The sequence below is a fragment of the Streptacidiphilus jiangxiensis genome (assembly GCF_900109465.1).
Classification (GTDB): domain Bacteria; phylum Actinomycetota; class Actinomycetes; order Streptomycetales; family Streptomycetaceae; genus Streptacidiphilus; species Streptacidiphilus jiangxiensis.
The window spans coordinates 1-55255 of the sequence record NZ_FOAZ01000036.1; the positions used below are offsets into that span (position 1 = coordinate 1).

General features: G+C 72.9%; 56 protein-coding genes and 1 pseudogene (1 of these 57 cut by a window edge). 27 read left to right on the plus strand and 30 right to left on the minus strand.

Translation table 11 applies throughout. The features are described 5' to 3' along the window. From BMY61_RS39545 to BMY61_RS39560, 4 genes are all read left to right on the plus strand, one after another. The coding region (locus BMY61_RS39545; RefSeq protein WP_143094748.1) for an ABC transporter permease at positions 1–396 on the plus strand (396 nt) is incomplete at its 5' end. A 96-nt stretch (positions 397–492) separates the two neighbouring features. Next, positions 493–1242, plus strand: coding sequence for a 3'(2'),5'-bisphosphate nucleotidase CysQ (locus BMY61_RS39550; RefSeq protein WP_042457958.1), 750 nt, complete (start codon positions 493–495; stop codon positions 1240–1242). Then, positions 1239–2558 carry a GNAT family N-acetyltransferase gene (locus tag BMY61_RS39555; RefSeq protein ID WP_042457961.1) on the plus strand — a complete coding sequence of 440 codons (1320 nt, stop codon included), beginning with the start codon at positions 1239–1241 and terminating at the stop codon, positions 2556–2558. Before BMY61_RS39550 ends, BMY61_RS39555 begins: the two co-directional genes overlap by 4 nt. 12 nt (positions 2559–2570) lie before the next feature. After that, on the plus strand, positions 2571–3878 hold the full coding sequence (locus BMY61_RS39560; protein ID WP_063773391.1) for an ATP-grasp domain-containing protein: 1308 nt from the start codon (positions 2571–2573) through the stop codon (positions 3876–3878). A gap of 39 nt (positions 3879–3917) precedes the next feature. Here the strand turns inward: BMY61_RS39560 and BMY61_RS39565 are convergent, their stop codons facing one another. After that, the gene (locus BMY61_RS39565; protein ID WP_082015569.1) at positions 3918–5399 is read right to left on the minus strand and encodes a DUF4419 domain-containing protein; all 1482 of its coding nucleotides are present in this window, start codon (positions 5397–5399) and stop codon (positions 3918–3920) included. A gap of 151 nt (positions 5400–5550) precedes the next feature. Here BMY61_RS39565 and BMY61_RS39570 point away from each other — a divergent pair, with 151 nt between their 5' ends. From BMY61_RS39570 to BMY61_RS39585, 4 genes are all read left to right on the plus strand, one after another. Beyond that, a complete protein-coding gene (locus tag BMY61_RS39570) occupies positions 5551–6201 on the plus strand; it encodes a hypothetical protein (protein WP_143094749.1) in 651 nt (216 codons plus the stop codon). A gap of 85 nt (positions 6202–6286) precedes the next feature. After that, positions 6287–7261 carry a GNAT family N-acetyltransferase gene (locus tag BMY61_RS39575; protein WP_042457965.1) on the plus strand — a complete coding sequence of 325 codons (975 nt, stop codon included), beginning with the start codon at positions 6287–6289 and terminating at the stop codon, positions 7259–7261. Between the two features lie 244 nt (positions 7262–7505). Further along, positions 7506–10313 (plus strand): discoidin domain-containing protein, encoded by a 2808-nt coding sequence (locus BMY61_RS39580; protein WP_052439409.1) that lies wholly within the window; start codon positions 7506–7508, stop codon positions 10311–10313. A 177-nt stretch (positions 10314–10490) separates the two neighbouring features. Continuing rightward, positions 10491–11087, plus strand: a complete 597-nt coding sequence (locus BMY61_RS39585; RefSeq protein ID WP_042457967.1) for a histidine phosphatase family protein — start codon at positions 10491–10493, stop codon at positions 11085–11087. A gap of 27 nt (positions 11088–11114) precedes the next feature. Here BMY61_RS39585 and BMY61_RS39590 read toward each other — a convergent pair whose 3' ends face one another. Both BMY61_RS39590 and BMY61_RS39595 read right to left on the minus strand, forming a co-directional pair. Next, complete coding sequence (locus BMY61_RS39590) at positions 11115–11663, minus strand: dihydrofolate reductase family protein (RefSeq protein WP_042457970.1); 549 nt, start codon at positions 11661–11663, stop codon at positions 11115–11117. A 145-nt stretch (positions 11664–11808) separates the two neighbouring features. After that, positions 11809–12471, minus strand: coding sequence for a deoxynucleoside kinase (locus BMY61_RS39595; RefSeq protein ID WP_042457973.1), 663 nt, complete (start codon positions 12469–12471; stop codon positions 11809–11811). A gap of 252 nt (positions 12472–12723) precedes the next feature. On the opposite strand from BMY61_RS39595, the gene BMY61_RS39600 reads away from it, so the two are divergent. Genes BMY61_RS39600 through BMY61_RS39610 form a run of 3 tightly spaced genes read left to right on the plus strand, consistent with a single transcriptional unit; the run spans position 12724 to position 14275 of the window. Continuing rightward, positions 12724–13461 carry a VOC family protein gene (locus BMY61_RS39600; protein ID WP_042457975.1) on the plus strand — a complete coding sequence of 246 codons (738 nt, stop codon included), beginning with the start codon at positions 12724–12726 and terminating at the stop codon, positions 13459–13461. Between the two features lie 45 nt (positions 13462–13506). Beyond that, positions 13507–13893, plus strand: coding sequence for a hypothetical protein (locus tag BMY61_RS39605; protein WP_042457979.1), 387 nt, complete (start codon positions 13507–13509; stop codon positions 13891–13893). Further along, positions 13880–14275 (plus strand): Imm50 family immunity protein, encoded by a 396-nt coding sequence (locus tag BMY61_RS39610; protein WP_042457982.1) that lies wholly within the window; start codon positions 13880–13882, stop codon positions 14273–14275. Before BMY61_RS39605 ends, BMY61_RS39610 begins: the two co-directional genes overlap by 14 nt. 158 nt (positions 14276–14433) lie before the next feature. Here the strand turns inward: BMY61_RS39610 and BMY61_RS39615 are convergent, their stop codons facing one another. Continuing rightward, positions 14434–14790: an RNA polymerase-binding protein RbpA gene (locus BMY61_RS39615; protein ID WP_143094754.1), complete on the minus strand. Its 357-nt coding sequence runs from the start codon at positions 14788–14790 to the stop codon at positions 14434–14436. 310 nt (positions 14791–15100) lie between these two features. Further along, the gene (locus BMY61_RS39620) at positions 15101–19093 is read right to left on the minus strand and encodes a serine/threonine-protein kinase (RefSeq protein WP_052439410.1); all 3993 of its coding nucleotides are present in this window, start codon (positions 19091–19093) and stop codon (positions 15101–15103) included. Positions 19094–19271: 178 nt separating this feature from the next. Between BMY61_RS39620 and BMY61_RS39625 the strand changes: the two genes are divergently transcribed. Continuing rightward, a complete protein-coding gene (locus BMY61_RS39625; RefSeq protein WP_052439411.1) occupies positions 19272–19784 on the plus strand; it encodes a GNAT family N-acetyltransferase in 513 nt (170 codons plus the stop codon). Positions 19785–19837: 53 nt separating this feature from the next. Here BMY61_RS39625 and BMY61_RS39630 read toward each other — a convergent pair whose 3' ends face one another. After that, complete coding sequence (locus tag BMY61_RS39630; RefSeq protein WP_042457984.1) at positions 19838–20116, minus strand: hypothetical protein; 279 nt, start codon at positions 20114–20116, stop codon at positions 19838–19840. Positions 20117–20323: 207 nt separating this feature from the next. Between BMY61_RS39630 and BMY61_RS39635 the strand changes: the two genes are divergently transcribed. Beyond that, on the plus strand, positions 20324–20512 hold the full coding sequence (locus BMY61_RS39635; protein ID WP_042457987.1) for a hypothetical protein: 189 nt from the start codon (positions 20324–20326) through the stop codon (positions 20510–20512). Between the two features lie 135 nt (positions 20513–20647). Continuing rightward, positions 20648–20806, plus strand: a complete 159-nt coding sequence (locus BMY61_RS46790) for a hypothetical protein (protein ID WP_161791345.1) — start codon at positions 20648–20650, stop codon at positions 20804–20806. A 57-nt stretch (positions 20807–20863) separates the two neighbouring features. Here the strand turns inward: BMY61_RS46790 and BMY61_RS39640 are convergent, their stop codons facing one another. Then, positions 20864–21472 (minus strand): YbaK/EbsC family protein, encoded by a 609-nt coding sequence (locus tag BMY61_RS39640; RefSeq protein ID WP_042457990.1) that lies wholly within the window; start codon positions 21470–21472, stop codon positions 20864–20866. Between the two features lie 90 nt (positions 21473–21562). Between BMY61_RS39640 and BMY61_RS39645 the strand changes: the two genes are divergently transcribed. Further along, complete coding sequence (locus BMY61_RS39645; protein ID WP_082015572.1) at positions 21563–22126, plus strand: barstar family protein; 564 nt, start codon at positions 21563–21565, stop codon at positions 22124–22126. 2 nt (positions 22127–22128) lie between these two features. Here the strand turns inward: BMY61_RS39645 and BMY61_RS48160 are convergent, their stop codons facing one another. Next, positions 22129–23355 carry a M23 family metallopeptidase gene (locus tag BMY61_RS48160; RefSeq protein WP_052439412.1) on the minus strand — a complete coding sequence of 409 codons (1227 nt, stop codon included), beginning with the start codon at positions 23353–23355 and terminating at the stop codon, positions 22129–22131. Positions 23356–23516: 161 nt separating this feature from the next. Here BMY61_RS48160 and BMY61_RS39655 point away from each other — a divergent pair, with 161 nt between their 5' ends. Next, positions 23517–23813, plus strand: coding sequence for a hypothetical protein (locus tag BMY61_RS39655; RefSeq protein ID WP_042457992.1), 297 nt, complete (start codon positions 23517–23519; stop codon positions 23811–23813). Further along, the gene (locus tag BMY61_RS39660) at positions 23810–24100 is read left to right on the plus strand and encodes a hypothetical protein (protein WP_042457994.1); all 291 of its coding nucleotides are present in this window, start codon (positions 23810–23812) and stop codon (positions 24098–24100) included. Before BMY61_RS39655 ends, BMY61_RS39660 begins: the two co-directional genes overlap by 4 nt. Here BMY61_RS39660 and BMY61_RS39665 read toward each other — a convergent pair. Beyond that, complete coding sequence (locus tag BMY61_RS39665) at positions 24040–24900, minus strand: formate/nitrite transporter family protein (protein ID WP_052439413.1); 861 nt, start codon at positions 24898–24900, stop codon at positions 24040–24042. The genes BMY61_RS39660 and BMY61_RS39665 overlap by 61 nt on opposite strands. 228 nt (positions 24901–25128) lie before the next feature. Here BMY61_RS39665 and BMY61_RS39670 point away from each other — a divergent pair, with 228 nt between their 5' ends. From BMY61_RS39670 to BMY61_RS39685, 4 genes are all read left to right on the plus strand, one after another. Next, positions 25129–26796 (plus strand): APC family permease, encoded by a 1668-nt coding sequence (locus BMY61_RS39670; RefSeq protein ID WP_042458104.1) that lies wholly within the window; start codon positions 25129–25131, stop codon positions 26794–26796. Between the two features lie 90 nt (positions 26797–26886). Next, entirely contained in the window at positions 26887–28284 is a 1398-nt protein-coding gene (locus tag BMY61_RS39675; protein ID WP_042457996.1) for an L-serine ammonia-lyase, read from the plus strand. A 238-nt stretch (positions 28285–28522) separates the two neighbouring features. Continuing rightward, complete coding sequence (locus tag BMY61_RS39680; protein ID WP_143094750.1) at positions 28523–28774, plus strand: hypothetical protein; 252 nt, start codon at positions 28523–28525, stop codon at positions 28772–28774. Further along, the gene (locus BMY61_RS39685) at positions 28767–29444 is read left to right on the plus strand and encodes a class F sortase (protein ID WP_075004238.1); all 678 of its coding nucleotides are present in this window, start codon (positions 28767–28769) and stop codon (positions 29442–29444) included. Before BMY61_RS39680 ends, BMY61_RS39685 begins: the two co-directional genes overlap by 8 nt. Before the next feature lie 32 nt (positions 29445–29476). Here BMY61_RS39685 and BMY61_RS39690 read toward each other — a convergent pair whose 3' ends face one another. Further along, positions 29477–30340: a M55 family metallopeptidase gene (locus BMY61_RS39690; RefSeq protein ID WP_042458008.1), complete on the minus strand. Its 864-nt coding sequence runs from the start codon at positions 30338–30340 to the stop codon at positions 29477–29479. Then, positions 30337–31308 carry a glycosylasparaginase gene (locus BMY61_RS39695; RefSeq protein WP_161791346.1) on the minus strand — a complete coding sequence of 324 codons (972 nt, stop codon included), beginning with the start codon at positions 31306–31308 and terminating at the stop codon, positions 30337–30339. The genes BMY61_RS39690 and BMY61_RS39695 overlap by 4 nt, the downstream gene beginning before the upstream one ends. Before the next feature lie 166 nt (positions 31309–31474). Here BMY61_RS39695 and BMY61_RS39700 point away from each other — a divergent pair, with 166 nt between their 5' ends. Beyond that, entirely contained in the window at positions 31475–32185 is a 711-nt protein-coding gene (locus BMY61_RS39700; protein ID WP_042458012.1) for an MOSC domain-containing protein, read from the plus strand. A 42-nt stretch (positions 32186–32227) separates the two neighbouring features. Here BMY61_RS39700 and BMY61_RS39705 read toward each other — a convergent pair whose 3' ends face one another. The 3 genes from BMY61_RS39705 to BMY61_RS39715 form a co-directional block, all read right to left on the minus strand. After that, positions 32228–32650, minus strand: a complete 423-nt coding sequence (locus tag BMY61_RS39705) for an NUDIX hydrolase (protein ID WP_075004239.1) — start codon at positions 32648–32650, stop codon at positions 32228–32230. A gap of 82 nt (positions 32651–32732) precedes the next feature. Further along, positions 32733–33164 carry a VOC family protein gene (locus BMY61_RS39710; protein ID WP_042458019.1) on the minus strand — a complete coding sequence of 144 codons (432 nt, stop codon included), beginning with the start codon at positions 33162–33164 and terminating at the stop codon, positions 32733–32735. 16 nt (positions 33165–33180) lie between these two features. Next, complete coding sequence (locus BMY61_RS39715) at positions 33181–34305, minus strand: alpha/beta hydrolase family protein (protein WP_042458022.1); 1125 nt, start codon at positions 34303–34305, stop codon at positions 33181–33183. Between the two features lie 132 nt (positions 34306–34437). Here BMY61_RS39715 and BMY61_RS39720 point away from each other — a divergent pair, with 132 nt between their 5' ends. Both BMY61_RS39720 and BMY61_RS39725 read left to right on the plus strand, forming a co-directional pair. Beyond that, complete coding sequence (locus tag BMY61_RS39720; protein ID WP_042458025.1) at positions 34438–35331, plus strand: alpha/beta hydrolase; 894 nt, start codon at positions 34438–34440, stop codon at positions 35329–35331. A 52-nt stretch (positions 35332–35383) separates the two neighbouring features. Next, a complete protein-coding gene (locus BMY61_RS39725) occupies positions 35384–35584 on the plus strand; it encodes a hypothetical protein (protein ID WP_042458031.1) in 201 nt (66 codons plus the stop codon). Between the two features lie 13 nt (positions 35585–35597). On the opposite strand, the gene BMY61_RS39730 is transcribed toward BMY61_RS39725, so the two are convergent. Beyond that, positions 35598–36143 (minus strand): GNAT family N-acetyltransferase, encoded by a 546-nt coding sequence (locus BMY61_RS39730; RefSeq protein ID WP_143094751.1) that lies wholly within the window; start codon positions 36141–36143, stop codon positions 35598–35600. 187 nt (positions 36144–36330) lie between these two features. Here BMY61_RS39730 and BMY61_RS39735 point away from each other — a divergent pair, with 187 nt between their 5' ends. Further along, positions 36331–37122 carry a class I SAM-dependent methyltransferase gene (locus BMY61_RS39735; protein WP_042458038.1) on the plus strand — a complete coding sequence of 264 codons (792 nt, stop codon included), beginning with the start codon at positions 36331–36333 and terminating at the stop codon, positions 37120–37122. 122 nt (positions 37123–37244) lie between these two features. Here the strand turns inward: BMY61_RS39735 and BMY61_RS39740 are convergent, their stop codons facing one another. The 12 genes from BMY61_RS39740 to BMY61_RS45650 form a co-directional block, all read right to left on the minus strand. Further along, on the minus strand, positions 37245–37634 hold the full coding sequence (locus tag BMY61_RS39740; RefSeq protein WP_236656615.1) for a VOC family protein: 390 nt from the start codon (positions 37632–37634) through the stop codon (positions 37245–37247). Between the two features lie 160 nt (positions 37635–37794). After that, entirely contained in the window at positions 37795–37965 is a 171-nt protein-coding gene (locus BMY61_RS46795) for a hypothetical protein (protein ID WP_161791348.1), read from the minus strand. A 63-nt stretch (positions 37966–38028) separates the two neighbouring features. Continuing rightward, positions 38029–39357, minus strand: coding sequence for an MFS transporter (locus BMY61_RS39745; protein WP_082015574.1), 1329 nt, complete (start codon positions 39355–39357; stop codon positions 38029–38031). A 34-nt stretch (positions 39358–39391) separates the two neighbouring features. Next, positions 39392–40060: a histidine phosphatase family protein gene (locus BMY61_RS39750; protein ID WP_042458041.1), complete on the minus strand. Its 669-nt coding sequence runs from the start codon at positions 40058–40060 to the stop codon at positions 39392–39394. Then, positions 40057–41370 (minus strand): ATP-grasp domain-containing protein, encoded by a 1314-nt coding sequence (locus BMY61_RS39755; RefSeq protein WP_042458044.1) that lies wholly within the window; start codon positions 41368–41370, stop codon positions 40057–40059. Before BMY61_RS39755 ends, BMY61_RS39750 begins: the two co-directional genes overlap by 4 nt. A 62-nt stretch (positions 41371–41432) precedes the next feature. Next, positions 41433–42302 carry an LLM class flavin-dependent oxidoreductase gene (locus BMY61_RS39760; protein ID WP_236656619.1) on the minus strand — a complete coding sequence of 290 codons (870 nt, stop codon included), beginning with the start codon at positions 42300–42302 and terminating at the stop codon, positions 41433–41435. Beyond that, on the minus strand, positions 42299–43447 hold the full coding sequence (gene ribD / locus BMY61_RS39765; protein ID WP_063773392.1) for a bifunctional diaminohydroxyphosphoribosylaminopyrimidine deaminase/5-amino-6-(5-phosphoribosylamino)uracil reductase RibD: 1149 nt from the start codon (positions 43445–43447) through the stop codon (positions 42299–42301). Before ribD ends, BMY61_RS39760 begins: the two co-directional genes overlap by 4 nt. 185 nt (positions 43448–43632) lie before the next feature. After that, positions 43633–44151 carry an NADPH-dependent FMN reductase gene (locus BMY61_RS39770; RefSeq protein WP_075004240.1) on the minus strand — a complete coding sequence of 173 codons (519 nt, stop codon included), beginning with the start codon at positions 44149–44151 and terminating at the stop codon, positions 43633–43635. Between the two features lie 59 nt (positions 44152–44210). Beyond that, positions 44211–44864, minus strand: coding sequence for a GTP cyclohydrolase II (gene ribA, locus BMY61_RS39775; RefSeq protein WP_143094752.1), 654 nt, complete (start codon positions 44862–44864; stop codon positions 44211–44213). 57 nt (positions 44865–44921) lie between these two features. Further along, complete coding sequence (locus BMY61_RS39780) at positions 44922–46118, minus strand: GNAT family protein (protein WP_063773393.1); 1197 nt, start codon at positions 46116–46118, stop codon at positions 44922–44924. Then, a complete protein-coding gene (locus BMY61_RS39785) occupies positions 46115–47419 on the minus strand; it encodes an ATP-grasp domain-containing protein (RefSeq protein WP_042458050.1) in 1305 nt (434 codons plus the stop codon). The genes BMY61_RS39780 and BMY61_RS39785 overlap by 4 nt, the downstream gene beginning before the upstream one ends. Then, complete coding sequence (locus BMY61_RS45650) at positions 47416–47586, minus strand: DUF2613 family protein (RefSeq protein WP_143094753.1); 171 nt, start codon at positions 47584–47586, stop codon at positions 47416–47418. The genes BMY61_RS39785 and BMY61_RS45650 overlap by 4 nt, the downstream gene beginning before the upstream one ends. Before the next feature lie 148 nt (positions 47587–47734). Between BMY61_RS45650 and BMY61_RS39790 the strand changes: the two genes are divergently transcribed. Then, complete coding sequence (locus BMY61_RS39790; protein WP_236656616.1) at positions 47735–48733, plus strand: LuxR C-terminal-related transcriptional regulator; 999 nt, start codon at positions 47735–47737, stop codon at positions 48731–48733. A 138-nt stretch (positions 48734–48871) separates the two neighbouring features. Here the strand turns inward: BMY61_RS39790 and BMY61_RS39795 are convergent, their stop codons facing one another. The 3 genes and pseudogenes from BMY61_RS39795 to BMY61_RS39810 all read right to left on the minus strand — a co-directional run bounded on the left by BMY61_RS39795 (position 48872) and on the right by BMY61_RS39810 (position 53879). Continuing rightward, positions 48872–49504, minus strand: coding sequence for a sarcosine oxidase subunit gamma (locus tag BMY61_RS39795; RefSeq protein ID WP_042458053.1), 633 nt, complete (start codon positions 49502–49504; stop codon positions 48872–48874). Beyond that, positions 49494–52633: pseudogene (locus BMY61_RS39800) on the minus strand (sarcosine oxidase subunit delta family protein). Before BMY61_RS39800 ends, BMY61_RS39795 begins: the two are co-directional and overlap by 11 nt. A 25-nt stretch (positions 52634–52658) precedes the next feature. Further along, positions 52659–53879 carry a sarcosine oxidase subunit beta family protein gene (locus tag BMY61_RS39810; protein ID WP_042458061.1) on the minus strand — a complete coding sequence of 407 codons (1221 nt, stop codon included), beginning with the start codon at positions 53877–53879 and terminating at the stop codon, positions 52659–52661. A gap of 239 nt (positions 53880–54118) precedes the next feature. Here BMY61_RS39810 and betA point away from each other — a divergent pair, with 239 nt between their 5' ends. Further along, a protein-coding gene (betA, locus tag BMY61_RS39815; protein WP_042458068.1) for a choline dehydrogenase crosses the window boundary here: on the plus strand, positions 54119–55255 show its 5' portion. It continues 534 nt past the right edge of the window; only the first 1137 of its 1671 coding nucleotides appear in the window; the start codon lies at positions 54119–54121; the stop codon falls past the right edge of the window.

A 55255-nucleotide genomic window follows, 5' to 3' on the forward strand; every position in this document is an offset into this window, starting at 1 on the left:
GCCGTGCCCTCCATCGCCAACGGCCTCGTCGCCGGCGTCGACCAGGTCCAGCCCCTCTACCTGCGCGCCGGCCGCACCCTCGGCGCCACCGGACTACGCGGCATCCGCCACGTCCTGCTCCCCGCCGCCCTGCCCGGCTACGTCGCCGGCCTCAAACAGGGCTGGGCCTTCTCCTGGCGCTCACTGATGGCCGCCGAACTCATCGCCAGCTCCCCCGCCCTCGGCCTCGGCCTCGGCGCCCAACTCGAGTACTCCCGGCAGAACCTCGACATGCCCGGCGTCCTGGCCACCATCATCCTCATCCTCCTCGTCGGCATCGGCATCGAACTGCTCATCTTCAACCCGATCGAGCGACGCGTCCTGCGCTCCCGCGGCCTCCTCGCCGCCAAGCGATAGCCGGACGACAGCCAGGCGACGGCCAGGCGACAGTCGGACGCGCCAAAAGCGCCTCACTCAGCACACACCGGACCACCGCAGGAAGGCACGACTCCCATGACCGCCGACGACCACCGCCTGGCCGCCGATCTCGCCGAGGCCGCCGGAGAACAGCTCCTTGCGCTCAGGTCAGCGCAGGGCTTCGCCGACGCCGCGCTGCTGCGCGAGCGCGGGGACAGGACCTCCCACGAGTACCTCGCCGCACGGCTCGCACGCGAGCGCCCCGACGATGCTGTCCGCTCGGAGGAGGCGCGCGACGCCGAGCCCGGGCGGGACGCGGCGGACCGCGTGTGGATCGTCGACCCGCTGGACGGGACCAGGGAGTACGCCGAGGAGGGACGGGACGACTGGGCCGTCCACGTCGCCCTCTGGGAGCGCGGTGTCCTGAGCGCCGGCGCGGTCGCGATTCCGGCCCGGGGTGCGGTGCTGACGACCGCCTTCCCGCCGAAGGTGCCGTCGGTGTGGCCGGGCCCGCCCCGGATCGCGGTGAGCCGCAGCCGGCCGCCGGAGTTCGTGACGCGCCTGGGCGCGGCGCTGAACGCGCAGTTGGTGCCGATGGGCTCGGCCGGCGTCAAGATCGCGTCCGTGGTGCAGGGCCTCACCGACGTCTACGTGCACGCCGGCGGCCAGTACGAATGGGACTCCGCCGCGCCGGTGGCCGTCGCACTCGCGGCCGGACTGCACTGCTCGCGGGTCGACGGCAGCCCGCTGCGCTACAACCAGCCGGATCCGTGGCTGCCCGATCTGCTGGTCTGTCGACCGCAGGACGCCGAGCAGCTGCTGGCCGCGATCGCGGAGACGCGATGACTGCCGCGGTCGGGGCGGAGCTCCGCGTGCTGCCCGGACTCGGCGGGCTGGACCGGGCGCACTGGGACGGCCTGACCGGGACCGCGCGCGTCGACCACAGCTACGACTACCTGTGCTTTCGCGAGTACATGGAACCCGGGGCGGCCTTCGTCGCGACGGCCTGGCAGGACGGAGACCTGCGCGGCGCCCTGCACGGGGCGTGCTCGACACCCGACAGCGCCCTGTTCAGCCACCCATGGAAGCAGCTCAGCTCGCCGCAGTTCCTGCGCGAGGAGGCACAGCCCCAGGAGGCGTCCGGCCCCGGCCCGGTGGAGAACGAACTGCACCGCCGCCTGGGCGAACTGACGGGCACCCCGCACACACCCGGCGCACCCGCCGCGGGCCCGCGGGAGCTGACGGAGCGCCTGGGCGAGTGCCTCACCGTCCGCAGCTTCGACAGCAGCGAGGGCTGCCTGCGCACCGGACAGCAGCAGGGCCCTGCCGCGCAGCGGCTCCTCGAGCGGCTGGTGGGGTCGCTGCAGCGGCAGGTGAGCGAGGGGCTTGCGGGCGCGGCCGGTGCGGTGGCGGTGCCCTACGTCCGACCCGGTGACCAGGCCTTGCGCGCGGCGCTGGCGTCCTGCGGATTCCGCCGCGGTGTGCTGACCGGGGTGTCCACCTTTCAGCTGCCCCAGCAGCAGAACTTCGAGGGCCACGTCGCGGGCATGGTCAAGCGCCGACGCCGACGGTTCAAGAACGAACTGGCCGAGTTCGACCGCTCCGGGCTGCGGCTGTCCACGCGCAGCCTGCTCGGAGCAGACCTGGACCGCATCGTCGAGCTCGAGTACCGCAACAGCGTCAAGCACGGCGGCACGCCCGACCTCGCGCGGCTGCGCCAGGCCCGCGCCACGATGGGTGAGTTGCTCGGCGAACGGCTGCGGGTCCCGGTGCTGGAACTGGGCGGGGAGATCGTCGGCTGCGGCATCGACCTGTTCGACGAGCGCAGCTACATCGGCCTCAGCTACGGCTTCGACTACGCGCACCAGGGCGCCGAGCCGTGGTCGCGGGTCGCCTATCCGATGCTCGCCTTCTACGAGCCGATGCGCTTCTGTCTGGAGCGCGGCCTCCGGGAGATGCGCATGGGTTTCGAGGCCTTCCTGCCCAAGAGCGTGCGCGGCGCCCGGGTCGAGCCGCGCGAGTGCTGGATCTGGCATCCGGACCCGACACTGCTGGCCGGCCTCGGCGCGGTGCTGGACCTGTTCACCGCGCGGTCGGAGAGCTTCTTCGCCGCGCACTTCGACCTCCGGCTCCCCGCGCCGGACACCACCGTCGACCTCTGAGGAGCCTCGCCCATGACCCGGATCCTCGCCCTCGGCAGCCGCTCCCGGCTGCTGCGCAAGGCACACGCGCTCGGCCTGGAGCTCGTGCACGTCCAGAAGCCCTCGCTCGCCGACCCGGCGGCCGCGCGGTACTGCAGCGAGGTCCTGCTCTTCGACTTCCAGGATCTGGCCCTGGCGACCGACCTGGTGACCGCGCTGCACCGGCACAGGCCGTTCGACCGGATCGTCAGCCAGGCCGAGATCGGGCAGATCCCCGCCGCTCACCTGACGGACGTGCTGGGGCTGCCCGGCAACGGCCTGTCCGTGGTGGAGACACTGCACGACAAGTGGCGGCTGCGGCAGCTGCTGAACGCCCGCGGTATCGGCCCGGTCGCCGCCGAGGTGGTCACCGCCCCGGAGCCGGTGCTCGCGTTCCTGGAGCGCCACGGCGACGCGGTCATCAAGCCGTTGACGGGCAGCGGCAGCCTGGGCGTGCGGATGGTGGCGGACGCCGCCGGGGCCCTGGCGGCCTGGGCCTGGGCGCAGGAGTCCGGCCTGGACCGGCTGCTGGTCGAAGAGCGGCTGCGCGGGCCCGAGTTCAGCGTCGAGTCGTTCTCGTCCGAGGGCCGGCACGAGATCGTCGCGATCACCGGCAAGCACACCGGCGGCGGCGTGGTCGAGCTCGGCCACGTCGTCCCGGCTCCGCTGGGCGAGGAGCAGGCCCGCAGCATCACCGCGCTCACCGAAGCGGCGCTGGACGCGGCCGGTCTGACCGTGGGCCCGGCGCACACCGAGGTGATCCTCACCGAGCAGGGTCCGCGCATCGTGGAGGCCCACGCCCGGCGCGGCGGCGACAGCATCCCGGAACTGGTGGAGCTGGTGTACGGGGTGGACCTGGAGTCCCTGGCCTACGCCGTGGCCACGGGTCCGATCCCGTCCACGCAGGCGTCCCCGCCTGCGGGCGCGGCAGCGATCCGCTTCCTGGTGGCGGAGCCCGGCGAGGTCGTCGAGATCAGCGGGGTCGAGGCCGCCGAGCGGATCCCGGGGGTCGTCCGGGTCCGGCTCGACGTGGCCGTCGGAGATCTCGTCCACGAGCTGGCCTGGTCGGACGACCGCTGCGGGGAGGTCCTGGTGACGGCCCCCGACGCTGCGGCCGCCGTGGCGCTGGCCGCCGCGGTGGCGGACACCGTCGTCATCCGCACCCGCCCGGTGACCTCCCCGACCCGGCGCACGCTCCGCGCGATCCTGAACGCCGCCGACGAGATCCTCGACCCGCTGGCCCGCCTGCGCCGGCCGACGCCACCGGCGCCACCGGCGCCACCGGCGGACGAGGTGGTCTGACCGCGGCCCCGCAGGACGCGGGCCGCTCCGGACGGCTGGTCAGATGCGGAGCAGGGCTTCGGCGAGGTCGGTGCCGAGGCGGTCCCACAGGACGACTTCGTCGCTCTCCTCCAGCAGGTCCCCGACGTACCAGACGCCGTCGGCCGCGGCGCGGACGTAGCAGTACATGGCGACCTGGACCGCGTGGGTGGCCTCGACCTCGGCGGGCCACCCGTCCTGGGTGGGTACCAGGACCGTCAGGTCGAGGGTGAGCGCGCGGGCCGTGGCGCAGCCGCTGGCCTCGCGCAGGCGGCTGTGCGTCCATCCGTCGGGCAGGAGGTGGTCGGACGGATGCGGCGAGCTCGGGAGCAGTTCGGTGACGGCGTGGGCCAGGCGGGGGCGCAGGTAGCCGTCGTCGTCGCGTTCGATGCCGAGGACACCGGCCAGGAACTGCATCTCGCGGGGGCCGTCCGGGCGGGTCCAGCGGAAGGGGACCGTGGCGACGTGGGAGGGGAAGGCGTTCTCCAAATAGCGTTCGCCGCCGCGCCAGCGGAAGGACTCCTTGGGTCGCGGCCCCGCCGGGGTCTGCGTGTGGGCGAACAGGACGGTGATCCAGCCGGAGACGAAGTCCCCGCCGGACCGGGACTCCCACTTGTAGAGGGAGCGCCAGAAGTCCTCGTCGACCGGGCCTCCGGCGGCGGTGGCCGCGATCTCGTCGAGCACCGGACGCAGCGCGTCGAACCACGCGCCCAGTCCGTCGAACCACGGGGCGAGCTCGCGGACGCGGGTGGACAGCAGCGCCCAGTCCTCGGCCGTACCGTCCAGGCGGATCCGCGGGATCCCGCACAGGGACAGCCATTCGAAGCGGTAGTACGGGCTGACGACGGACATGAGCGCCACCAGGGCCGAGGAGACGTCGTCGGGCGTGGTGGTGCTGAAGCCCGGCAGGAAGAGGTCGGTGACCTCCGGGCCGATCCGCTCGCGGAGCGGGTCGAGCACGAGCCGGATGGACCGGCTCCAGTCGGGGTCGGGATCGAGCAGGCTGTCGTCGCGGACCAGGATCGGCGGGCGGTGGCCCGGGGTGTCGGTGAACACCCCGGCGTAGTGGTCGGCGTTGAGCCGCACATGGGCGGCGACTTCGTGCACCACGGCGAACCACAGCACGTCGGGCGAGAGGCTGAGCGGCAGGTGGGCGGCGAAGCTGAGGTGGACCGCGCGCAGCAGCAGGCTCCAGGTCGGCTCGGCTGCCGAGCCGAAGCCTCCCGCGTCGGGCGCGGCCACCAGGGTGTCCACGCTGCGGTGGTGCAGCCGCACGGGCCGACCGGACACGGCCTGCAGGAAGGGCTCGTTGTCCACCGAACGCAGGGTGGCCGACAACTCCTCGGCGTGTGCGTCGTCCGGGACGGGGAGGTCGATCACGGCCGCGGCCTGCCGGTCCGGGGACCGGCCGCAGTCGTCCCGTCCGGCTGCCTCCGCGTGTGCGGCCCCCGCCGCGAGGTCCGGAGGTCCGACGTAGCGGATCGGCGACGGCTTTCCAGTCATCCGGACAAGGTAGGGCGCGGCCCGAGGGAAGTCACGCGGGTTCCTGCCGCCCGGTCAGGCGGCCTGGGCCCGGTCCACCCATTCTCTTGATCGCCCCGGTCCCACCTGGCACGATGACGCCGCACACCAGGACCGTCCCCCGGGGGAACGCGTGAACACCGAAACGTCCGAAGCCGGGCAGCTCGTGCCCGAACCTTCACCTGAGGCGCAGGACGCAACCAGTGCGGCACCGAGCCGGATGTCGCCGTGGGCCAAGGCCGCGCTCGTCGGCATCGCCGTGCTCGGCGTCGGCGGGACGTGGGCCGGTGAGGAGCTGGCGGGCACCAGACCTGCCGCCGCAGCGCAGGCGTCGCGGTCCCTGCCGCAGTCCGGCGGCGTGGTGCAGGTGTGGCTGGACGCCGGGGGGCAGGCGCGGATCAACCAGTTCTTCGACGGCATGCACGACCTGTCCGTGGACATGTACCGATCCGCGACCGCCGGCAAGGGGACGGGCTCTCTTGACCTGACCACCGTCGTGGCGGATGCGCGGCGCATACGCGCCCAGAATGCCGCCGATCTCACCGCGGCCGGGAGCGATCCCGTCCCCGACGCCGGTGACGAGCGCTTGTGGTCGAGCGCCCTGACCTCCTTGGACCTGGCTCTCGACGACATCACCGCCGAGTCCGACGACCTGTCCGCAGGCAGGGACACCGACGCCGGTGCGAAGTCCGACGCCATGACCGGCGCGATGCACGACGCGGTCCACTCCTTCTACGGCCTGCTCGACGCCCTTGGGCAACCCCATCCCACCCCGATCTCCTGACCGGTCGTCCCACCATCGGGCGGGCGGGGGGTGGAGGCAGAAAAACCGGATGACACCGTGATCCGAAGATCCCTAGGGTCGCCCCATGCCCGCTGACATCGCACAACTGATCCGCCGTCCGATCGCCCCGACGGACGCAGCCCCGCTGGCGGAGCTGCTCAACGCGATCGAGGTCGTGGACGTCTTCGGTGAGTACTACTCCGAGGAGGACGCCACCGACCAGATCAACGACCCGGTGCTCGACCTCGAGCGTGGCACGGTCGGCGTGTTCGACGGTGACCGGATGGTCGGCTTCTCCTCCGCCGCGCACAAGCTGCACGTCGAGGACGTGCACCGGGTCACGGTCAGCGGCGGCGTGCATCCGAAGTACCGGCGCCGGGGGCTGGGAGCGGAGCTGCTGGCTGCCGGCGTCGCGAGCGCCGAGGCGTTGCACGCCATCCATCACCCGGATCTGCCGCTCGCCGTCGACGTGCAGAACAACGCGCTCAACGACGGCGCACGCGCCTGCTACCAGGCCGCCGGTATGACGCCCGTGCGGTGGTACTCGCACCTGCGGCACCCGCTGGGAGCAGCCGTTGTCGACCTGCCGCTGCCGGACGGCCTCGTGCTGGAGAGCCACTCGGTCGACAACGACGCCGACTTCTTCGCGGTCTGGAGCGACGCCGTGCTGGACCGCTGGGGCGGGGTGCCGCCCCAGCTGGAGCAGTGGCGTGCGTTTCTCGGGTGGTCCGCCTTCTGCCCCGACCTCAGCTTCCTGCTACGCGACGTGGACAGCGGCACGGCTGCGGGCATGCTGCTGACCTTCTCCTGGGACGCGGACACGGCGGCGACCGGGGTCCGCGACGCGAACGTGCAGCGCATCGGTACCCGTCGCGCCTACCGCAGGCGCGGGGTGGCGAGTGCCCTGATCGGCCAGGTGCTGCGGGTCGCTCGGGACGCCGGCTTCGACGGGGTGAACATCGAAGTGGACGCCGACTCTCCGTCGGGGTCGAACGGGCTGTACGAGCGGGCAGGTTTCACCATGGACCGTGCCGAAGTCCGTTACTCCCTCAACCCCTGATCGCCGGTTGAGCGATCCGACAGAAGGTGGCGGCGGCCGACCGGAGCCACCTGTATCGAACCCATGGAGGCTCTGAGCCGCTGACCGCATTCCTGGCCACATCTCTTGACAGCATGACAGTTAGTTCGGATTCTGTTGGAACTAATTAGCCAGCTGGGTCATGACAAGGGATGTGACGATGCGTAGGCGAGTTGGGTTCAACCCTGCCCGGACTGCCCGGAGGCAGGCCGCAGGGGTTCTGCTGGTGAGCGTGTCCGTGCTGCTGGGACCGGGCGGATGGCCGGCGCACGCCGCCGCGAGGGCGCACGGTACGGCCGCCCAAGGCACGGTGACGTCGGGTGGGCGGTGCCTGGACGACGCCAACTCCGGTACCGCGGACGGGAACCCCGTCCAGATGCTCGGCTGCGACGGCTCCGCGGCGCAGGCGTGGACGTGGAACAGCGCCGACGGGAGTGTCCAGGCGCTCGGCAAGTGCCTGCAGGTCACCGGGGGTTCGCGCGCGACCGGCACGCCGGTGGAGCTGTGGAGCTGCTCCGCCGCCACCGCCGAGCAGCACTTCGCCCACCTGCCCGACGGAACGATCTACAGCGCCGCGTCCGGCAAGTGCCTGGCCGTGCAGGGCGCCGTCGTCGACGGGGCCGGGATCGGGCTCGCCTCCTGCGACCCCTCGCAGAGCGACCAGGTGTGGCAGGCCGCCTCCGCACCCGCGCCGGCGGACGTGCTGTCCTCGGGCACCCCGGTGAACTTCGCCAACCCCGACGACACCCCGGCCGACGTCTACACCGACAAGAACGGCCAGTTCTACTACCAGTCCTCGCACTCCCTCTACGGCGCCAAGGACAGCCGCCAGTGGGACTTCGACACCGGCTCCGACTTCGACACCGCCACGACCGCGCCCATCCAGAACAGCGGCACCAACAAGGACACCACCGCCCTCTGCAACAACAGTCCCACCGGCCTCACCGCGACCTACGCCCCCTCCGGCTCCGGCTACGCCGAACGCAACTACTGCGATCTCAGCGGCGTGTGGGTCGACCCCGACTCCGGCGACTGGTACGGCCTCGTCCACAACGAGTTCACCCCCCAGCCCTTCGGTGACGGCCTGCACTACGACGCGATCGACTACGCCAAGTCCACCGACCAGGGCCACACCTGGACCATCGAGGGGCATGCGGTCACCTCCCCGTTCAGCACCAAGCGCAACGACACCACGCAGTTCCCCGGCGCCACCTACTACTACGGCGACGGCGACCAGCGGCTCTTCGTCGACAACGCCTCCGGCTACTTCTACGCCTTCTACGCCACCCGCGTCCTGGACAAGTCCGCCGGCGGGACGGTCTGGCTCCAGCACGTCGCCCGCGCGCCGATCTCCGCCAAGATGGCCACCGCCTCCTGGCAGAAGTGGTACGACGGTTCCTGGTCCCAGCCGGGGGTCGGCGGCAAGGAGAGCGACGTCATCCCGGCCGACGGCGCGGGCCCCGGCTACGTCTCCCCCGCCGGCGACTACGCGCCGGCCGCCACCGGAACCGTCGCCGCACAGGTGGCGGCCGGGCAGATGCCCGACAACTCCCAGCTCGCCGTCATGAACATCGCCTGGGACTCCTACCTGGGCGAGTACATCGGCACGCCGCAGAACAACGTCGCGCAGGCCACCGGCACGCTCACGCCACTGCACTTCTACGCGACCCGCAGCCTGGCCACCGAGCAGTGGACGGACCTCGGCCTGGTCACCGGCGACCCGAACGGCGCCTGGTACCGCTGGATGCTCGACCCCGCCAACCGCACCAGCTCCACCGTCGTCGGCCGCACGTTCCGCTCGTACTGCGCCTACTACTGCTCGACCGACACCGCCGAGTACAGCGACATCACCATCGACCCCTCCTCCTCCGCGAACCTGCCCGCAACCCCGGTGACGCCGGGCCTCACCTACACCGTCGCCGCCGGGAACGGACAGGTCCTCACCCAGAGCGGCAGCACCCTCACCGCCACCACGGGCGCGAACGGGTCGGCGGCACAGAACTGGCGCTTCCAGCCCACCGGCGACGGCTTCTGGACGGTCGTCAACTCCGCGACCGGCCAGGCCCTCGGCGTCGACACGGGCGGCAACGCCGGGCGCGCCTGGGGCGCCGTCGTCACCCCCACCGCGCTCGGCGCCACGCCGGGCGTCGGGCAGCAGTGGTCCCTGCAGCCGAGCACCAGCGGTGGCAGCGGCACCGGCACCGGCATCCGCCTGGTCAACCGCTACAGCGGCCTCGCGCTCAGCCTGGACGCGGCCGCCGCCCGCCCGGTCGCCACCGCCCCGCAGCGCTCCTGGAACAACACCGGCAGCGCGGGTGACACCCGCCCCGAGGCGGCGCAGCTCCTCGCCTTCAGCGCGACCGGCGGCACGGCGGCCGACACCGTCACCGTCGCCTCACCCGGCCCGCAGAGCGCCGCCGCAGGAACGGCGATCACCCCGCTGCAGCTGTCCGCGACGGACTCGGCCGCCGGACGGACGCTGCGCTACGCCGCCACCGGGCTGCCGTCCGGCCTCTCCCTCGACCCGGCCACCGGCCGCGTCACCGGCACGCCCACCGGCAACGGCACCTCCACCGTCGCGGTGACCGTCACCGACACCACCGGCGCCCTCGGCACGGCCTCCTTCACCTGGTCCGTCACCGGCACCGATCTGGCCCTCGGCCGACCCACCACCGCCTCGTCCGTCCAGTCCGGCACCAGTGACACGCCCGACCTGGCCACCGACGGCAACCCCGGCACCCGCTGGTCCAGCGCCTTCTCCGACCCGCAGTGGCTCCAGGTCGACCTCGGGGCCACCCACGCCGTCAACGAGGTCAAGCTCACCTGGGAGGCCGCCTACGCGACGGCCTTCCAGATCCAGACCTCCACCGACGGCACCACCTGGACCACGATCTACTCCACCACCACGGGCACGGGCGGCGTCCAGGACCTCACCGGCCTCACCGGGAGCGGCCGTTACCTCCGGATGTACGGCACCCAGCGCGCCACGGGCTACGGCTACTCGCTGTGGTCCCTCGAGGTCTACGGCGGCTGAGCCGAACCGGCCGGCCTGCACCGAGCAGGTCACCTGGCGAGCCGGCCACCCACCGAGCAGGCTGCGCGGCCCCGCGTGAGGGGGCGGGACCGCGCAGCCACCCACCGAGCGGCGGTGCCCGCCGGACGGGTCACCGGGTCAGGAACCGCAGGCCTGTCGGCGGGCGTCCACCTGCGCATGCACGATCGATACCTCTACCTCGCCCGCCACGGAGAAGCGACCCCCGACGAGAGCGAGCTCACGCAGGCCGGCCGACACCAGGCACAACTGCTGGGCAGGCGCCTGCGCGCGGTCCCGCTGACGGCCGTCCACCACGGCCCGCTGCCGCGCGCCGCGCAGACCGCACGGCTGGTGGGCGAGGAACTGGGCTCGGTGCCGCTCCGCGCGTCCGAGGCGGCGGGCGACTACGTTCCCCACGTCCCTGAGCGGGGCACCGGCGCGGCGCGCTTCGCGTCGCTGCCGGCGGCGGACCGGGCCCTCGGCGCGCGGCTGGCCCGCCAGGCGGTCGCGGAGTTCACCGGACCCTGCGAGGAGGGGAGCGCGCCTCGGCACGATCTCGTCGTCACCCACGCCTTTCTCATCGCCTGGCTGGTGTGCGCCGCGATGGACGCCCCGTCCTGGCGCTGGACGACCCTCAACCACGGCAACGCGGCCCTGACCGTCATCCACTACGCCCCTGACCGGCCCGCGAGCGTCCTGGTCTACAACGACACCAGCCATCTTCCGCACGACCTGCGCTGGACCGGCTTCCCCGCCCGGCTCCGAACGCCGTGACGCTACGGCGGCGATGTCCTGGGCGGCTCAGTCGGCCGGCCCGCCGAGCACGCGGTAGTCGTTCAGCAGGTAGCCGGCCGGGGACAGCTCGCTGCGGATCGTCTCGAGCCGGATCGGCGGCAGGCCGTCGAGCAGTCGGCGTCCGCTGCCGGCAATGCTCGGCGCGATCACGAGCCGCAGCTCGTCGACGACGCCGGCGGCGAGCAGCGTCTGCGCGACCGAGATGCTGGCGTGAACGCCGATGTCCCCACCGGGCTGCTGCTTGAGCTCCCGTACGACGTCGACCAGGTCGCCGTCGATCGCGGTGGCGCCGGCCCAGTCCAGGTCCAGCGGCGTGGAGGTCGCGACGTGCTTCGCGACGCCGTTGATGAAGTCCGCGAAGGGCTGGATCGGGCTGTCCGGCCAGAAGCGGGCCCACTCGGCGTAGCTGCGGCGACCGAGGACGACCGCGTCCTGGGTGGCGATCACGGCGGCGAGGTTGGCGTCCATCGCCTTGTCCCAGTCGGTGAAGAACCTGTCCGGCCCCTCGGCTACCCCGTCCAGGGACACCAACTCGTACACGACGGTCTTCCGCATGCCCTGACCTCCGCTCGGCCCTCCGGTCACCCGATGCTACTGGGCGCCCGACGGACCGGACCGGCGAACCGCAGACCGACGGGCGCGGCGCGGGCGCGGGGCTGGGCGCGGCGGGTCTCAGGCGCCGGGCTGGGCGCGGCGGGTCTCAGGCGCGCTGCCTCGCGGCGGCCAGGGCGTCCTTGACCTCCTGCGCGACCCGGGCCGCGTCCTCGGGACTGTTGACCACGTCGGTGTGGTTCATGTCCACGACCAGGACCTCGCTGGCCGAGTAGTGCCGGTGCACCCACTCGTCGTAGCCCGACCACAGGGTCCGGTAGTACTCGACGAGGCTCTCGTCCTGCTCGAAGTCACGGCCGCGCAGTCCGATGCGGTGCAGCACCGTCTCGAAGTCCGCCTTGAGGTAGACCATGAGATCGGGAGCCTTGCGATACGGCAGCTCCTCGATCTCGCGCATCATCTCGTCCAGCAACCCCTCGTACACCTGCATCTCGAGGGAGGTGATCCGGCCGAGGTCGTGGTTGACCTTGGCGAAGTACCAGTCCTCGTAGATGGACCGGTCGAGGACGTTGTCCCCGTTCCGGTAAGCCTGCTTGATCGAGGCGAACCGGGTCCGGAGGAAGTGGAGCTGGAGCAGGAACGGGTAACGCTTGGCCTGGATCTCCTCGGGGCTCGCCGTGTAGAAGAGGGGAAGTATGGGGTTGTCCTCCACGCTCTCGTAGAAGACCTCGCTGCCGAGCGCCTTGGCGAGGACCTCGGCAACACTCGTCTTGCCGATCCCGATCATGCCTCCGACGCAGATCACCGGCATTCCTCACTTCTCCCTGGGGGCTGTCTTCCTTCACGGCCGGTGGGCCGGACGAGCCCTCCGCGACGACGCGCAGGCAAGCAGGCAGGGACCCGAATCCCCAGGATCTTCCGTGAGCCTTGCTGCACTGCGGCAGCGCCCAGTGCGACGAACCACCACCCCGTGACCAACGTGAAGCATAGATGAAGATTCGCCGCGGCCGGCCCAGGCCGTTTCGGCCCTGGTTCCGCCGTGGCGCGTCCTAGGATCGTCGGTATGGCGACCAGACTCGTGCAGATCAACATGAAGGCCCAGGACGACGCCGCGCTCGGCCGGTTCTGGGCGCAGGCTCTGGGCTGGCGCATGGACAGCGAGGGGCCCGGGGTGACCAACCTCGAACCCGAGAACTACACCTACCCCGATCCCGTCGCCGTCTGCATCGACATCATCGCCCACCCGGAACCCAAGACGGTGAAGAACCGGGTGCACCTCGACCTGGCCACCACCTCGCCCGCCCACCAGGCGGAGCTGGTCGCCCGCCTCACGGACCTCGGCGCGACGCCTCTCGACGTGGGTCAGGGCGACGTCCCCTGGGCGGTCCTGGCCGACCCCGAGGGCAACGAGTTCTGTGTCCTGGAGCCCCGGCCGGAATACCTGGACACAGGGCTGATCGCCGCTGTCGTGGTGGACTGCGCCGACCCGCGCGCCATGGCCCGGTTCTGGGGCGAGGCCATGGACTGGACCGTGCACGAGGTCGACGACGACTTCGCCTCCCTGCGGTCCTCGAAGGGCGTCGGCCCCTACCTGGAGTTCATCCGCTCCCCCGATCCGAAGACCGTGTGGAACCGCGTCCACCTCGACGTCCGCCCCTACCCGGGCGACGACCCGCAGGCGGAGGAGGCCCGCCTGCGCGCCCTGGGCGCCGGCGACCCCGGTATCGACCAGTCCGGCATCACCTGGACGGTGCTGACCGACCCCGAGGGCAACGAGTTCTGTCTCCTCAGCGCCGGCTGACAGGACCATCCGTGTCAGTCGGCGCGTGCTGGCCCGGCCGTCACGTTGCGGGTCGAGTTTCCCCGCTTTCCGGACCTCGCCCCATCGGATTGGACCGCGGCGGGTTGTGACCGCTTCGAGGCGCAGATCGGGTTCATCGCCGTGGGCGAGGACCTCCGGATGCGAGGCGTCCCCGACAGCACAGTGATCAACATCGAACTCGGTCCCCGTGTCCCGACGCCGGAGCGCCGGATCAGGATTGCGGTGAACAGTCCGGGATTCTCGCTGGAGTTCAGCGCGCACGCCCTGAAGGTGGGCCACCTCAACGCCTATCGCTCCGGCGGGACGGACCCCTACACGGCTCGGCGCTGGTTCGAGAGCCGCCTTGACCAGCACGTGCACCGGGAGGTGCTACCACCCACCACTTCGGCGGTGTTCTATGGGCGAATGTGACTGGTCCGCCGAGCTGGCCAACCCCGAGACGCTCCGCGACGTCCTTGGCTCGCCCCCGCCACCGCTGACGGACTACCACCTCGAGTCCGTCCTCGTCGACGAGCGGGAAGCGTCGGTCACCCTGCGGTTCTCCGACTTCGCCGTCCCGGCCGGCGCCGCCGACCTGTGGCAGGAGCGTGGCCACAATGCTGTCGGGTTCGTCCTGGTCTGCGTCGGCGTGAGGAACTTCGCGGTGGACACCTGGTCCGGCTGGCCCACGACCGTCGCCGACCTGGGTGCAGGCGCCGTCGTGCTCGCCGGCCAGGACAAGCGCGTGTCCTTCGAGACCGACGAGATCCGCGCCCACCCCCCGGTCGGAATGCTGTGGAGTCGAGCCGAATGACCCCCGGGGCCGGTTCGACTCGGGCCCGTGAGCCGCGTGGTACGGCGACGGCCCGGGGGATCCCCCGGGCCGTCGGCGGCATCTGAGTCCGCGTCTGTCCGTTTTGTCCGCGCAGTGGGTGAGTCAGGCCGCGAGCGCGCCGCGGCCGTTCCCAGCGGTCAGAACTTTCCGCGGAGCTTGGCCAGGGCCTCGGCGAGCAGGACCTCGCCCTCCTCCTGGGTGCGACGCTGGCGGACGTAGCCCATGTGCGTCATGTAGGGGGCGTGGCCCTCGGGAACGGGCGCGGCCTCGGGGTCGAGGCCGGCCGGCAGGCCGCAGCGGGGGCAGTCCCAGGTCTGCGGGAGCTCGGCCTCGATCGCGAAGCTGAGCTGCGTCTTGTGGCCGTTGCCGCAGTAGAACGACACCGACGTACGGGGGGCGAGGTCACCGCGCTCCGGCTCCCCCAGCGGTCCGGACCCGACCCGCGCGCCCCTGATCCCGGAACTTCCCTGCGCCACGCTGCTCTCCTCGGCCATGTTGTCCACGCCTCGAATGTGCATGGGTGGGCACCAGCCTACGGCCTCTCATCAGCGCGGCAAGCCCCACCCTCTGCTTTGCGGGCCGACAGCGGCTCCGGGAGCTCCGTGCGGAGCGGCAGCGAGGCCTTCGCGGCGGCGCGGGAACGCCTGGAAATCCTCGATCGGGACGCGGTGGCCCGGGTGGCGACGTCGAAGGTCTTCCCCTCGTTCGTGAGCTCCTGGGCCTGGCCGACCGTCAGCAGGTGCCGCCGTCCGGATCGACGCCGAGGTCGGCGTCGATCCGTCGGGCGTGCGGCCCGCACGCGGCTCAGGGGCAGGGCTTGCGGAAGGCCGCGTCCGGTGCGTACAGGCCCCACTGTGCTGCGGTGACGGTGTTGCCGGTGGCCGCGCACAGGTGGGCGGCGACGGTCTTGGGGTCGGTGGCGACAAGGGTGACCGAGTACTGGTACTGGATCACCAGTTTCGTGCCGTCGGGGGTGAAGCCCGTCGCGGAGATGTTGTCGCTCGAGTTCTCGCCCGGTGGGCTGATGGTGGTGAGGCGGACCGGGTGGGCCGGGTCGCTGATGTTCCACAGCTCGACCGTCGTGTCGTTGGCGACGGCCATCATCGTGGCGGTGTGGTTGAGGGAGAGCGAGTTGGCGGAGTTGAGCGTCGCCGCGGTCGTGGTCGGGCGGGGGTGGGCCGGGTCGGTGAGGTTCCAGAGGGTGAAGGTGTCGTTGCTGGGGCCAAGGGTGGCCAGCAGCCGGTTGTCGTCGGACATCGCCAGTTGCGTGCCGAGCAGCGGCGCGGCCGCGACGGACGTCGTGGTCGCGGTGCCGTTGCGGACCGTGACGACGTGCAGGTTGGCTCCGTAGGAGCCGGGGGCGGGGTCGAAGGCGACCAGGTCACCGGCGGATCCGGCCGCGTTGACGACGGCTCCGGCGATGTCGTTGCGGAAGTCGGTCGGTGTGGTGTCGCGCTTGACGGGGTGGGCGGGGTCGCTCAGGTCCCACCAGACCATGCCGGCCCTGCTCACGGCCATCGCCGAGGCGCCGTCCGGGAGGACGACGGCGGCGTAGGTCGAGGCCTGGAGGTCGGGGTAGGGGAAGGAGCCGAGCTCGGTGGCGTGGTGCGAACCCGCGAGGCGCCACAGGTGGACCCTGCTGTCGTTGCCCAGCACCCCCGCCAGGTCCCCGGACCTGTCCGCTGAGACGAAGTTCTGGAAGTTGGCGGCGATTCCGGGGGTGTGCACGTCGGCCGAGCCCAGTCCGGCGCCCTTGACGGGACGGCGGGGGTCAGTGAGGTCCCAGAGCTGGACGGTGCCGTCACGCTGGACCGTCAGCAGGGTCGTGGTGGTGACGAAGGCGACGTCCTGCACGAGGTCGGGCGTGGCGAACGTGCCGAGTTGCTGGGGGCCGCCGGGAGCGGACAGGTCGTACAGGGCCATCGGCGGGTTGGGGTCGGAGGACATCCGGGGCCGTGGCGCGGCGAGCAGACGTCCGTCCGGGCTGGTCGCGACGAAGGAGTTGCCGTCCATCGACAGGCCGTCGATCGTGTCGGGTGCGGACGGCCAGGAGCGGACCTTGCCGTCCGTGCCGCCGGTGAGCAGGTGGCCGTCGGCGGTCCAGGCCATGGTGAGGAAGTCCACACCACTGAACGGCTGGGTGGCGCTGCCCATTTGGGAGGCGCCGTTGTCGCCGGGGTCCAGGTGCACACGGCACACCTGTCCGGTGGAGGAGGCGGAGCCCTGGGTGCCGTAGTCGAGTTCCTGGCCGTCGGGCCGGAACGCGAGTGCGTCGAGGTTCTGGGTCAGGTCCTTGGGACAGCCGAGCAGGCCGGTGCTGAGGTCGCGGGGCTTCGCGGGCGTCGCCAGGTTCCACAGGCCGACGGAGGCGTCGCCTGCGGCGGCCAGCAGGTTCCCGTCGGGGCTGAAGCCGATGGCCTGGTAGCCGGTGGGAAGTGTGGCAGCCTTCGTCGGCTTGGCCGGGTGGGTCATGTTCCACACGGTGGTGTGACCGCCCAGGATGGTGGTGGCGAGCAGGTTGCCGTGGGAGGAGAAGGCGACACCCGCGAGGGAGCTGCCGTCCTTGCGCGTCGACGGGCTGGCGAGGGTGGCGAGGACGGTCGGGTGGGCCGGCGTGGCGATGGACCAGACGATCACGGTCCCGGCCAGCGTCGCGGCGGCCGCGAGCGTGCCGTCCGGGCTGACGGCGACACCGGTCACGCCCATGTGCTTGGGCCCGGTGGACGGCATGGCCGTGAGGGAGGCGGGCTGGTGAGGGTTGGTCAGGTCCCACAGGCACATGGCGTCGGCGGGCGAGGCGCAGGCCGCGACGAGCCGCGCGCTGTGGGGGACAAAGGCCAACGCGGCAGTGCCGGCGGGAATCACGGCCTCGGTGACGGGCTCGGTCGGTTTGGCGAGGTTCCAGATCCGGATGTGCGAGTTGGCGGCGCCGCTCGCGTCGCTGTCGGCGACCGCGATCAGCGGGCCGTCGGGCTGAGCGGCCATCCGCTCCACCACGGCCGAGCCGGCGTCGCCCACGACCTCGTTCAGCGGACTGCTGAGCGAGGCGAAGAGCTGCGAGGTCGCGGCCGGGATGGCGGCGGAGTGGTAGGCGGCGAGCGCGAGTTGGGCGGCCAGCAGGGGGTCGCGGGCGCGGACGGCCTGCGCGTCGACGGCCAGGTTGGCCGCGTCGTTGACGGCGGCGAGCCGCTGGGCGTTCTGGCGGGCCAGTGCCGCGTTCTCACGCTGCAGGGCGGCCTGGGTGCGCTGCGCGGCGGCGTCGTGGGACTGCTGGACGGCGTAGCCGCCGGCGGTGCCCGCGACCAGGACCAGGGCGGCGACGGTGGCGAGCACCTGGCGGCGGCGCCGGGAGCGGAGTCGGTCGGCGGCCATGGACGCGGCCAGGAAGGCCTTCTCCTGGGTGCTGAGCGCCAGGTGCCGGCGTCGGGTCAGGGCCCCGCCGACCGCCTGCTCCAGGGCGGAGCCGTGCAGCACGTCGCCGGCCCGGCGGCCGTGGGCGTCCCAGCGGCGGGCGGCGTCGGCCAGCTCGTGGCAGGGAGCCAGGGCGTCGTGCTCGTCCGCGACCCACGCCCGCAGCCGGGGCCAGGCGCGCACAAGGGCCGCGGAGGCGAGGGCGACGCGGCCGGTGTCGGCGTCCGGGACCAGGATGCCCGCCGCGAGCAGCGCGTCCACCAGCGCGGGCGCCTCGGCGACCAGCCGGCTCGTCGTGCCGACTCGAGGGGCGCCGTCCGGTGCGTCGTCGGGGTCGCTGTCGTCGAACTCGGTGCGCTCGGCCGCTCGTAGCGTGCCGCCGGCGTCGGGGGCGGCGGTGACCAGGCGCAGCAGCACCCGCGGCACCAGCGCCTGCTGTGCGACCGGGAGCGCGGCGTAGAACTGCTCGGCGGACTCACCCAGGGTGAGCGGCACGGCGGGCGCCGCCAACGGCGCCGCTGCGCGCTGCCCGGCGGCGAGACGCTCCTCGATGTCGAGGACGGGCTCGCCCCCGCCCACCGGGGTGCCGGCGCCGGTCGGTCCGGTCGGTCCCGTCGGTCCGGTGAGGCTGGTGAGCAGTTCGGACGCGGTCGGACGGGCCTGGGGCTCCCGGGTCAGCGCACGGGCCACCAGCGCGCGCAGCGGCTGCGGGAGCGCATCCAGATCCGGTTCCACGGTGTGCACGGCGGTCATGATCTGCACCACGTCCGACCCGCCGAACGGCGGCTCGCCGGTGGCGGCGAACACCAGGATCGCCGCCCACGCCCAGATGTCCACGGCCGGCGTGGCGGCGCGCCCCTGGAAGGTCTCCGGGGCCATCCAGCGCGGCGTCCCCTTGATCACGCCGGTGGTCGACCGGGACAGGTCGGGGGCACGGGCGATGCCGAAGTCGATGACGCGCGGCCCGTCCGGGCCGATCAGCACGTTCTCCGGTTTCAGGTCCCGGTGCACCACACCGGCCGCGTGGATCGCGGCGAGCGCCGTCGCCATGCCGACCGCCAGCCGCACCAGGGCGTCCGGCTCGTACACGCCCTGGGCGGCGACCATCTGCTGCAGGGTCGGGCCGGGGATGTACTGGCTGGCCACGTACGGCGGCACGTGGTCCAGGTCGACCGCGACGACCTTGGCCGTGCAGAACGGCGCCACCCGCTCCAGCATCCTGACCTCGCGGCTCAGTTGGTCCGCGACGGCGTGGTCCGCGTCGAGGTGCAGGGCCTTCACGGCGACGCGGACGCCGTCGCTGTCATAAGCCTCGTAGACCACCCCCTGCCCACCCGCGCCGAGCCGTCCGGCCAGCCAGTACGGTCCCAACTGGCGCGGATCCATTGCTCGTAACTCCTGCATGGCAGGCGCCCCCTCTGTGAGATGTGCCCCCCGCACGGGGCCACGGCCCGGAATGTTAGCGAACACGCATGTACGCAAAGAAGCGGTTCCCGGGGAGGGAAGGTTCGCCCGGCCCCCGTGGCCTTGTGGCGCGGGGCCGCGCAATGGCAGGCTCGGACGCATGTCGATCAAGGTCAGGGTCGCCGCGCAGGGCGACGTGCCAGCTCTCGTCCGCCTGCGTCTCGCCAACGCCGAGCGCCATGTCCAGCTCGATCGCGAGCTCTACCGCGTGCCCGACGCCGAGGTCGTGCGACAGCACTTCGAGGAGACCCTGCGCTCGACCGAGCCCAAAGCGGTGATCCTGGTCGCCGAGGTGACGGGAGACGGGGCGGGCGAGGTGGTGGGCATGCTGGAGCTGGCGCCGCTCGCCGAGCCGCCGGACCACCAGATTCTCGTGCCGCGCCGCGCAGCCGACGTCCACACCGTCGTCCTGGAGGGACGCCGCGGCGAGGGTGTCGGTTCGGCCCTGCTGCAGGCGGCGGAGCAAGCGGCCTCGGAGCTGGGCATCTCGACGCTCTACGCCGGGATCTTCACACCGAACCAGGCGGCCGTCCGCTTCTACTCCTCAGTCGGCTTCGGGCCGCGCGGGACCGTGCTGAGCAAGCCGCAGGCGGCGCCTGCGGCGGCCCGATAGCGGTCAAGGCATCAGTCGGCCGACACCCGCCACCGGAGGCGGGTCGTCGTCCGTCACTCCTCCTCCGTCACGAGTTCGGACCTGTCAGGCCACTCTGCGACGGCGTCGGGCTCCTGGCCGGCCAGGAGATCGGGCTCCCCCAGCCAGACGGTGACCACGATCCTGGCGGGCAGGGGATCGGACCGCGACGCCGGATCGGTGCGCTGCCGAAGGATCATGTCGGCGAAACCCTGCGCATCCAGGTCCACGACGGACTTCGCCGGCAGCGGAGACAGCAGGCCTGGCTCGCCCTGCTCCGAGGTCTCGACGACGTTGTAGTAGTAGGTCTCCATGGGATCAGGAGACCGCCCGCACCGGATCGGCGCGACCTGAGGCACCCGTGCCCTGCACCCGGCGGCCCTGGCCATGCCAGGCCCCGATCGGTATCAACTCTCCTCGGAACACCGCCGGTTGGATCCGGTCGGATCCGGTTGGCGGAGCCGTTCCGTCCGCACGAACGGCCGCCGAGACTGATGTCCACGGCACACGAAAGGGGCATCATGAAGCGCACCACACTGATCCGGCGCGCCGTCGCCGCGGTCGCGCTGGCGGGGTTCGCCTTGGCCGGCGTCGGCTTCACGCACGTCTTCCAGCCCGACCCGGACTGGTCCGGCGGCCTGCACCACCCCACGGCGGTCATGAAGATCGACCACAGGATGAAGCCCGACCCGGGCTGGGGCGGCGGCTGACCGATCTGACAGCGGCCCGCCGGTGCGGCCCGGCGCGCGGGGCAGGGACAACCCGCTGTGGCGACTCGGCGCCTCGCCGTCCGGCTTCCCAGAGCGGCTCGCGCGGCGTGCCGGGCCCCTGGCATGATCGCGGCCGTGTTCCTTGCTTGGGTATTCGACACGTCCCCGGTCAGCCTCCCCGGATGGGCCCTGGTCGCGCTGGGCGCGGCCCTGGTCACGGCGGTGGGCGTGATCCTCGGTGTGCTGGTGGCCGATCGGCGCAAGGCCCGGGGGCGGGCGGCCGAGCGCCGCTGAGCCCGCGCCCGCCCGGCGCGGCAGGGGATGCAGTCGACCGCCGGGCGGGCGCGGACCTCAGACCTCGGCGGCCGTGGGCTCGGCCGCATCGGGCCGCGCCGCGGCGACGGCCAGGCCCGGGACGACCTCGGCGCCCGGGAGCGCCGCCAGCGCCCGCCCCGGCAGGATCAGCTTGCCGCGGCGCCGGCCGCTGCCGACCAGGACGTGCGGTGCGGCCGCCACGGCCTCGTCGATCAGCAGCGGCCACCCGCCCGGCAACCCCAGGGGCGTGATGCCGCCGTACTCCATGCCGGTCTCCGCGACGGCCGCGTCCATCGGCGCGAACGACGCCTTGCGCGCGCCGAGGTGCTTGCGCACCGCGCCGTTCACGTCCAGCCGGGTGGTGGCCAGCACGACGCACGCCGCCATGGTGACCTCCCCGCCCCGCCTGGCCGCGACCACGACGCAGTTCGCCGAGTACTCCGGCGGGGCGTCGTAGGTCTCGCAGAACACCGCGGTGTCCGCCTTCTCCGGATCGGTGTCCACATACAGGACCGCTTCGGCGGCCTCCTGCACGCCCCATCCCGCCAGCGTCTCGGCCACGGGTCCGGCCAGCTCGTCGCGGACGTCGAGGGCCCGGGCAACGGCCGGGAAGCTGCCGAAGGGAGGCGTGATGTGGTCGCTCATGGCAACACCCTAGTGAAGCTCCGACCGTCCACGAACACCCGGGCCGGACCCGTGAGTTCCCCGGCCTGCGCGTCCTGCGATGATCGGACCATGAGTGAGTACTCCTCGCCTGACGGCGACACCGACGAGGCGGCCGGGGTCGCCGCTGCGCCCGTGCGTCTCTACCGGGAGCTGGCCGCCCACACCTTCGTGACGCTCTACTGGCGTCCGGAGGTCTTCGACCGGACGGTCGAGCGGCTGCGCGCGCACCGCTTCGCGGTCGTGGAGGTGAACGCCTCCGGGTGGGCGACCGCCGAGGCCATGCACGAGGACCTCGCGACGGCCCTGGACTTCCCCGACTACTACGGACGGAACCTCGACGCGCTCAACGACTGCCTGCGCGACGTCGTCGCGGGCGCGTACGGCATCCCGGCGGACGCCACCGGCTTCGCGCTGGCCTTCACCCACTACGACCGCTTCGCCCGCGCCTGCCCCCGCGAGGCGCAGGTCGTGCTCGACATCCTGGCCGATCACGGCCGGCACGCGGCGGTGATCGGCCAACGCGTCCTGTGCCTGGTCCAGAGCGACGACCCGGACATCACCTTCGAGCCGGTCGGCTCCATGGGCGTCGCCTGGAATCCGGCCGAATGGCTCGACGCGCGACGCCGCGCCTGAGTTCAGCCCGTGAGGGTGCGGCCGCGGTGGAGGGGACGGGGGTCGCCGGCGAAGTGGAGGTCGAGGCCCAGCCCGTCGCGTTCGGCCTGGAGGTGGAGGTGCGGTTCGGTGCTGTTGCCGGAGTTGCCGACTTCAGCCAGCAGCTGACCGGTGGTCACCCTGTCCCCGGGGGCGACCTGGACCGTGCCGGGGCGGAGGTGGGCGAGGGTGACCCGCTCCGCGCCGGTGTCGATGACGACGTGGTTGCCGTAGGGCGGGCCGTAGCGGATCAGACCCGGTGTCTGGTCCTCCAGGCCGTCCACGACCGTGGTGACGACGCCGTCGCACGGACTGTGGATCGGCGCCCCGAACGCGCGATACCGCTCCGGGCCCTGCGGGTTTCCGGCGCGCGTCCGGGAGCGGAGTGTGCCGTGGGCGCCGACCTGGACCAGGTCGACCGCTCCGCGCTGTTCCGGGATGCCGAGGTGGTGGTTGATCCCCCTGCCGCCGCCCTGGACGACGTACCACGAGCCCCGCAGCGGGGAGGCGAGGAGCGTGGCGGGGTCCCCCCAGCGGTGTCGGCGGGCCCGGAGCAGCAGCGAACAGAGGGAGAGCAGCGCGGCCACGCCGACGACGAGGTCGGCACCGATCGTGCCGTTCGGCAGTGCGGGGGCACGGACCACCGACGCGAGCCCGACCGCGAACACGGCCTGGAGCGGCCGCCGGAACCACCGCGGCTGCGCGGCTGCCGCGGGCGCGAACCCCTCCACCAGGACCGCCAGCGAGGCCAGGGCCGCCAGTGCGGCCGCCTGGTCCACCCGGGTCGAGGCGGTCCAACCGGACTGCGCCCAGAAGACCGCGAGCGCGGACCAGAGCAGTCGGCCGACTCCCTGGCGCACGGCCGGTGCGACGCGCACCCGCGGGCGACGTCCGTCCCGGCGCAGCTCCGGCGAGATCATCAGCCCGGTCAGTGTGCCGTCGCCGCTGGTGTGCGCCCAGGCCAGGACGGCTCCGCGCGGGCCCGTGAGCAGCAGGCCCTGCGGACCGTCCGTCACCTCGATGAAGCCGCCGAGGCGTTCGCGGGTGCCGGAGACGATGGCGGCGAGCCGCTCGACGCCCAGCCTGCTCGCCACGGCCGGGGCGAGACCGGGCAGGTCCGCGGGGGCGGCGAGGAGCAGGGCGCGCAGCGCGTCGATCTCCTGCTGCCGTCGGGCCGGGGCCGACAGCCCGGACGAGGCGGGACGTCCCACGTGGCTGGCTCCTCGCTGGATTCCATCCGGACATGACAGGGTGATCGTATGAGTCGTGTGCGCGGAATGCGGAATTCCATGGTTCCGAAGCGGTGCAGCGGCCCGTCCGGCGACGCTACGGTGGAGGTGAGCCCGGTGGGTCCGGAGTCGAGGAGGCGGTCATGAGCGTGGAGGCCATCGAGCCCGGCAGTGATGGCGACCCGCGTATCCCCGACATCCCCGCGAACATCCAGGCGATCGGTCCTGCCCTCGCCTCCCCCGCGGCGCGGCTTCAGTTCTACGCGCAGGCCATGGCGGCCACCGCCGGCGCGGAGATCGACGCCGTACTGCAGCGCGGGCGCTTCCAGGCGCTGCTGGACCAGGCCGGCCGGAGCGTCCCGCCGACCGGAGGGCGGCGGGTCGGGTTGGAGGAGCTGGCGGCGCCGCTCGGCGGCGTCGACGCGCTGGACGCCGGGTGAGCCTGCCGCCGCGCTGGACCGTCGCCGCGAGCGAGCACGCAGCCGACACGCTGCAGGCCGTGCTCAAGTCCGGGGACGAGCGTCTGTACCGCGCGGTGCTGCTGTTCCTGCGCGGCGCCGCCCTGGAGCTGGGCAGCGCCCTGGCCGCAGGACACCGGCCACCGGGGCTTCGCCTGGACGACGGCCGCATCGCCCTGGACGTCCCCCGCGAACCCGTCGTGGTCTACTACCTGGCCGACACCGCGCGCCGGGAACTCTTCGTCACCGACGTGATCTGGTTGGGCTGAGGCCCGCCCTGCCCCGGCCCGCGGGTGGTCGGCTCACCTGGCGCGGCGGCCGAGGAACCAGTAGGCGATCGCGACCAGCAGGCCACCGCCGACGATGTTGCCGGGGCGACGAAGGCGAGGTTGCGCGCCAGTCCGGCCAGGCCGGCCGAGCCGTCGAAGACGGCGAGGGCGTACACGGCCATGTTGGCCACGCAGTGTTCGAAGCCGATCGCGACGAACACCAGCACGGGGAGCCACAGGACCACGGTTCTCGCCCCGTCGCCGCTCGCCCCCCCGAACATCCAGACCGCCAGGCAGACCAGGAAGTTGCACAACACTCCGCGCCAGAACAGCTCGCCGCCACTGAGGGCCTGCTTGCCGTGGACGAGCTCCGCGAGCATCGCGTGCGCCTGCGGGGAGGAGATCACGCCCGAGGCGTGCACCATGGCGCCGAAGGCGAAGGCGCCCGCCAGGTTGCCGACGAGGGAGAAGCCCCAGCTGCCGAGCAGGTCGCGCACGCCCGTCCGGCCGGTCAGGGCGCCGATCAGCATCACCATGACGTTGCTGGTGAACAGCTGTGCCCCGGCGAACATCACCACCGTCAGCGCGAGCGGGAAGACGCCGCCCTCGACGAGGCGGGCCCACCGGGAGTGCCCCTCGACCAGCGGCGAGACGGCGACGACCAGCAGGACCTCACCGACCGCGATGAAGGCTCCCGCCAGCATCGAGGAGACGAGCATCCGCGCCGGGGCGTGCAGTTCCTGCGCCTTGTGGACGGCCGTGTCGGCCATGGCGTCGAGGTTCTCGGCAACACTGATCACCCCGTCGACGCTACGACCCGCCGCGGGACGCGGACACCGGCGATGGCCCCGAGGCGGACGGGACCTCCGTCACGCGTGCACAGCTCGATGCGAAAGGCCTGGGATTCCCGGGACGTTGGGCCCTGCCAACCGATGACTCCGTCCTCGCGCCGCCGCGCCGGGGCCGTTCCTAGGCTTCGATGCGTTGGCAGCAAACCCACCTTCGAGTTGGTGATTCACGCAATGGACATGAGCGCGGGCAACCGGAAGGGCATCAGCCTCTTCGCCCTCATCATGATCGGCATCGGGTCCATCTTCGGATCCGGATGGCTCTTCGGAGCAGGTTCGGCGGCCCAGGTGGCCGGCCCGGCGGCGATCGTCGCGTGGGTGCTCGGGGCTGTGTTCATGGGCCTGATCGCCATGTCCTACGCCGAGGTCGGGGCCGCCTACCCGATCCCGGGCGGCATGGCCCGCTACGGGCACATCTCCCACGGTCCGGTGCTCGGGTTCCTGACCGGCTGGGCGGTATGGCTGGCGGTCGCGGCGCTGATCCCGATCGAGTCGATCGCCGCCACGCAGTACATGTCCTCGTGGAACTTCGGCTGGGCGCACGCGCTCTTCGACGACGGCGCGCACCAGCTGACCTTCGCCGGTCAGGGTGTGGCGCTGGTGCTGACGGTGGCGCTGTGGCTGGTCTGCTTCTGGTCGGTCCAGTTCCTGGCGCGGGTCAACATCGCGCTGACGCTGTTCAAGTTCGTCATCCCGCTGCTGACCGTCGGGGCGCTGATCGCCTCCGGCTTCCACACGGGCAACTTCTCCAGCGCGGGCGGCTTCGCCCCCTACGGCTGGTCGGCCGTGCTGACCGCGATCACCACCAGCGGTGTCGTCTTCGCCTTCAACGGCTTCCAGGCCGTGGTCAATCTCGGCGGCAACGCCAAGGACCCGGGCAAGGCCATCCCGCGCGCGCTGCTCGGCGCGCTCGCGCTGGGGCTGGTGATCTACCTCGCGCTGCAGGTGGCCTTCGTCGGCGCGGTGCCGCCGGAGCAGCTCGCCGCCGGCGGCTGGCACGGCGTCAACTTCCATTCGCCGTTCGCGGACCTGGCCAAGGTGCTGATGCTGCACTGGGTCGTCACGATGCTGCAGTTCGGCGCGTTCGTCTCCCCCGCGGGCTCGAACATCGCCAACGTCGCCTCCTCCGCCTACATGGTGCAGAACCTGGCCGAGACCGGCTTCTTCCCCAGGAAGCTGACCCAGGTGCACCCCGTCCACGGCAGCGCCCGCCCCGCGATGTGGCTCAACCTGGGTTTCTCGGTGGTGCTGCTGCTCGCCGTCGGGCACAGCTGGAACGCGCTGGCCGCCGTCGTCTCCGCCGTCATGGTGATCTCGTACCTGATCGGTCCGGTCGCGGTGGGCCTGTTCCGGGTCACCAAGCCCGACCTGCCGCGCCCGTTCCGGCTCCCGGCCGCCAAGGTGCTGTGCCCGCTCACCTTCGCCTGCGCCGCGCTGGCCCTGTACTGGTCGAAGTGGCCCAACACCGGCCTGTGCGTGGCGCTCACGCTGATCGCCGTTCCCGTCGCCGCCGTCGTGCTGCTGCGTCGGGGCGAGCGCGACCTGCGTCGGCAGCTGGCCCCGGCCTGGTGGATGGTCGGCTTCCTCGGCTGGATGGCCCTGCTCTCCGCGCTCGGCAGCAAGGACTTCGGCGGCAGCGGGCTGCTGCCGAACGGGCTCGACATGGCCCTGGTCGCCGTCAGCGCCGTCGGGTTCTACTACCTCGCCATCGCCGCCGGGCTGCGGGCGCACCGCCAGGGCCTGCCCGGTCCCGACCCGGTACTGGACACCGGGCGGCGGGCCACGGAACCGGTGCAGCACCAGCGCCTGGTCCCCGCGTCCCGGCAGCCCGCCGACCTCGACGCCTGAGCCGACACCGTCGACGACGTCGACAAGCTCGACGCCCTCGACAAGCTCGACATCGAAGCCCTCGCCGGACTCGCAAGGAAGCTGCAGCAGATGACCATCTCCGTCCTGGACCTCTTCTCCGTCGGCATCGGCCCCTCCAGCTCGCACACCGTCGGGCCGATGCGGGCGGCCGCGATCTTCGCCCAACAGCTGAATTACCAGGGCCTGCTGGCCCGCACCGCGCGAGTGCGCTGCGAGCTGTTCGGTTCGCTCGGCGCCACGGGCCGGGGCCACCACACCCCGAAGGCGGTGCTGCTGGGCCTGGCCGGGCACACCCCGGAACACGTCGACCCCGACCTCGCCGATGCCGAGGTGCAGCTCGTCCACGACTGCGGACGGCTGACGCTCGCCGGCGGACGCCAGGTCCCGTTCGACCCGGACACCGACCTGATGCTGCACCTGGACCGCGAACTGCCCTACCACTCCAACGCGATGAAGCTCTTCGCCTACGACGGGCAGGGCGGCACGCTGGCCGAGAAGGCGTACTACTCCGTCGGCGGCGGGTTCGTCGTCGACGAGGACGAGCAGTGCGCCGACCCGGAGCACGGCGGCGCGCCCGCGCCCACCGCGCACCCCTTCGGCACCACCGCCGAATTCCTCGAACTCGCCCGCGCCACGGGCCTGCCCGTCTCCTCGCTGGTACTGGCCAACGAGACGGCGGCCGGGCGCTCGGAGGCCGAGGTGCGGCACGGGTTGGCGAGGATCTGGGACGTCATGGACGGCGCGATCGAGCGCGGCCTCGCCCGTGAGGGGATCCTGCCGGGCGGTCTCGGGGTCAGGCGACGCGCGGCGGCGGCCGCGCGCAGGCTGCGCGCCGAGGCGGACGCGGCCAACCCCGGTGCGTCGGCCACGGACTGGGCCACCGTGTACGCGATGGCGGTCAGCGAGGAGAACGCCGCCGGCGGCCGTGTCGTCACCGCGCCCACCAACGGCGCCGCAGGCCTGCTGCCCGCAGTGCTGCGGTCCTACCTCGACCTCCACGGTGCGGCGCTCGGCGAGCGCGAGCGTGCCGACGCGGTGGCGCGGTTCCTGCTCACCGCGGGCGCGTTCGGGCAGCTGCTCAAGCGCAACGCGTCCATCTCCGGCGCCGAGGTGGGCTGCCAGGGCGAGATCGGCTCGTCCTGCGCGATGGCCGCCGCGGGCCTGGCGGAGGTGCTCGGCGGCACCCCGGAGCAGGTGGAGAACGCCGCGGAGATCGCGCTGGAGCACAACCTCGGCCTGACCTGCGATCCGGTCGGCGGGCTGGTGCAGATCCCGTGCGTGGAGCGCAACGGGATGGGCGCGGTCAAGGCGATCGCCGCCGCGCGGATGGCGCTGCGCGGCGACGGCCGCCACCGCGTCGGGTTCGACGAGGTGATGGCGACGATGCTGCAGACCGGCCTGGACCTGCACGCCAAGTACCGCGAGACCGCCCGTGGCGGCCTCGCCCTCCACGTCAGCACCTGCTGACGCGAAAGGCTCCGCTCGGGCCGGGCCCGGCCCGGAGCCGCGGACCGACCCGCAGCCCCTGGACCGACCTCGTGTCGAGTTGATCCGGCGTCAGGTCCGCGCCGGATCGGCACTGCTCCGAAGGGGTGCTCTGTGCGATGAGCGCCTCACCAGTGGGAACGACTGTCCTTGTTGTGCGTCCGCTGGTGCGCCGCCGAACGGTGGCGCACCGTCAGTCGAGTCCATTGGAAGGACTGCTGTGAAGAGTATTCGTGTGGCCCTGATCGGTGCGGTGGCTGCCGCCGCGGCCCTTGGTGTCGTCGCCCCGACCAGCGCGCAGGCGGCGACGCCGCGCAGCACGACGCTGGTCCAGACGCATCACCACCGCCACCACCACGGCGACCGTGACCGCGACCGCGACCACCGCCGTTGCCACCACCACGGTGTCGAGGCGGGCGGCGGCGGCATGGCTGCCGTGGTGGCCGGCCTCTCCTCCCACCTCGGTGGCTGATCACCCCGCATTCGGTGGCGGCCGCAACACTGCGGCCGCCACCGCGGTCTTGCTCGCGACCTGCCTGCTCACCCCGGTCCTGGCCGGATGCGGGGCCCAGGCACACCATGGTCCGGCCACGCTCGCGAGTGCCATCCCGCCCTCGCCCTCAGCCGCCGCCGCGTCGCCCGCCCCGGCGAAGCCGGCCATGCTCCCCGTCGTCCCGCTGCCGAGGTCGGCGCCGGTGCGGATCGTGATTGCCAGGCTGGGCGTGAACGCGCCGCTCGTGCCGGTCGGCCGTGCCGCCGACGGGACGGTGGCGACCCCTCCGTTCTCCGAGCCCACCACCGCGGGCTGGTACCGCGGCTCGATCACCCCGGGCCAGAACGGCACGTCGGTCATCGTCGGTCACGTGGACACCCCGACCGGACCGGCGGTCTTCTACCCGCTCACCGTCGCCCGCACCGGCGACACCGTCGCCATCACCCGCGCCGACCGCAGCACGGCGGACTTCACCGTCGACGCCGTCAAGGTCATCCCGCGTGACGACTTCGACGAAACCCAGGTCTACGGCGCCACGGGCCGCCCCGAAGTGCGGCTGATCACCTGCGGCGGCACCTTCGACAAGGCCACCCAGGAGTACAGCAGCAACATCGTCGTCTACGCGCACCTCACCCGCACGACGACCTGACCACCGACCCCCGACCGCCGCGCACGCCCCGACTACTCGGCGATGCCGCGGGTCAGCAGGACGACGGTGACGAAGGTGCGGTAGAGGCGGATCGGGTCCTCGTCCGTCAGCGTCACCATCGTCGGGTCGTCCCGGTCCGTTTCTCCCGCGCCGCCACGGCGGACGCCCGTGATCCAGGTGGCCATCTCGGCCAGGTCCGGGTTGCGGAAGCGGACGGTGAGCGTGGCGGGCAGGGCGATCGCCGGGAGGCGCCGGACGGACTCGTCGCGTTCGCGCAACGCCCGCACCGCCTCACGAGCCTGATCACGGATCAGTTCACAGGCCTGCTGCGGGTGGAGGCTGTCGGCGGCGAAGCGGTTGACGGACTCCTTGACCACGGCGGCCCGCGCGCCCGGACAGAACGGGCTCAGCTCCTCGGCCGTGGTCCGGTCGCCGGTGATCAGCGCGACGGGGACACGATGGCCGAGCGCGACCAGCGCGTTGATCGCGCTCTCCCCCGCGAGCTCACCGTTCAGCCGGACCTCCGCGACGGCGAGCGGGTTGTAGGTGTGCGACAGGGTCGCGGCGCAGGCGGACATCGAGCCGTGGTAGGACACGAAGAACACGGCGTCGAAGGACGCGTCCAGACCTTGCATCATGTACAGCGGCTTGTGCCGGCCCGACAGATACCGTGCGCCACCGGCCAGTTCGTCCGGCCGGAGATTCGCCATGCGCCCGTGCGAGTCGTTGACGACGAACTGCGTCGCACCCGCGTCGAGGGCGCCCTCGATGGCCGCGTTGACCTCGCGCTGCAGCAAATCGCGATAGTAGGGGTAGTCCGGGCCGGTCGGCCGGCACTGCTCCCAGTCGACGACGCCCGCCGTGCCCTCCATGTCGGAGGAGAGGTAGATCTTCACAGCACCACCCGCGGGTGCAGCTCGGGCCGGGTCGAGTCGGCGGTCATCACGGCGTAGACGCTGCCCTGCTGGCCCGCGGCGCCGCCGTGGCGGCCGTCCGGGGTCAGCGCCAGGGCGCGCAGCTCGGCGCGGTAGTCGTCCGGGAGGGTCGCGGCCTGCGCGAGGGCGAGGCGGCACGCCTCGGCGGGGTTCTCGCCGCGCGCCAACAGGTCGACGATCGTGCGGGCGGTGCCGCCGCGCATGCTGAGCTCGCCGCGGCCGGTGCAGGCGGCGCCGCCGGCCCGCAGGTCGCACCAGTTGCCCGCGCCGGGGACGGCGGAGTCGCCGACGCGGCCGGGGTACTTGAACGGGTAGCCGGAGGTGGAGACGCCGACACACAGCTCGCCGGAGGCGTCCAGGGCGATGATGTTGATCGTTCCCCACGGACCCTCGTGCGGCGCGAGCCGTCGCACCAGGGCGAGCGCCGACTCGCGGTAGCGGCGGTCCCCGTCGACGGCGCCGGTGTTCTCGCCCTCGACCGACCGGCCCATCGCGTCACCCTCGGCGGTGGCGGTCTGCTGCAGTTGCTCACGCCAGATGCGGCGGGCCTCGTCCGTCAGCAGCTCGGCCCGCTCGAAGCCGTTCTCGGCGGCGAAGAGCTCGGCTCCCTCGCCCACCAGCAGGCAGTGCTGCGGCAGCCTCTCCAGCACGGCCCGGGCGATGGAGATCGGGTTGGGGTAGCCGCGCACGGCCCCCACGGCTCCGAAGCGCTGGTCGGAACCGAGCATCACCGAGGCGTCCAGCTCCACCTGGCCGCGGGCGTTGGGAAGGCCGCCGGTGCCGACGTAGTGGTCCGCCAGGTTGTCCTCGCAGCGCCGCATGGCCGCCTCGACGGCGTCGAGTGCTGAACCTCCCCTCCGCAGCACCTCGATCCCGGCCGGGAGGCCGGCCTCGCTCCGCTCGCTGCCGATGATCACAGGTTGGGTCATGTCGATCACTCTGACATGAAAGTACCGAAGAGCGGGAGAGGCCATTACCTGTGAATCTCCGGCGGCGACTTTCTAATGGTTGCGGCGTCTTGCATCCATCAGAACATGGTGCCATGCTTCTCATGGGAGACGGCGCGTTCAAACGTGAGAAAGCCTGGGTGGTGAGATGTACGTCAGGGAGCTGTGGCGGTACCCGGTGAAGTCGCTGCGCGGCGAACGGCTGGAATCCGCGGCGCTGGCCGAGGAGGGCGTGCCCGGCGACCGCGTCGTCCACGTGCGCCAGAACGACCGGGTCGCCACCGCCCGCACTCGGCACCGGCTGCTCGGACTGGACGGCACCACCGGCCCGGACGGCGGGGTTCTCGTCAACGGGTTCCCCTGGGACGACCCCCGGGCCGCGGAGCTGATCCGGCAGGCAGCCGGCCCGGGCGCGGAACCAGCCTGGTACACCGGCCCCGAGCGCTTCGACGTGCTCCCGCTGCTGGTGGCCACCGACGGCGCGATCGACGCCTTCGGCCACGACGGGCGACGCCTCCGCCCCAACATCGTCGTCGGCGGCGTCCGGGGACTGGCCGAACGCGACTGGCCCGGCAAGGTCCTGCGGATCGGCGAGGCACTGATCGGTGTGCGCACCCTGCGCGCCCGGTGCATCGTCACGACGATCGACCCCGACGACGGCTCCCAGAACCTCGACGTCCTACGCCGCATCCACCGCGAGTTCGACACCGGACTGGCCCTCAACTGCTGGGTCGCCCACCCCGGCACCATCCGCCCGGGCGACCCGGTCGAACTCCTCGACCCGTCCGAACTCGACCACCCGCTGCCCGAACCCCGGCCCGGCGGCTGGATCGTGGGCGCGCCGTACCTCGTCCCGTAGGGCCCCGGCGGACGCGCCGCAGCGGCCGTTACGCCTGGTCGGTCACTCGGCACCCGTCACGTTCAGGTGCTCGTCGAGGTACTTCTGCACGGGGGCGAACAGCCCGTCCGGCACGTACCGCGCCAACTCCTCGAGGGTGACCCAGGCGACCTCGTCGAGCTCCTCGTCGTCCGCGGCGTAGACGTCGCCGGAGATCAGCCGACAGACCACGTACGACATGTGCCGACCGGTCCCCGGGTGCACGCGCTCGCCGATGAGCAGCGTCCCGTCGACCTGCAGGCCGGTCTCCTCCGACGTCTCCCGTGCCGCCGCGGCGAGCGCGTCCTCGCCCGCCTCGATCGCGCCGGCGGGGAACTGCCACGTCAACCCGGCCTCGGCGACGGCACGGCGGACCATCAGGACGCGCCCGTTGTCGATGACGACCGCGGCGGCGATCCCGGGCTGATCAGTCGGCTGCTCGCTCATGCGCACTCCCGCGGAGTCACCGGTACGGACGGATGGATCCTGTCCACGGGGAGGGACCCCGACACGTCCGCCCCGGCCGGCGTCAGCCGTCGACGGCGACGCCACCCCACTCCGCCGGGTCGACGTCGCGCAGGGTCTGGGTGAAATCCCAGTGGTGGCCGCCCAGGTCCTCCAAGGTGCAGGAGCGCTCACCGTACGGGAACTCGGTCGGCTCCTGGAGCACCCGGGCCCCGGCGGCGCGGGCGCGCGCGAACACCGCGTCCACGTCCTCGACCCTGACCTTGATCACGTGCGTCTCCGCGCCTGGCCGCGGCGGGGTGCGCTCGCCGTGGACGTCGGCGACGATCACCGCGCCGTCGGCCCCGATGCGCATCTGGGAGCGGTGGTCCTCACCGATCCGCAGGCGTTCGGCGAAGCCGAACGCGGCGGTCAGCCAGGCCACCGCCGCACGGACGTCCGGATACACCAGCACGGGGATCACCGTGCTGCTCGGGATGGAGCGATTGCTCAGCACTCCTCCACGGTAGCCCTCAGCGGTCGACCAGATCGGCCACGGCAGTCGTGGCGGCCATGGCAGTCGCGGCGCCCGTGACGCCCGTGACGCCCGTGGCGCCCGTGGCGAGCGCGTCGACGGAGGCGACCAGGGCTGTTCGGAAGGCGGGGTCGAAGGGCCCGTAGGTGCGCAGGCCCGCTGCGCTGCTGGGCGACATCAGGTGGCCGAGCCGCGGATGGATCGTCAGCTGCGAGGTGAGGCCGTGGGCGAGGGCCGCCCGGTGGAGCAGGTGGGCCTGGCGCGGCGGTGTGGTCCAGTCCTCGGCACCGACGTGGATGCTGATGCGCCCGGTGAGGTGGGCCAGCCGGGTGTAGGGGGCGGGCTGGGCGAACCAGTCGCGCCAGTACGAGGCGGGCGCCGACTCGTCGCCCTCCGCCAGGGCCCGCCGCTCCCAGTCGTCGTACTCCAGGGCGAGCTCGGCGCGCAGCACCTCCAGGTCGGCGCTCTCGCCGAAGCGGTCGACGAGGTCGAACCCGTCCCACCAGCCGCTGCGCCCGGCGGTGTCGGCCTTGGCGGCGGCGAGGTCGACGCTGCCGTCGACGGCGGCGAAGCCGCCCGCGACGAGCCACTCCAGGCGGCGGTCGAGGCCCATCCAGCGGTGGAACACCGGGCGTGCCTCGGCGCTGGGGGCGACGAGGACCAGGCGGCTCTCGCCGCCGAGGCGTTCGGCGGCGGCCAGCGCCACCTCGGCGCCCATGGAGACGCCGAGCAGCAGCACCCGGTCCGCGTCCACGGTGGGGTGGCCCCGCAGCTCCTCGACGACCCGGACCGCGTCGTCGACCAGGCCGGTGAAGGTGAACCGGTCGCTGCCGGCGCCGCCTCGGCGGTCCTCGGTCAGGAAGCGGGCGTCGAAGGTGGCCGCGCCGAGGCCGGCACGGACCAGGTCGGCGCCGAGATCGGCGAAGAGGCGGACGGGCACGGTCCCCGAGGCTTCCGCGGGCAGGTAGGCGTCGCGGTCCCAGACGCCGAACGGGTGCAGCAGCACGACCGCGGGGACGGTCGCTCCGAGCGGGAGCCGGCGCGGCAACCGCAGGAGGGCGCTGCAGCCTTGGCCCCCCGGAGCCGGCTCGTCGGTGCGGTCGACCGTCCTGCGGTTGCTCATGCTCTCCCCCTCGCGCCCTCCGGCGAGGGCCCTCAGGAGAGCAGCGTAGGTGCGATTTAACAGCACGACCGTTCGTGCTAATGTGACGCACAGCCGAGCCCGACCGATCCGCCGGACCGAGGAGCGCCCACCATGGAAGCCGCCCGCGCCGCCGCGAGCACGCTGCTGAACACCACGTCCCTGCTCCCGGGTCCGCTCGCGGGGAAGGTCGCGTTCACCCTGTTCCACCTGCCCGTCGCGCGCAGCCGACTGCGCTCCTCCCAGCGCGCGTTGCTCGACCAGGCGCAGGTCGGCCGAATCGCGGCGAGCGGTGGCCGGCACGCGGTGACCTACCGGTGGGGCGACGGCAGCAGGCCCGTTCTGCTGGTGCACGGATGGCAGTCGCGCGCCTCGCGCCTTGCGGACTTCGTGCCCGGACTGCTCGACCGCGGCTACAGCGTCATCGCCTTCGACGCGCCGGGGCACGGCGACGCGGGCGGTCGGAGCGCCTCGATCCTCGACTACCGGGACGTCGTGACGGGCCTCCACGCCCAGTACGGCACGTTCGAGTGCGTGGTCGCGCACTCCCTGGGAGCGCTCGGGGCGTTCTTCGGCCTACGGAGCGGGGCGACCACGCGGAAGGTCGTCACCATCAGCGGGGTGTGCGACTTCGACTACCTGGTGGAGGAGTTCTGCGCCGAGCTCCGCGTCCGGAGCCGACTCAAGGGCCGCCTGCTGGAAGAGATCCGCACGAACCTCTTCCCCGACCTGCCACCGGAGCAGGTGCCCTTCTCACTGACGGACATGCCTCCCGTCGTCGCGTCGCCACTGCTGGTGATCCACGACGAGTCCGACACCAGGATCGATGTCTCGCAGGGCCGTCGGCTGGCCGCAGCCTTCGGCGACCGCGCCCGACTCGTCGTCACCAGCGGGCTCGGGCACCGGCGCATCATCAACGACGCGGGTGTCATCGGCTGCGTCCTCGACTTCGTCGACCAGGCCCCGGACGCACTCGACGCCTCGCGGCTGTCGGCGCGCTCCCGCTGACCGCACCGACGATGCGTTCTCGCTGTCCCCTGCCCCTCGGAGGAGCCCGACGATGACCGGACCACACCCCACCCCCCAGGACCCCGCCGCGAGCCGCCCGCCCGGCCCTAACCAGTGGTTCAAGGACCACCTCGACGCTCTGATCGACGCCGAACTCATCGTGGACGTCCCCACCACGACCGCCGCGACCGCCGCGGGAGCCGGCCGCACCCCCTGGCCCCCGTGGCGGCGCCCGTTCCGCAGGCGGGCGTAGCCCTTCGTCCGCGCTACGCCGCGGCAGGTCGCCTGCGCACGTGCCGGTGCCCCTCCTCCGGGAACTCCGGCGGCAGCGGCGGGAGCACCGAGGCCAGCTCGTAGCCGCACTTCTGTGCCACCCGGCACGAGCCCTCGTTGCCCACGGTGTGCAGCAGCTCGATCTCGTCCGCGGGCAGCAGGTCCTGCTCGCCGAACAGCCACTGCGTGGCAGTCTCGACGCACCGCGACGCGATCCCCCTGCCGCGGGCCTGCGCGACGGTCCAGTACCCGACGCCCGTCGCCAGGGTGGCCGGCGGATCGGCCGCCTTGACGACGAAGTGCCCGACCACCACGCCGTCCTCCTCGACGGCCCAGCTGAGCAGCGTCCCGTCGGCCCAGCCCGCGACCACGTCGGCGAGCCAGGCACGGGCCTCGTCCGCGTCACCGATGGGCCGCATCAGCCACCGCCGCATCACCTCGTCGCCGTGCGCGGCCACGATGGCCGGAACGTCCGCGTCCCGCCAGGGGCGCAGGGTCAGGGGCGGCGCGGTCTCGGTGGGCGGCACGGTCAAGATCATTGGTGCGGTCATACGGGCCATCCAACATCACGTCGGACGACGGGATCAGCGAAGCGATCAAAAACCTCGCGTCTGCGGGGTGGGGCGCTCGCAAATTTCGTTGAGCCCGCACCGGTGATCCTGTTGGCTGTCGGCATCGAACTGTCAGAACCGCTGGTGTCCGCCCGGTCGTAGCAGGGAGTACAAGATGCAGGACGTTGTCGTCGACCCCGGTGCCCATAATCGGGTCGCCTGGGACAGGCTTGTCCGGGAGGGCAACGAGTGGTCGAGGCCGGTGAGTTCTGAGGATGTCGAGCGCGCCCGCAGGGGCGACTGGTCGATTGTTCTGATCGGGCATGAGCCGGTCCGCCGCTCCTGGCTGCCGACGGACCTGACCGGCAAGGACGTGCTGTGCCTGGCCTCCGGCGGTGGCCAGCAGGGTCCGATTCTGGCCGCCGCAGGGGCGCGGGTCACCGTGTTCGACAACTCGCCCGGCCAGCTCGGACAGGACGAGATGGTGGCGGCGCGCGACGCGCTCGAACTGCGCACCGTCCTGGGTGACATGCGCGACCTCAGCGCCTTCGGCGACGCGGCATTCGACGTGGCGTTCCACCCGGTCTCGAACGTGTTCGTACCCGACGTGGCACCGGTGTGGCGTGAGTGCTTCCGCGTCCTGCGACCGGGCGGAACCCTGCTCGCGGGCTTCGTCAACCCTGATGCGTACCTGTTCGACCATGAGGCCCTCGACGAGCGCGGTGAGCTGGTCGTCGTGCACAAACTTCCCTACAGCGATGTCACGCACTACTCCGCCGAGGAACGCGCCACGAAGTTCGGGGCGGACGCCCCTCTTGAACACAGTCACACCCTCACCGGCCAGATCGGCGGGCAACTCGCCGCGGGGTTCGTCCTCACCGGCTTCGCAGAAGCACCGCACCAATCCAACGCGTCCGCCGCATACATGTCGCACTATTTTGCGACGCTGGCGGTCAAGCCGGGCTGACCAAAGGCCCTTCGGGGTCCTCTGCCACGCTTCGGGAGCCGGCCGCGGCCAGGTGGCCGCGGTCGGCAATCACCGGGAAACGTCCCGGAACCCATCGCGCAGAGAGGTCGGCGGGATCACGTTCACCTCTCCCTGACCAGGCAGAAGGGATGCCCCGCCGGGTCGGTGAGGACCCGGTACCTCGCCTCGTCGGGCTGGTGGTCCGGCTTGCCCGCGCCCAGTTCCAGCAGGCGGGCCTCTGCCTCGTCCAGGTCCTCGACCGTGAAGTCGCAGTGGAACTGCTGAGGTGCGCTCTGGCCCGGCCACTCCGGGGCGCGGTAGTCGGCGACGCGCTGGAAGCCGATGAAGAGACCGTCCCCGGTGGTGAGCCCGGCGAAGTCGGCGTCGGACTTCGGGTGGGGATCGAGGCGGGTGGCCGCCTGGTAGAAGGCCGCCAGGGCCAGTGGGTCGGCGCAGTCCAAGGTGATCGCGCACAGCTTCATCCGCATCCGGTCATCGTTCTCCCCGGTCATCGGCGCCGCAACTGCTTTGGCCGGGCCGGGAGTCAGCCCCGTGCCGGAGCAGGGGAAGGCGGGATGGGCCGATCCCCGCCGCGTTGATGGGAGGGACGCCGACGCGAACCAGCCGCTCGCACACCGGGGGGAACCGTACCGTTGCCGTGGGACGGGCGGTTCAGCCGATGCTGCTGCTGAACGCGGCGATGTCCAGCCGCGAGAGGCCGCGGTCCTCGACCGCGGCCGGGACGACCCGGCGCAGCATCTCGGTATGGGCCTCGGTCCTGCGGCGGGAGAGGGTGACGGGGCGGCGGCGGTCGCGGGGCGGCGGGGTGCGGTCTGTGGTCATGTCCCTATGTATGGCCGCGGACCGGGAGGTGCATGCGTCTCCGGGCGGACGCATCCGCGGGCCTCACTCCGCACGTGCGGTCCGGTCCCGAAGGCCCACCAGGGCCGGGAGGGTGAGGAGGCTGGTGAGGGCGAGGAAGACCCAGGGCCAGGTGGGGCCTGCGGAGAGAAGGATGGTGAAGACCAGCGGGGCGACCGCGCCGCCGAGGGTCCAGGAGAGTTGGAAGGCGGCCTGGTAGCGGCCCTGGAGGTCGACGCGGGAGAGGTCGACGCTGAGCTCGCTCATGGGAGTGGAGCCGATCACCTCGGCCGCGGTGAACAGGAGCATCGCACCCACCGCGCCCAGCGGCAGGAGCCACGCGGGGGCCCACTGGAGCGTGGCGAAGGCCGCGAAGGCGACCGCGTTGAGCATCGCCGCGAGGCGGACCGTGCGGGTGCGGGAGCGTCGCGCGGTGAGGCGGCCGGCCGGGGTCTGGACGGTGGCGACCAGGGCGGTGTTGACGACGATCAGGACGCCGACGAGCCAGGCGCCGGTGCGCAGGGTACGGGTCACGTAGACGGCCAGCAACAGGGACGGCATCAGGGCCGCGAAGACGAAAGAGACGTTGGCCGCGACGAGACGCAGGTAGGTGCGGTCGCGCAGCACGGTCAGGTAGCCGGAACCGGGCGCGCGACGTTCAGCCGATGCCGGGTGCGGAGCCGGGTGCGGAGCCGAGTGCGGATCCGAGTGCGTCGTCGTGCGCGGTACGTCGGGGTGGGCGGACCTGGGGCACCAGGTGGCGAGGAGCCAGGCGGCCAGGACGAAGCTCGCGGCGTCGGCGACCACCACACCGCGCAGGCCCGCCGTGCTGCCGATGCCGAGCGCGAGCGCGCCGCCCGCCGCGCCGGCGCCCGCGCCGATGTTGCGCAGCGCGCGGGTGAACGCGAACCAGGCGGCCCGGTCTCCCTCGCGTGCGGCGAGGACGACCAGGGAGCGGCTGGAGGTCCAGTAGGCGCTGCCGCCGCACTGGACCACCAGGACGGCCGCGATGATCGCCCAGGTGGCGTGGGCACCGAGGTAGAGGGCGAACCCCGCGGCGGAGACCAGGTTGCCCGCCACCACCACGCGGCGGGCACCGAGACGGTCGACGAGCGCGCCCACCACCGCGGGTGCCGGGATGGCGAGGAGTTGGCCGAGCGTCAGGGCGGTCCCGATCTGGACGAGGGACAGCGAGGTGGTGCGGGCGAAGAAGACGACCGGGAAGGACATCATCAGGCCGTTGCCGAGGCTGTCGATCGCGTTGGCGGCGACAAAGCGGCCGTTGCCGCGCAGGTCGGGCAGGCCGAACCGGCTCGCGAAGCGGGGCCCGCCGGACGGTGCGGGGGGCCGGGTGACGGTGGGTGGTGCAGTCATGGAGTGGTCCTCACGAGGCCTCGCGGGCGCGCGTTCAGGGTGCGGGGTGCAGGTGGCAGGTGTCGCTGAAGGAGCGCAGGGAGGCGTCGCCGTTCGGGTCGTAGCGGATGACGGTCAGCGAGGCGGGCGACAGCTCCAGGTGGAACAGTGCGCTCGGGGGCGCGTCGAGGGCGTCGCGGACCAGGGCCTTGATCGGACCGACGTGACTGACGACGAGAACGGTGCGGCCGTGGTGACGTTCCACCAGTCGGTCGCGGGCTTCGAGCACGCGCCGCGTCATCGCCGCGAAGCTCTCGCCGTTGGGCGGCGCCACCGTCTCGTCGCGCTTCCAGGCGGCGAGGAGCGACGGCCATCCAGCGGCGACCTCGGCGTGCGTCCGGCCCTCCCAGGCACCGAAGTCCAGTTCGCGCAGGCCCGGTTCGACCGTGAGGGGCAGGCCGAGGCGGTCCGCGCAGGCCTGCGCGGTGGCGGTGGCCCGGCGCAGTGGGGAGGCGAGGACGGCGTCCACGCCGACTCCGCACGCGTCCGTGCCGAGCCGCCTGGCCGCCGCGGCGGCCTCGATCAGGCCGGTGGGGCTCAGGTCCGGGTCGGCGCCGGACCCGGAGAAGCGCCGGTCGGGGGTGAGGGCGGTCTGGCCGTGGCGCAGCAGGAGCACGGTGGTGCTCGGGCCGGTGCCGCCCGACCAGCCGCGTGCGCTGCTCACCGGCCGCCGCCCGGGTGGGCAAGGATGACGTCCTCGAACGCGGCGCCGGAGACGTCGGGGTACTCGTGCACGCGGCGCGGACCGAGTTCGCGCACGCCCATGGCGTCAGCGAGGCGGGCGACGGCGAGGCGGAGCTGTTCCTGCAATGCGCCGGGGTCCGCCGCCGCACCGAGGGCTGCGCCGGCACGGTGCCAGCTGGCCTCGGGGAAGGGCAGGGCCCGGCCCTCCCGGACGCTCTGCCAGCAGGACTCCACCAGGGGGAGGTCCGTCAGCAGCGCAGCGGGCTCGGCGAAGTGGCGCACGAAGCCGTCGGCGATGAGGAACCGCACCGCCGCGTACGGGTGGGCCGGATCCGGGGCGGGCTGCCGGAACGGACGGCCGAGCGCGAGGTCGGCCACGGCCCGATAGGGGTCCCAGCCGCGGGCCCGACGGACCAGGTCCATGATGTGGCCGCCGCCGGGCCGGGCCGCGAACTCGATGTTGACCAGTCGGCCGGCCCGCAGACGGTATTCGACGTGCAGGAACGCGTTCTGGACGCCGTGGGCGTCGACGAGCTGCTGGACGGCGTGGTGCGCCGAGGCGTCGAGTTCGTCGACGGGCGCGACGGCGTGGCCCCGTTCCAGGAAGAACTCGGGCCCGGCCAGTTCCTTACGGGTGACCGCGAGGGCCACGACGCGACCACCCTGCACGGCGGTCTCGACGCTGATCTCCGGTCCCTCGACGAACTCCTCGGCGACGCAGCGCCCGGAGCGGCTGTAGGCGACGGCGCGCTCCCAGGCCCGGCCGGCGTCCTCGGCACGGCGCAGGATCCGCACCGAGGCGCTGCCGCCGCTGTCCGCCGGCTTGACCACCACAGGGCCGCCGCCTGTCGCCCGCCAGAACGCCACCAGGTCGTCGGCGCTGGCGAGTTCCGCGTACCGGGGCACGGGCAGACCGGCGGCCTCCAGCGAGACCCGCTGCCGGTGCTTGTCCCTGGCGAGGGCGGCGGCCGCGACCCCGGCGTGGGGCAGACCCGCACGCTCGGCGATCAGCGGGGTGACGGAGGCGCACTCCTCCGACAGTGTGACGACGCCGTCGTGCGCGGCAGCGAGGGAGACCAGCCGGTCCGTCAGGGCCGGATCGTGTCCCGGGTGTGCGGGGTCCGCGCGGCGGACGTCCAGCGGGAGGGAGCGGTCGGCGAGGAACTCGTACCGGGGTTTCGAGAACCCGTCGACCAGGGTGACGCTCAGGCCGTCGCGGAGCCAGGCGGCGAAGGCCGACTGGTGGCCGTCACCGGCTCCGAGGACGAGCAGGCGGGCAGCAGCTGCCATGGGGACTCCAGCGTTCGAGTGGTGCTTCGGGAGGACGGGTCGACGGGGACGGGGCAGCGGGTCTAGGCGTGAGCGGCCGCCAGGCCCGCATGGCGCAGGGCGCCCGCCAGGGACCTGAGTTGGCGGTGGTCGCCGTCGTCCAGCGGGAGGTGGACCAGGAGCCGGTCCAGGCCCGCGTCCGCGTACCGGTCCAGCAGGGCGGGCAGGCGGTCGGCGCCGACGCGCAGCAGGGTGAGGCGTCCGTGCGCGTGCTCGGTGGGCTCCGCGCCGCGGTCGGCGGTGTCGACGGCGAGAGTGAGCTGCATGGTGGACGGCAGCGACCGCGCGTCGGGGCACATGCGGTGCAACTCGGTCCGGACGCGATCGGGCGTGACGTAGTTGGTCATCCAGCCGTCCGCGAGCGGGGTGAGCGCGGCGAGCGCGACCGGGTCGTTGGAGGCCAGCAGCAGCGGTGGCGCCGACGCCTGTGGCCCCGCGTCGAAGCGGACGGTGTCGGGCAGGGCCGCACCGCCCCGTCGCAGCAGGTCGTCCAGGACGCGCACCGACTCGATGAAGTGCTGTCGGCGCGCGTCCGCGTCCAGGCCGTAGACCTCGTTCACGCGCGCCCGCACCCCGGCGCCGACGCCCAGGACCAGCCGGTTGCCCGACAGGGTCTGCAGGCTGGACACGGCCTGGGCGAGCGTGAGCGGCTGACGATAGCTCAGACACAGCACCGCGGTGCCGATCTCCTCGAACGGCACACCCTGGCCGAGCACGTTGGCCAGCAGGGCGACCGGGTCGAAACCGGCGCCGCGGTCGGTGCCGTCGTTGTGCAGCAGCGGGATGTCGCGCACCCAGATCCCCGGCACTCCGAGGTCGGCCAGCTGCAGGATCCGTCCCACCGGGTCGGTCCACGGGTCGTCGTAGAGCGGGAGGACCACTCCGGTTCTCATGCGCACGGTGCGCCCCTCCTCGTGTCGGTGTCGGTGTGGGTGTGGGTGTCGGTGTGGGTGTCGTGGCCGTCGTCGCGGCCGGTGTCGGTGCCCCGGAGCAGGGCGTTCAGGCGCAGGTCCCGGCCGAGGGTGCGGGTGGAGAGCAGGTCGAGCCGGATGCCGTCCGCGAGGGTGGCGACGCCGGCGTCGGCCAGGGCCGCGGGTCCGGCCCCGAGCAGCAGCGGGGCGAGGTAACCGACGACCTCGTCGACCGCGCCTGCCCGCAGGAACGCACCGGCGACGGTCGGGCCGCCCTCCAGCAGGAGGGAGTGGACGCCGCGTGCGGAGAGCTCCGCGAGCGCCGCGGTGACGTCGGGGCGACCGTCGGCGCCCGCCGGCACGGTGACCTGGTGGACGCGATCGGGCAGGTGTCCACCTGCGGCCTGGTCGCAGCTGAGGAGCACGGTGGGGGCGGAGTCGTCCCAGATCCGCGCGCGGGCGGGCAGGGACGCGGGGTCCCCGGCCAGGACGACGCGGACCGGGGCCCGGCCGGTGACACCGTGGCGCAGCCCCAGGTGCGGGTCGTCGGCGCGGACGGTGCCCGCGCCGACCAGGACGGCGTCGTGGCGGGCGCGCAGCTCGTGGGCGTCGCGGCGGGACTCCTCGCCGGTGATCCAACGTGAGCTGCGATCGGCCGCGGCCACACGGCCGTCCAGCGTGGCGCCGAACTTCCAGGTGATGTAGGGGCGCCGACGCTCCACGGCATGGAGCCAGAACCGGTTGGCGCGGCGCGCGCTCTCCGCCAGCACCCCGCCGGTCACGCTGATCCCGGCTGCCCGCAGGCTCTCCGCGCCACCGGAGGCGTTCGCGGTGGGGTCGGCGACGGCGTACACCACGCGGCGGATGCCGGCAGCCCGCAGGGCCTGTGCGCAGGGGCCGGTGCGGCCGTGGTGGTTGCAGGGCTCGAGGGTCACCACGGCAGTGCCAGCGAAGGCGGCCCGTCCGGCCCGGCGCAGGGCCACGACCTCGGCGTGCGGGCCGCCCGCGAACTCGTGGCGGCCCTCGCCGACGACGGCTCCCGAACGGTCCAGGATCACACAGCCGACGGTCGGGTTGGGCGTGGTGACGCCGAGGTTCGCTGCCGCCAGCTCGACGGCCCTGTGCATGGCGCGCACCTCGGCCGCGGAGGCCGGCAAGCCGGCGGTGGCGGGCGAAGCAGCGGTGGCGGGCGAGGCCGGCGAAGCGCCGGTGCACGGCGGTGGTGTCCCCTGCGCACCACCGGGGCTGCCCGTCGCGCCGGAAGCGCCCGCACCGCCGAGCCCGCCGGTCCCACCGGCTTTGGCGGTGCCGCTCACACCGCCACCTGCACGCGCAGCATCTTTGCGCAGCGGGCCAGTTCGGCGGCCTGCTGGGCGCAGCGGGCCGTGATCTCGTCGGTCGGGGCGGGTCCGCCGTCGCCCGCCCCGATCAGGTCGTCGGGGCAGGCGGCGATCTGGGTGGGGACCACCCAGCCGCCCATCGCCTTGGCCACGGTGCGCAGTTGCTCCGCGACGACGTTGCCGCTGCGCGGTCCGCTGCCGTGGGCCAGGACGCCGACGGCCTTGTCCGTCAGGGCGTCGCCCGGCAGCAGGTCCAGCGCGGACTTGAGCCGGCCGGAGTAGCCGGCGTGATAGACGGGCGTGGCCAGCAGGACCGCGTCGGCGTCGGCGACGGCCCGGCGCCAATCGGGCACGTCGGCGGTGGTGAAGCCGGCCAGGTCGACGACGTCGACATCGGCGCCCTGGTCGCGGAGCGCGGCGGCGGCGACCGCCGCCATGGCGGCGGTCGCGGACGGGTGGTTCGGGGATCCGTTGACGAGCAGGGCTCGCATGGTGTGTCGGGCCTTCCGTGCGTGGGAGTGAGAGGACGAGGTGAAACGGATGGGGCGGCTCAGCCGGCGTCGCGGGTCAGCTCGATCGCGTGCTGCGTCACCCGTGCCTTGGTCTCCAGGTAGTGGCGGTTGTAGGGGGTGAGGTGGACGCCGGTGGAGAGCCGCTCGGTCACCTCCACCCCGCAGGCGCGCAACTGACGGACCTTCTCGGGGTTGTTGGTCAGCAGCCGGACGCGGCTGACGCCGAGCGCGGCGAGCATGTCGGCCGCGACCTGGTAGTCGCGCGAGTCGGCGGCGAGGTCCAGGCGCTCGTTGGCCTCGTACGTGTCCAGCCCCTCGTCCTGCAGCACATAGGTGTCGATCTTGTTGTAGAGGCCGATGCCGCGACCCTCCTGGCGCAGGTAGAGCAGGTAGCCCCCGGCCTTCTCGATCTCCTGAAGGGCCTCGTTCAGCTGCGGGCCGCAGTCGCAGCGCGCGGAGCCGAGCACGTCGCCGGTCAGGCACTCCGAGTGCACGCGCACCAGCGGCTCGGGGTTGTTCCGGTGGTCGCCCAGACCGATCGCGACGTGCTCCTCCTGGTCGCTGAGGCCGGTGAAGCTGAAGACGTCCGCGCCGAGCCAGTCGCCGAACGGGGTCTTGAGCGGGACGTGAACCTGGGCGCGAACGGCGCAGCCGCCGGTGGCGGTGGCGGGGCGCTGGTCGATCGTGGTCATGGCAGTCTCCTCGGACTCGGTACGAGTGGGTGTGAGTCGGTGGTGCGGTGTGAGGTGTCAGAAGGTCAGCTCGGGGGCGTGGCTCCCGAGCTCGGAGCGCCAGCTGTCGGCCAGTCGCTGGTTGGCCGAGCGGACCTGGGCGGGTTCCGCTTGGTGGGTGGGACTGTTGGGAACGGCCCACAGGGGTGTCAGGCGGGCGCCGCGCAGGGCCTTGGCCTGCGCCGAGGAGGCGCCCAGGTGGACGCGGCGCACCCGGCCGTCCCGGTAGGCGTCGCGAATGGGCTGGTAGAAGGCGAGGGAGAAGTACTCCTGGGCGCCGAGCAGCCGCGGGTAGTCGAAGCCGGCCGCGCGGATCCAGGTGGTCCCGGCGAAGTCGTAGGCGAGGCTGAAGCCGACCATCCGGTCGTCGTCCACGTAGCAGGCGCGAACCGTGCCGGTGTCCCCCAGACCGGCGGCCTGCTCTCGCAGCAGCCGCCGCAGCGGTTCCGGATCGGGCGCGTGGCCGTACTTGTCCTGCAGTCGCGCCAGCAGCTCTCCGGCCTGCGACCAGCAGGCCGACAGCGGCAGCTGCCGCAGCTCGTAGCCGGCCTCGGCAAAGCGCCGTTCCTCCGTGCGCACGACGCTGCGCCGCTTGCGCGGCAGCGCGGCCAGGTAGGCCTCGAAGTCGTCGCCCGGCAGGTCGATGGCGGCGTCCAGCTTCTGCAGGTGCGCCGTGGCGACGCCGGTGGCGCCGCGAAGCTCCTCGACCACCTCGTCCTGGACGTACAGCCACCACGCCTGGTCCGCGCCGAACCCGTCGGCGACGCCGGAGACGCAGTCGCCGAGCAGCCGAAGGCAGGTGGTGCGTTCCCCCTGCGTCAGTGACGGGTCGAGCAGCGGCGCGTTGCGGTAGCCGCGCCGCGCGCCCGCGATGACAAGCCGCGCCGCCTCCGTGACGCCCGCGAGCCGCTCGTGCGGGCGGTAGCCCGCGTTCAGCTCGTTGTGCACCCGGTAGACCGGGGTCGCTGCGAGCAGACGGCCGGTCGGGCCGGTGAGCAGCACGTAGCGGGCGGTCACGGCGGGAGAGTTCTCCTCGTGGCGCAGCCAGCGGTGGCTGAGGTAGAGGCCCGCGTCGACGGCGATGCGGTCCCATTCGGTCGCGTCGACGTCGTCCAGGCTCTCGACGACGGTGGCGGTGACGGGGATGGCCGGCGCGGTCGCGGCGTCCGCAGCGACCGCCTGACCGCCGGAACCGGCCGCAGTGGGCGCGGTCATCGCGGCACGGCCGGGCCGCCGAAGCGGGCGACCAGGTCGTGGGCGGTGCGGGCGGCGTCGAGCTGGGCGGCCAGGTCGAGGCCGCCGACCTCGGCGAGCGAGACCGTCAGACCCGCGAGCGCGTCGACGCTCTCGGCACGCACGAAGCCGCGTGGCCGCAGACCCTCCACGACCGGATGGACCCAGCCGCCCGCTTGCGCGACCGCCGCGACCGCGGCCTCCGCCCCGTCTCCATCTCCGTCGGGCAGCAGGAACTCCGCGGCCCACTGCGGCGCGCCGGCCCCGGACGGACGCCGCCCGAGCAGGGCGACATCGACCGAGGAGTAGCCGCGGCTGGTCCAGTGCAGGAGCGTCGCCCAGGAGGTGCGCGGGTTGCACTCGAGCAGCACCACCCTGTCGTCGTCGGCGCAGACCAGGTCGAAGTCGGCGATGCCCTGGTAGTCGGCCGCGTCCAGGACCGCACGCGCGGCCTCGACCAGGCGCGCCGGAGGCTCGTAGGCGGGCGTGACGCGGGGCCGGTACAGGGGGTGGCGTTCGTCGTCCGTGCGACCCTTCACGCTCCATCCGGTGGTCCGGCACGTCCCCTCGGCATGCCGCACCATCTCCAGGGAGCACTCGACCCCGGCGACGAAACTCTCGACCACGACGTGCGTTGCGTGGTCCCGACCCAGTGCACGAGCCGCAGCCAGCGCCTCGGCACCGGAGCGGGCCCGGCCCTGCTGGTGGCCCGCCCAGGCGAGCGCGCCCTTGACGACCACGCCGGCCCGGGCGCCGTCGCCGACCCTGAGCACGTCGTCCGCGCCCTGCTCGTGCCCGTCGCGTTCGGACCAGACAGCACCGTCTGCGACGGTGACGCCGGCCTGTTGGGCGAGCTGTCGGGTGGCGGCCTTGTCCAGGAGCCGGCGGACCGGTTTGGCGTCGTAGCGGTCGGCGGCCTCGGCGAGCTCGGCCGCCGCGAGGGTCGCCGAGTCGGGGTCCGAGGTGATCACCAGGCCCGCACGGCCCCCGCGCCCGGCGGGCCTGGTGCCCTCTGCGTCCGGGCCGGTCCCGGCGAGCCCGGCACCCACGAGCGCCTGCGGGTCGCCCGGCGCGTGCCAGGCGAGGCGCGGGCCGATGGCGGTGGCCTCCCGGACCAGTTCCGGATCCGGTGGGGCGATCACGAGGACCTCGGCGCCGACCTCGGCCGCGCTGCGCAGTGCGGAGCGCCACAGCGGTCGGCCCAGGCGGCGGGGGTTGCCCGCGCGGATCAGCATCCCGGCCGCGCCGGCACCGGCGCGGGCGGCGTCTGCGGCGGCGCTCACGACGTCGGGGCCGCGGCGGACGGCGGGGTCGCGGCGTTCCAGCCCATGTCGGCCTGCTGGACCTGGTGGGCCGGGGTGGAGTTCGCCTGGACGGCGGCGCCGCCGAGGACGAGGGCCAGAGCGCCGAGGACGAGGCCGGCCACGCGGGCGCAGAAAGTGTTCTTCATGTGCGGTCTTGCTCCTTGCCGTGCATTCGGCCGTGCAGTCGGCCGTGTCGTTCTCCACCGACAGTTCGTCGGCGACTGATCTCATCCTGGGGGCGCTCAACAGGCTGTTTAAGCCGTTACGACCTGCGCAGCTGTACATTGCCTAGATGTGAAGCCAGAACAGACCTGTACAAATCGGGACAGTTGCTCGCACATCAGCGGCAGCTGCCCCGAGGCGCTGGCCTGCTACGAGCGCGCCCTGGCCGGTGAGGGCGTCCCGACCCGGGAGGTTCCCGGCTGTCTGATGCGGCTCGGGCTGATCGTCCCGAGGGACGATGCGCCCGGGTTCTCGCAGGCGGTGCCACCCGCCGTCGGCGGCTGGAGCGCCCTGCGACCGCTGGAGGAGCAGCTCTCCGCGATCGAGCGGCAACACGCGCGGACCAAGGCCGCACTCTCCCTCTTCGAGGGCGTCTACAGCGCCTTCCACGCCCGCAACCCGGTCCACATCGGCGTGCTGTCCGGCAAAGCTGTGATCGACAAGGCGCTCGACGCGGCCGCGCAGGCCTGTCGGACCGAGCTGCTGACCGCGCAGCCCGGCGGCGGGCGCCCGTCGGAGGTGCTGGAGGAGGCGGTCGCCCGGGAGCAGGCCTTCGCCGAGCGCGGCGTGCGCCGCCGCACGCTGTACCAGCACACCGTCCGCTCGCACCGACCCACGCTGGCCTACGTGGAACGGATCACCGCATCCGGCGCCGAGGTGCGGACCTTGCCGGAGATCTTCGAGCGGCTCATCGTCATCGACCGGGAACTCGCGTTCATCCCGATGAGCGAGGATCGGATCAGTGCCGCGCTGGAGATCCGCCATCCGGCACTGGTGCGGTACCTGGTGCTGATGTTCGACCACGCCTGGGACCGCGCCGCTCCGCTGGAGGGCTCCGACGGCACGGCCACACCGCAGGAGGCCGTGGAGATCGTCAGCGACATCCAGCGCTCGATCCTCGGCCGGGTCGTGGCCGGCGAGACCGACGAGGCGATCGCGCGCCGCCTGGGGATGAGCCGCCGCAGCGTCGTCGAGCACGTCCGCAAGGTCTCCGTGCAGCTCGGCAGCAACAGCCGCGCCCAGCTCGGCTACCTGCTGGCCACCTCCGGTCTGCTGGAGGACCCGGCATAGCAGCGGTCGTCGCCCGTGCTCGTGTCAGGGGTCCGGATGTTCGACCGGCCCGGCGGTGCAATGGTCCGACTCGACCCGCTCAGCGTGACGCAGGCCGGAGACGTGACGAACGTTCTGGCGCGCGTCCGGCGCTGAGCCTCATCCGAGCGGGCCCTGCCGGTACTCCGTCATCGCATCGAGGAGCCAGTCCGCGAGGTACTGGGCGAAGGAGGCGCGGACCAGCAGGCGGTAGGTGGGCTCGGCCGGTTCGGCGGCGAGCTGGTCGATGACCACCTGCACCTTGGAGACCGTCGTCTGCACGCAGCGGCCCGCGCCGAAGGCACGCGGGTGCAGGTCCACCGAGCAGCCCTGCTCCAGGACCGCGCGGGCCGAGGGGCCGGACAGCTCCAGGGTGGTCCGGTTGGCGGAGACGTCCACGACCGAGCCGGTGTCGTCCCCCAGGGCCTGGCGCAGCGTCCGCTCGATCGTCGGGGCGGCGCCGTCCGGGCCGACGACCAGCCATTCGTCCGGCCCGAGCCAGAGCACCCGCAGCGCGCCCGTCTCCGCCACCGCGCCGGAGCGGGTCGGCAGGGGCGTGCCCAGCAGCCTGCCCGCGCGGGCGGCTGCCGGGTCGGCGGGGTCGAGGCGGAGGTTCAGTTGGGCGAGGTAGGGGATCTCGCGCAGCAGGACGCCGCGCGGGCCGGGGACGGACCCGGCGGCGAGCCGGTCGGCGAGCGCGCCGAGCGGGCTGCGCCGCAGGTGGGCGAGCGGGGCGAGATGGTCAACCGTCACGGCGGGTTCCCTTCGGGTCGAAGAGGACGGGTTCGGTGACGGTCGCCGCGACGGTGCGGCCGTCCGGGAGCGGGGCGAGGACCGTGTCGCCGATCCGGTCCCGCCCGCCGCGCACCAGCGCCAGGGCGAAAGTGCGGCCGAGCGCGGCGCTGCGGTAGCTGGAGGTGACGTGGCCGAGCGACTCGGCAGGCACGGCCGTGACGTCGGTCCCGGGGGCGACCAGTTGCGCGCCCTCGGGCAGCAGCTCGGCGCGGTCGACGGGCAGCAGGCCGACGAGGTGCTTGCGGTCGACGCGGGAGGTGTCGGCGCGGGCGAAGGAGCGTCTGCCGACGAAGTCCTTGTGCCGGGCGACGATCCAGGACATGCCGAGGTCCTGAGGGGTGACGGTGCCATCGGTGTCCTGGCCGACGATGGGGTAGCCCTTCTCGGCGCGCAGCACGTGCATGGTCTCGGTGCCGTAGGGGGTGATCCCGGCGTGCGCGCCGTAGGCGAGCACGGCCTCCCAGAGTGCGAGCCCGTACCAACCGGCCACGTTGACCTCGTAGGAGAGTTCGCCGGAGAAGGAGATCCGGCAGATCCGGGCCGGGAGGCCGTTCGCGAGCTCGGTGTGGCGGACGGTCATGAACGGGAAGGCCTCGTTCGAGACGTCCAGTCCGGGCGCCAGTGCGGCCAGGACCTCGCGCGAGCGGGGGCCGACCACGGCCACGGTGGTCCACTGCTCGGTCACGGAGGTGCAGCTGACGCGCAGTTCGGGCCATTCGGTCTGCAGCCACTCCTCCATCCAGTCCAGGACGGCGGCGGCGTTCCCGGTGGTCGTGGTGAGGTAGTAGTGGTCGGGGGCGAGGCGCACGGTGACGCCGTCGTCGAAGACCATGCCGTCGGCCCGGCACATGACGCCGTAGCGGGCGGAGCCGACGGGCAGCTTGGCGAAGCCGTTGGTGTAGAGGCGGTCGAGGAACACCCCGGCGTCGGGGCCGATCACGTCGATCTTGCCGAGGGTGGAGGCGTCCATCATCGCGACGCCCTCGCGGGCCGCGCGGCACTCGCGCAGCACGGCCGCGTCCATGTCCTCGCCGGGGCGCGGGTAGTAGCGCGGGCGGTGCCACTGGCCGACGTTCTCGAACACCGCGCCGCGCCGGACGTGCCAGGGGTGGACGGGTGTGGTGCGCACCGGGTCGAAGAGCGGACCGCGTTCGCGCCCGGCGAGCAGCGCGAAGGAGACCGGCACGTACGGGCCGCGGTAGGTGGTGGTGCCGACCTCGCCCGGCGAGCGGGCACCGAGCAACTGCGCGATGACGCCGATCGCGGCAACCCCGCAGGACTTGCCCTGGTCGTGGGCGGTCCCGATGGTGGTGTAGCGCTTGATGTGCTCGACCGAGCGCATGCCGGCGCGCACGGCCCGGTGCACGTCGGCGACGGTCGCGTCGCGCTGGGTGTCGACGAAGTGGTCGCGCCAGGTGGACGGGTCGCCGCTCTCGCCGGGGACGAGCCAGACGGGGCGCGGTGCCGCGGGCGGTTCGTCGCCCGTGCAGGACGGCGTCGCGGGCACCTCGACGGGGAATCCGGCAGCGGTCGCCGCCTCGGCCCCGGCAGTGAGCCCCTCGGTGAGGCAGCCGGCGAGGTCGTGGCGGCCGCGGGCCGATCCGGCGGTCCGGACGTCCTGGGCCGCGCGGTCCGGGACGAAGGCGGCGAGGGCCTCGTCGTAGCGGACGGTGCCGCGGGCCATGCTCCACAGGTGCACCGCCGGGCTCCAGCCGCCGGAGACGGCGAGCAGGTCGCACGCCAGCTCCTGGACGGCGCCGGTCAGTTGTCCGTCGTCGGTGAGGGCGGAGACGCGGACGCCGGTCAGACGCTCCTCCCCTTCGGTCCCCACGACGGCGGACCCGGCCAGCACCTCGATCCCGGCGGCGCGCGCGGCCTCCACGAGTGCGGCGGGCGGCTCGGGGCGGGTGTCCACGAGCGCGGGCACCACGGCGCCGGCGGCGGCCAGCTCCAGCGCAGTGGCGTAGGCGCTGTCGCCGGTGGTGAACACCACGGCGCGGCGGCCGGGCAGGACAGCGTAGCGGCCCAGGTAGGTGCGGACGGCAGCGGCCGCCATCACGCCGGGACGGTCGTTGCCCGCGAAGACCAGGGGGCGCTCGTGGGCGCCGGTGGCCAGCACCACCTGGCGGGCGCGGAGGTGCCACAGGCGTCCGCCGCCGCCCGGCCGGTCGGGGCGGCGCTCGGCGACGAGCACGTAGTTGCGGTCGTGGTAGCCGATGGCGGTGGCCCGCGTCAGCACCCGCGTCTCCGGCTGCGTCTCCAGCTCGGCGCGGACCTCGGCCACCCAGGCCGGGCCGGGCCGCCCGTCGATCTCCTCGCGCCCGCCGAGCAGGGCGCCGCCCAGCTCCGGCTGGTCGTCGACGAGGACGACCCGTGCGCCCGAGCGTCCGGCGGCCAGAGCCGCGGCGAGCCCGGCCGGGCCGGCCCCGACGACCAGGACGTCGGTGTGCAGGTACGTCTTGTCGAACAGAGCTTCGTCGGGTTCCTCCTCCAGCCGTCCGCGGCCCTGCAGTCCGGTGGCGACGAGCCCGTCGCACAGCTCGACGGTGGTGGCGAGCTGCATCGGCTCGTTCTGGGGGCGTTCGAGCTGCACCAGCGCGTGCGGGTCGTCGACGCCGGCGGTGACGACGCCGCGTGGCCGCTCCCGGTACAGGCTCGGGCCGACGGTGAGGACACCGTTGGCGATCAGCGCCGAGGCGAGCGTGTCGCCGGACAGTCCGGGGTACTCGACGCCGTCGAAGGTGAAGCGCAGCGGCGCGGAGCGGTCCACCCGGCCGCCGGTGGGCAGGCGGCTGCTCATGCGGTCACCCCATTTCGATCCTCGGGCTGCTGCCCCGCGGCGTAGACGGCCGTGATGTCGTGGGTGACGGTGTGGCGGACGACGTTGAACCAGCGGCGGCAGCCGGCACCGTGCACCCAGCGTTCCGCGAACTCGCCCTTGGGGTTGGCGCGGACGAAGAGATACTCGCCCCACTCGGCGTCGGTGAGCGCCTCGGGATCGGGCGGGTAGGCGACGTGCGCCTGCCCGCCGTAGTGGAACTCGGTCTCGTCGCGCTCCCCGCACCAGGGGCAGGCGATGAGCAGCATGCGTCCTCCTGTGTCGGTGTCGGCGTCAGTGCGCCACGGCGGCGGCGCCGTGCTCGTCGATGAGGGCGCCGGTGGTGAACCGCTCCAGCGCGAACGGCGCGGCCAGCGGGTGGGGTCGGCCGTGGGCGATGGTGTCGGCGTAGACCCAGCCGGAGGCCGGTGTGGCCTTGAAGCCGCCGGTCCCCCAGCCGCAGTTGACGAAGAGGTTCGCCACCGGTGTCGGCCCGATGATCGGGGAGGCGTCCGGGGTCACGTCGACGATGCCGCCCCAGGTGCGCAGCACGTGGGCGCGGGCGAAGATCGGGAAGAGTTCCAGTGCGGCGGCCATCTGGTGCTCGATCTGGTGGAAGGAGCCGCGTTGCCCGTAGCCGTTGTAGGAGTCGATGCCCGCGCCCATGACCAGCTCGCCCTTGTGCGCCTGGCTGACGTAGACGTGCACGTGGTTGGACATCACCACGGTCGGGTGCACGGGCTCCAGCAGCTCGGAGACGAGCGCCTGCAGCGGGTGGCTCTGGATCGGCAGGCGCAGGCCGAGCAGGTCGGTGAGGGTGCTGGTGTGTCCGGCGGCCGCGAGGGCGACCCGGCCGGCGGCGATCCGGCCGCGTGTGGTCTCCACACCGACGACGCGGCCGTCGCGGTCCTGGACGAAGCCGGTGACCTCGCAGTTCTGGATGAGGTCGACGCCGTACGCGTCGGCCTTGCGGGCCAGGGCCCAGGCGACGTGGTCGTGCTTGGCGATCCCGGCGCGGGGCTGGAGTGTCGCGCCGAGTACGGGGTAGCGGACGTTCGGCGAGGTGTTGACGATGGGACAGAAGGCGCGGACCTCGTCCGGGTCGAGCCACTCGGCGTCGACGCCGCCGAGGCGGTTGGCGCCGACCCGGCGCGTGCCCTCGCGCACGTCCTGGAGGGTGTGGGCGAGGTTGAGCACGCCGCGCTGACTGAAGAGGAAGTCGTACTCCAGCTCCTCCGGCAGGCCCTCCCAGAGCTTGAGGGCGTGCTCGTAGATCGCCGCGCTCTCCTCGCACAGGTAGTTGGAGCGGATGATCGTGGTGTTCCGGGCCATGTTGCCGCCGGCCAGCCAACCGCGTTCCAGGACGGCGACATTGGTGATGCCGTGGTTGCGGGCCAGGTAGTAGGCGGTGGCCAGGCCGTGGCCGCCGGCGCCGACCACGACGACGTCGTAGGACGGCTTGGGATCGGGTGTGCGCCACAGCCAGTCGGGGTGCTCCGGCAGCTGGTCGGGCATCGGCGGGTTCCTCCCTGACGTACCTGACGTAGGACATGCGGAGGCGGCTCGGATCTGTTTCAGATTACGCACGCTGTTGCGTAACCCACAACAGTGCGGGGCAGATTGTTCCGTGACGGGCTCTCTTGACGCTCCCTCGGAGCGGCCGGAGACTGTTGCGCCATACGGATCGCGTTTCATTTGGTGAAACTCTTCTCTTTCCTCTGTCACGGTTGCCGAGAGATACGGCAGGAACCCCCATGGCCATGCAGAACTACGACTTCGTCATCGTCGGTGGAGGATCGGCGGGTTGTGCGCTCGCCGCGCGCCTCAGCGCGGATCCGGGCAACCGGGTGCTGGTCCTGGAGGCGGGCCGCCCGGACTACCCCTGGGACGTCTTCATCCACATGCCGGCCGCGCTCACCTTCCCCATCGGGAGCCGTTTCTACGACTGGAAGTACGAGTCCGAGCCGGAGCCGTTCATGAACGGCCGCCGCATCTACCACGCCCGCGGCAAGGTCCTGGGCGGATCCAGCAGCATCAACGGCATGATCTTCCAGCGCGGCAACCCGCTCGACTACGAGCGGTGGGGCGCCGACGCGGGCTTGAAGAGCTGGGACTACGCCCACTGCCTGCCCTACTTCAAGAAGATGGAGAACTGCCTCGGCGACCTCGAACCCGACAGCGGCTGGCGCGGGCACGACGGCCCGCTCCAGATGGAACGCGGGCCCGCGACCAACCCGCTCTTCGGCGCGTTCTTCCAGGCCGTGCAGCAGGCCGGCTACCCGCTGACCGACGACGTCAACGGCTACCGGCAGGAGGGCTTCGCGCCGTTCGACCGCAACCTGCGGCGCGGACGGCGCCTGAGCGCGGCGCGCGCCTACCTGCACCCCGTCAAGAGCCGCCCGAACCTGGAGGTCCGGACCCGGGCGCTCGTGACCCGCGTCCTGTTCGAGGGCAAGCGCGCAGTCGGCGTCGAGTACACCCCGCGCGGCGGCGCGCCGCGGCAGGTGCGGGCCGGGCGGGTCGTCCTGTGCGGCGGCTCGATCAACTCCCCTCAGCTGCTGCAGCTCTCCGGCGTCGGCAACGCGGACGAGCTGGCCGCGCTCGGGGTCGAACCCGTGCACCACCTGCCCGGCGTCGGCGAGAACCTCCAGGACCACCTGGAGGTCTACGTCCAACACGCGTGCAAGCAGCCGGTCTCCGTGCAGCCGCAGCTGCAGATGTGGCGGCGGCCGTTCATCGGCGCCCAGTGGCTCTTCCTGCGCAGCGGGCCAGGGGCGACGAACCACTTCGAGGGCGGCGGCTTCGTCCGCAGCAACGACGAGGTCGACTACCCCAACCTGATGTTCCACTTCCTCCCGATCGCCGTCCGCTACGACGGATCCGCGCCGGCG

Coding starts and splice junctions, on each gene's coding strand:
- BMY61_RS39565 (WP_082015569.1), bottom strand. CDS start 5,399: ATGACTGGAAAGCCGTCGCCGATCCGCTACGTCGGACCTCCGGACCTC.
- BMY61_RS39625 (WP_052439411.1), top strand. CDS start 19,272: ATGTCGATCAAGGTCAGGGTCGCCGCGCAGGGCGACGTGCCAGCTCTC.
- ribA (WP_143094752.1), bottom strand. CDS start 44,864: ATGACCACGATCGACCAGCGCCCCGCCACCGCCACCGGCGGCTGCGCC.
- BMY61_RS39810 (WP_042458061.1), bottom strand. CDS start 53,879: ATGCCCGACCAGCTGCCGGAGCACCCCGACTGGCTGTGGCGCACACCC.
- BMY61_RS39725 (WP_042458031.1), top strand. CDS start 35,384: ATGACCGGACCACACCCCACCCCCCAGGACCCCGCCGCGAGCCGCCCG.
- BMY61_RS39740 (WP_236656615.1), bottom strand. CDS start 37,634: ATGACCGGGGAGAACGATGACCGGATGCGGATGAAGCTGTGCGCGATC.
- BMY61_RS39730 (WP_143094751.1), bottom strand. CDS start 36,143: ATGATCTTGACCGTGCCGCCCACCGAGACCGCGCCGCCCCTGACCCTG.
- BMY61_RS39760 (WP_236656619.1), bottom strand. CDS start 42,302: ATGAGAACCGGAGTGGTCCTCCCGCTCTACGACGACCCGTGGACCGAC.
- BMY61_RS39610 (WP_042457982.1), top strand. CDS start 13,880: ATGGGCGAATGTGACTGGTCCGCCGAGCTGGCCAACCCCGAGACGCTC.
- BMY61_RS39675 (WP_042457996.1), top strand. CDS start 26,887: ATGACCATCTCCGTCCTGGACCTCTTCTCCGTCGGCATCGGCCCCTCC.
- BMY61_RS39735 (WP_042458038.1), top strand. CDS start 36,331: ATGCAGGACGTTGTCGTCGACCCCGGTGCCCATAATCGGGTCGCCTGG.
- BMY61_RS39575 (WP_042457965.1), top strand. CDS start 6,287: ATGCCCGCTGACATCGCACAACTGATCCGCCGTCCGATCGCCCCGACG.
- BMY61_RS39585 (WP_042457967.1), top strand. CDS start 10,491: ATGCACGATCGATACCTCTACCTCGCCCGCCACGGAGAAGCGACCCCC.
- BMY61_RS39620 (WP_052439410.1), bottom strand. CDS start 19,093: ATGGATCCGCGCCAGTTGGGACCGTACTGGCTGGCCGGACGGCTCGGC.
- BMY61_RS39655 (WP_042457992.1), top strand. CDS start 23,517: ATGAGCGTGGAGGCCATCGAGCCCGGCAGTGATGGCGACCCGCGTATC.
- BMY61_RS39720 (WP_042458025.1), top strand. CDS start 34,438: ATGGAAGCCGCCCGCGCCGCCGCGAGCACGCTGCTGAACACCACGTCC.
- BMY61_RS39550 (WP_042457958.1), top strand. CDS start 493: ATGACCGCCGACGACCACCGCCTGGCCGCCGATCTCGCCGAGGCCGCC.
- BMY61_RS39645 (WP_082015572.1), top strand. CDS start 21,563: ATGAGTGAGTACTCCTCGCCTGACGGCGACACCGACGAGGCGGCCGGG.
- BMY61_RS39670 (WP_042458104.1), top strand. CDS start 25,129: ATGAGCGCGGGCAACCGGAAGGGCATCAGCCTCTTCGCCCTCATCATG.
- BMY61_RS39695 (WP_161791346.1), bottom strand. CDS start 31,308: ATGACCCAACCTGTGATCATCGGCAGCGAGCGGAGCGAGGCCGGCCTC.
- BMY61_RS39715 (WP_042458022.1), bottom strand. CDS start 34,305: ATGAGCAACCGCAGGACGGTCGACCGCACCGACGAGCCGGCTCCGGGG.
- BMY61_RS39780 (WP_063773393.1), bottom strand. CDS start 46,118: ATGACCGCGCCCACTGCGGCCGGTTCCGGCGGTCAGGCGGTCGCTGCG.
- BMY61_RS39770 (WP_075004240.1), bottom strand. CDS start 44,151: ATGCGAGCCCTGCTCGTCAACGGATCCCCGAACCACCCGTCCGCGACC.
- BMY61_RS39600 (WP_042457975.1), top strand. CDS start 12,724: ATGGCGACCAGACTCGTGCAGATCAACATGAAGGCCCAGGACGACGCC.
- BMY61_RS39640 (WP_042457990.1), bottom strand. CDS start 21,472: ATGAGCGACCACATCACGCCTCCCTTCGGCAGCTTCCCGGCCGTTGCC.
- BMY61_RS46795 (WP_161791348.1), bottom strand. CDS start 37,965: ATGACCACAGACCGCACCCCGCCGCCCCGCGACCGCCGCCGCCCCGTC.
- BMY61_RS39555 (WP_042457961.1), top strand. CDS start 1,239: ATGACTGCCGCGGTCGGGGCGGAGCTCCGCGTGCTGCCCGGACTCGGC.
- BMY61_RS39705 (WP_075004239.1), bottom strand. CDS start 32,650: ATGAGCGAGCAGCCGACTGATCAGCCCGGGATCGCCGCCGCGGTCGTC.
- ribD (WP_063773392.1), bottom strand. CDS start 43,447: ATGCACAGGGCCGTCGAGCTGGCGGCAGCGAACCTCGGCGTCACCACG.
- BMY61_RS39615 (WP_143094754.1), bottom strand. CDS start 14,790: ATGGCCGAGGAGAGCAGCGTGGCGCAGGGAAGTTCCGGGATCAGGGGC.
- BMY61_RS39635 (WP_042457987.1), top strand. CDS start 20,324: ATGAAGCGCACCACACTGATCCGGCGCGCCGTCGCCGCGGTCGCGCTG.
- BMY61_RS39590 (WP_042457970.1), bottom strand. CDS start 11,663: ATGCGGAAGACCGTCGTGTACGAGTTGGTGTCCCTGGACGGGGTAGCC.
- BMY61_RS39700 (WP_042458012.1), top strand. CDS start 31,475: ATGTACGTCAGGGAGCTGTGGCGGTACCCGGTGAAGTCGCTGCGCGGC.
- BMY61_RS39745 (WP_082015574.1), bottom strand. CDS start 39,357: ATGACTGCACCACCCACCGTCACCCGGCCCCCCGCACCGTCCGGCGGG.
- BMY61_RS39595 (WP_042457973.1), bottom strand. CDS start 12,471: ATGCCGGTGATCTGCGTCGGAGGCATGATCGGGATCGGCAAGACGAGT.
- BMY61_RS39560 (WP_063773391.1), top strand. CDS start 2,571: ATGACCCGGATCCTCGCCCTCGGCAGCCGCTCCCGGCTGCTGCGCAAG.
- BMY61_RS39755 (WP_042458044.1), bottom strand. CDS start 41,370: ATGGCAGCTGCTGCCCGCCTGCTCGTCCTCGGAGCCGGTGACGGCCAC.
- BMY61_RS45650 (WP_143094753.1), bottom strand. CDS start 47,586: ATGAAGAACACTTTCTGCGCCCGCGTGGCCGGCCTCGTCCTCGGCGCT.
- BMY61_RS39630 (WP_042457984.1), bottom strand. CDS start 20,116: ATGGAGACCTACTACTACAACGTCGTCGAGACCTCGGAGCAGGGCGAG.